This window comes from Denitrobacterium detoxificans (assembly GCF_015062615.1).
GTDB lineage: Bacteria > Actinomycetota > Coriobacteriia > Coriobacteriales > Eggerthellaceae > Denitrobacterium > Denitrobacterium detoxificans_A.
In genome coordinates, this window is record NZ_SUUH01000007.1 from 1 (window position 1) to 57,671 (window position 57,671).

General features: G+C 59.8%; 44 protein-coding genes and 1 riboswitch. Of the genes, 30 read left to right on the plus strand and 14 right to left on the minus strand.

What is annotated here, in order from left to right:
• The first annotated feature begins 383 nt into the window (after positions 1-383).
• The 10 genes from E7002_RS08140 (at position 384) to E7002_RS08185 (ending at position 13,574) form a co-directional block, all read left to right on the plus strand.
• On the plus strand, positions 384-1,421 hold the full coding sequence (locus E7002_RS08140) for a hypothetical protein (RefSeq protein WP_303728394.1): 1,038 nt from the start codon (positions 384-386) through the stop codon (positions 1,419-1,421).
• Between the two features lie 264 nt (positions 1,422-1,685).
• Positions 1,686-2,051, plus strand: coding sequence for a YccF domain-containing protein (locus tag E7002_RS08145; protein ID WP_303728395.1), 366 nt, complete (start codon positions 1,686-1,688; stop codon positions 2,049-2,051).
• Between the two features lie 211 nt (positions 2,052-2,262).
• On the plus strand, positions 2,263-3,786 hold the full coding sequence (locus E7002_RS08150; RefSeq protein ID WP_303728396.1) for a polysaccharide pyruvyl transferase family protein: 1,524 nt from the start codon (positions 2,263-2,265) through the stop codon (positions 3,784-3,786).
• A gap of 7 nt (positions 3,787-3,793) precedes the next feature.
• On the plus strand, positions 3,794-6,562 hold the full coding sequence (locus tag E7002_RS08155) for an AMP-binding protein (RefSeq protein WP_303728397.1): 2,769 nt from the start codon (positions 3,794-3,796) through the stop codon (positions 6,560-6,562).
• Between the two features lies 1 nt (position 6,563).
• Complete coding sequence (locus E7002_RS08160) at positions 6,564-7,277, plus strand: hypothetical protein (protein WP_303728398.1); 714 nt, start codon at positions 6,564-6,566, stop codon at positions 7,275-7,277.
• On the plus strand, positions 7,274-8,551 hold the full coding sequence (locus tag E7002_RS08165; protein ID WP_303728399.1) for an FAD-dependent oxidoreductase: 1,278 nt from the start codon (positions 7,274-7,276) through the stop codon (positions 8,549-8,551). Before E7002_RS08160 ends, E7002_RS08165 begins: the two co-directional genes overlap by 4 nt.
• A 94-nt stretch (positions 8,552-8,645) precedes the next feature.
• The gene (locus E7002_RS08170; RefSeq protein WP_303728400.1) at positions 8,646-9,215 is read left to right on the plus strand and encodes a phosphatase PAP2 family protein; all 570 of its coding nucleotides are present in this window, start codon (positions 8,646-8,648) and stop codon (positions 9,213-9,215) included.
• Positions 9,216-9,269: 54 nt separating this feature from the next.
• A complete protein-coding gene (locus tag E7002_RS08175; protein WP_303728401.1) occupies positions 9,270-10,109 on the plus strand; it encodes a deoxyribonuclease IV in 840 nt (279 codons plus the stop codon).
• 61 nt (positions 10,110-10,170) lie between these two features.
• On the plus strand, positions 10,171-12,000 hold the full coding sequence (locus tag E7002_RS08180) for a fructose-bisphosphatase class III (RefSeq protein ID WP_303728402.1): 1,830 nt from the start codon (positions 10,171-10,173) through the stop codon (positions 11,998-12,000).
• 155 nt (positions 12,001-12,155) lie between these two features.
• Entirely contained in the window at positions 12,156-13,574 is a 1,419-nt protein-coding gene (locus E7002_RS08185) for an FAD-binding oxidoreductase (RefSeq protein ID WP_303728403.1), read from the plus strand.
• Positions 13,575-13,631: 57 nt separating this feature from the next.
• On the opposite strand, the gene E7002_RS08190 is transcribed toward E7002_RS08185, so the two are convergent.
• Entirely contained in the window at positions 13,632-13,883 is a 252-nt protein-coding gene (locus E7002_RS08190; RefSeq protein WP_066664158.1) for a DUF1653 domain-containing protein, read from the minus strand.
• 155 nt (positions 13,884-14,038) lie between these two features.
• Between E7002_RS08190 and brnQ the strand changes: the two genes are divergently transcribed.
• The gene (gene brnQ, locus E7002_RS08195) at positions 14,039-15,361 is read left to right on the plus strand and encodes a branched-chain amino acid transport system II carrier protein (protein WP_303728404.1); all 1,323 of its coding nucleotides are present in this window, start codon (positions 14,039-14,041) and stop codon (positions 15,359-15,361) included.
• Positions 15,362-15,442: 81 nt separating this feature from the next.
• Here the strand turns inward: brnQ and E7002_RS08200 are convergent, their stop codons facing one another.
• The 4 genes from E7002_RS08200 to E7002_RS08215 form a co-directional block, all read right to left on the minus strand.
• Positions 15,443-17,545 (minus strand): FtsX-like permease family protein, encoded by a 2,103-nt coding sequence (locus tag E7002_RS08200; RefSeq protein WP_303728405.1) that lies wholly within the window; start codon positions 17,543-17,545, stop codon positions 15,443-15,445.
• 2 nt (positions 17,546-17,547) lie between these two features.
• Positions 17,548-18,351: an ABC transporter ATP-binding protein gene (locus E7002_RS08205; RefSeq protein WP_066664152.1), complete on the minus strand. Its 804-nt coding sequence runs from the start codon at positions 18,349-18,351 to the stop codon at positions 17,548-17,550.
• A gap of 69 nt (positions 18,352-18,420) precedes the next feature.
• A complete protein-coding gene (locus E7002_RS08210; RefSeq protein WP_303728406.1) occupies positions 18,421-19,488 on the minus strand; it encodes a HAMP domain-containing sensor histidine kinase in 1,068 nt (355 codons plus the stop codon).
• Positions 19,475-20,185, minus strand: a complete 711-nt coding sequence (locus tag E7002_RS08215; RefSeq protein WP_303728407.1) for a response regulator transcription factor — start codon at positions 20,183-20,185, stop codon at positions 19,475-19,477. Before E7002_RS08215 ends, E7002_RS08210 begins: the two co-directional genes overlap by 14 nt.
• Before the next feature lie 174 nt (positions 20,186-20,359).
• Here E7002_RS08215 and E7002_RS08220 point away from each other — a divergent pair, with 174 nt between their 5' ends.
• From E7002_RS08220 to E7002_RS08235, 4 genes are all read left to right on the plus strand, one after another.
• Positions 20,360-20,722, plus strand: coding sequence for a potassium channel family protein (locus E7002_RS08220; RefSeq protein ID WP_303728409.1), 363 nt, complete (start codon positions 20,360-20,362; stop codon positions 20,720-20,722).
• Positions 20,712-21,989, plus strand: coding sequence for a chloride channel protein (locus E7002_RS08225; RefSeq protein WP_303728410.1), 1,278 nt, complete (start codon positions 20,712-20,714; stop codon positions 21,987-21,989). Before E7002_RS08220 ends, E7002_RS08225 begins: the two co-directional genes overlap by 11 nt.
• 102 nt (positions 21,990-22,091) lie before the next feature.
• Entirely contained in the window at positions 22,092-23,576 is a 1,485-nt protein-coding gene (locus tag E7002_RS08230) for a C39 family peptidase (RefSeq protein ID WP_303728412.1), read from the plus strand.
• A 2-nt stretch (positions 23,577-23,578) separates the two neighbouring features.
• Positions 23,579-25,183: a TerB N-terminal domain-containing protein gene (locus E7002_RS08235; RefSeq protein WP_303728413.1), complete on the plus strand. Its 1,605-nt coding sequence runs from the start codon at positions 23,579-23,581 to the stop codon at positions 25,181-25,183.
• Positions 25,184-25,189: 6 nt separating this feature from the next.
• Here the strand turns inward: E7002_RS08235 and E7002_RS08240 are convergent, their stop codons facing one another.
• Positions 25,190-27,163 carry a tetratricopeptide repeat protein gene (locus E7002_RS08240; protein WP_303728414.1) on the minus strand — a complete coding sequence of 658 codons (1,974 nt, stop codon included), beginning with the start codon at positions 27,161-27,163 and terminating at the stop codon, positions 25,190-25,192.
• Between the two features lie 243 nt (positions 27,164-27,406).
• Here E7002_RS08240 and E7002_RS08245 point away from each other — a divergent pair, with 243 nt between their 5' ends.
• Positions 27,407-28,753 carry an ATP-binding protein gene (locus E7002_RS08245; RefSeq protein ID WP_303728415.1) on the plus strand — a complete coding sequence of 449 codons (1,347 nt, stop codon included), beginning with the start codon at positions 27,407-27,409 and terminating at the stop codon, positions 28,751-28,753.
• A 1-nt stretch (position 28,754) separates the two neighbouring features.
• On the plus strand, positions 28,755-31,136 hold the full coding sequence (locus tag E7002_RS08250) for a DEAD/DEAH box helicase (RefSeq protein WP_303728416.1): 2,382 nt from the start codon (positions 28,755-28,757) through the stop codon (positions 31,134-31,136).
• Between the two features lie 89 nt (positions 31,137-31,225).
• Here E7002_RS08250 and E7002_RS08255 read toward each other — a convergent pair whose 3' ends face one another.
• Positions 31,226-32,080 (minus strand): TIGR02452 family protein, encoded by an 855-nt coding sequence (locus E7002_RS08255; protein WP_303728417.1) that lies wholly within the window; start codon positions 32,078-32,080, stop codon positions 31,226-31,228.
• Between the two features lie 77 nt (positions 32,081-32,157).
• Positions 32,158-34,533, minus strand: coding sequence for a S8 family serine peptidase (locus tag E7002_RS08260; protein ID WP_303728418.1), 2,376 nt, complete (start codon positions 34,531-34,533; stop codon positions 32,158-32,160).
• Between the two features lie 223 nt (positions 34,534-34,756).
• A riboswitch (glycine riboswitch) is annotated at positions 34,757-34,847 on the plus strand.
• Between the two features lie 100 nt (positions 34,848-34,947).
• Here E7002_RS08260 and E7002_RS08265 point away from each other — a divergent pair.
• Positions 34,948-36,384, plus strand: coding sequence for a sodium:alanine symporter family protein (locus tag E7002_RS08265; RefSeq protein WP_303728419.1), 1,437 nt, complete (start codon positions 34,948-34,950; stop codon positions 36,382-36,384).
• Between the two features lie 107 nt (positions 36,385-36,491).
• On the opposite strand, the gene E7002_RS08270 is transcribed toward E7002_RS08265, so the two are convergent.
• Complete coding sequence (locus tag E7002_RS08270; RefSeq protein ID WP_303728420.1) at positions 36,492-37,130, minus strand: lactate utilization protein; 639 nt, start codon at positions 37,128-37,130, stop codon at positions 36,492-36,494.
• Between the two features lie 226 nt (positions 37,131-37,356).
• Here E7002_RS08270 and E7002_RS08275 point away from each other — a divergent pair, with 226 nt between their 5' ends.
• Genes E7002_RS08275 through E7002_RS08295 form a run of 5 tightly spaced genes read left to right on the plus strand, consistent with a single transcriptional unit; the run spans position 37,357 to position 42,518 of the window.
• Positions 37,357-39,054: an ABC transporter substrate-binding protein gene (locus tag E7002_RS08275; protein WP_303728421.1), complete on the plus strand. Its 1,698-nt coding sequence runs from the start codon at positions 37,357-37,359 to the stop codon at positions 39,052-39,054.
• Positions 39,054-40,046 (plus strand): ABC transporter permease, encoded by a 993-nt coding sequence (locus E7002_RS08280; RefSeq protein ID WP_303728422.1) that lies wholly within the window; start codon positions 39,054-39,056, stop codon positions 40,044-40,046. Before E7002_RS08275 ends, E7002_RS08280 begins: the two co-directional genes overlap by 1 nt.
• Positions 40,039-40,917, plus strand: coding sequence for an ABC transporter permease (locus E7002_RS08285; protein ID WP_303728423.1), 879 nt, complete (start codon positions 40,039-40,041; stop codon positions 40,915-40,917). The genes E7002_RS08280 and E7002_RS08285 overlap by 8 nt, the downstream gene beginning before the upstream one ends.
• A gap of 4 nt (positions 40,918-40,921) precedes the next feature.
• Positions 40,922-41,896 carry an ABC transporter ATP-binding protein gene (locus E7002_RS08290; RefSeq protein ID WP_303728425.1) on the plus strand — a complete coding sequence of 325 codons (975 nt, stop codon included), beginning with the start codon at positions 40,922-40,924 and terminating at the stop codon, positions 41,894-41,896.
• Positions 41,886-42,518, plus strand: coding sequence for an ABC transporter ATP-binding protein (locus E7002_RS08295; RefSeq protein WP_303728426.1), 633 nt, complete (start codon positions 41,886-41,888; stop codon positions 42,516-42,518). The genes E7002_RS08290 and E7002_RS08295 overlap by 11 nt, the downstream gene beginning before the upstream one ends.
• Here the strand turns inward: E7002_RS08295 and E7002_RS08300 are convergent.
• The gene (locus E7002_RS08300) at positions 42,515-43,888 is read right to left on the minus strand and encodes a sodium-dependent transporter (protein WP_303728427.1); all 1,374 of its coding nucleotides are present in this window, start codon (positions 43,886-43,888) and stop codon (positions 42,515-42,517) included. The genes E7002_RS08295 and E7002_RS08300 overlap by 4 nt on opposite strands.
• A gap of 180 nt (positions 43,889-44,068) precedes the next feature.
• On the opposite strand from E7002_RS08300, the gene E7002_RS08305 reads away from it, so the two are divergent.
• Positions 44,069-45,850 (plus strand): ABC transporter ATP-binding protein, encoded by a 1,782-nt coding sequence (locus E7002_RS08305; protein WP_303728428.1) that lies wholly within the window; start codon positions 44,069-44,071, stop codon positions 45,848-45,850.
• Between the two features lie 4 nt (positions 45,851-45,854).
• Here E7002_RS08305 and E7002_RS08310 read toward each other — a convergent pair whose 3' ends face one another.
• The 3 genes from E7002_RS08310 to E7002_RS08320 form a co-directional block, all read right to left on the minus strand.
• On the minus strand, positions 45,855-47,138 hold the full coding sequence (locus E7002_RS08310; RefSeq protein ID WP_303728429.1) for a HipA domain-containing protein: 1,284 nt from the start codon (positions 47,136-47,138) through the stop codon (positions 45,855-45,857).
• A complete protein-coding gene (locus tag E7002_RS08315) occupies positions 47,138-47,392 on the minus strand; it encodes a helix-turn-helix domain-containing protein (protein WP_303728430.1) in 255 nt (84 codons plus the stop codon). The genes E7002_RS08310 and E7002_RS08315 overlap by 1 nt, the downstream gene beginning before the upstream one ends.
• Positions 47,393-47,611: 219 nt before the next feature.
• Complete coding sequence (locus E7002_RS08320; RefSeq protein ID WP_303728431.1) at positions 47,612-48,073, minus strand: molybdenum cofactor biosynthesis protein B; 462 nt, start codon at positions 48,071-48,073, stop codon at positions 47,612-47,614.
• Positions 48,074-48,447: 374 nt separating this feature from the next.
• Here E7002_RS08320 and E7002_RS08325 point away from each other — a divergent pair, with 374 nt between their 5' ends.
• The gene (locus E7002_RS08325; protein WP_303728432.1) at positions 48,448-50,091 is read left to right on the plus strand and encodes a LuxR C-terminal-related transcriptional regulator; all 1,644 of its coding nucleotides are present in this window, start codon (positions 48,448-48,450) and stop codon (positions 50,089-50,091) included.
• 4 nt (positions 50,092-50,095) lie between these two features.
• On the opposite strand, the gene E7002_RS08330 is transcribed toward E7002_RS08325, so the two are convergent.
• Positions 50,096-51,328 carry a hypothetical protein gene (locus E7002_RS08330; protein ID WP_303728434.1) on the minus strand — a complete coding sequence of 411 codons (1,233 nt, stop codon included), beginning with the start codon at positions 51,326-51,328 and terminating at the stop codon, positions 50,096-50,098.
• A 331-nt stretch (positions 51,329-51,659) separates the two neighbouring features.
• On the opposite strand from E7002_RS08330, the gene E7002_RS08335 reads away from it, so the two are divergent.
• From E7002_RS08335 to E7002_RS08355, 5 genes are all read left to right on the plus strand, one after another.
• Complete coding sequence (locus tag E7002_RS08335) at positions 51,660-52,472, plus strand: hypothetical protein (RefSeq protein WP_303728435.1); 813 nt, start codon at positions 51,660-51,662, stop codon at positions 52,470-52,472.
• Positions 52,473-52,531: 59 nt separating this feature from the next.
• A complete protein-coding gene (locus tag E7002_RS08340; RefSeq protein ID WP_303728436.1) occupies positions 52,532-55,390 on the plus strand; it encodes a molybdopterin-dependent oxidoreductase in 2,859 nt (952 codons plus the stop codon).
• Positions 55,391-55,969: a 4Fe-4S dicluster domain-containing protein gene (locus tag E7002_RS08345; protein ID WP_303728438.1), complete on the plus strand. Its 579-nt coding sequence runs from the start codon at positions 55,391-55,393 to the stop codon at positions 55,967-55,969.
• Positions 55,970-56,171: 202 nt separating this feature from the next.
• The gene (locus E7002_RS08350) at positions 56,172-56,864 is read left to right on the plus strand and encodes a molecular chaperone (RefSeq protein WP_303728439.1); all 693 of its coding nucleotides are present in this window, start codon (positions 56,172-56,174) and stop codon (positions 56,862-56,864) included.
• 86 nt (positions 56,865-56,950) lie between these two features.
• Positions 56,951-57,661, plus strand: a complete 711-nt coding sequence (locus E7002_RS08355; RefSeq protein ID WP_303728440.1) for a ferric reductase-like transmembrane domain-containing protein — start codon at positions 56,951-56,953, stop codon at positions 57,659-57,661.
• The last annotated feature ends 10 nt before the right edge of the window (positions 57,662-57,671 follow it).

Below are 57,671 nucleotides of genomic sequence, written 5' to 3' on the forward strand. Positions count from 1 at the left end.
CTGCGGTGTAGTCCGTGGGAGGATAGGGCGTCGCGCTCATGGGGGGCATTTCCATGCCATGGGGCCGCCCGGCTGGCACTCTCGCGCCGCCGGGCGGCCCCTTTGAGTTGTCGGGGGCTTGCGCATCGGAATTGGGTCTTGGGGCCTGTCGTGGCCAGCCGCTTCCGGGTCGCGCGCCGGAATGCGACTCGCGCGTGCGGAATCTCGCGCCCGAGCCGCGTCGTGCGTTCGGGCGGAGCTGCTTGCTCGGCCCAGGGCTCTCGCCTTGCGCCTCCCTGCTTGACTGCGATTCGTTACGGAACGTTCTCAGCAAGGGCGTTCTGGCTCTGCACTGCGTACAATGGGCGTTGGGGTTTGTTGCCGGCAGATGGGGAGCTCTGGCTATGTTGACCAACGTGGAAATGTTCGATGCTCTATACGCGCTCATGACGAACGATGTGCGTTCCGAGGCCTTGTTGGGTGCTTCCGTGGGCAAGGACGTCCATGCGTGTCCCGCCTCGGCGGGTGCGTCTCTGGCGCGGGAGGCAATTTTGCGCGCTCCGAACACGCAGCAGATGCCCGTTCTCTGGTTCGAAATACCGCTTTTGGGCGAAGCTCGTTTTGATTTGCACATGGCGTATTCGCATTGGGCACTGCGTGATTTGAAGGCCGAGGAAATCGACTTGAGGAGCCCCTACGGCGAATTATTCAGGTGGTATGCCAATGAGGAGCCAGGCGGCAATGGCTTGGCGTTGGCGTTTGACATCTCGCGAGGTCGTTTGAATGATCCAGCGGTGCATGTGAACATCAACGGGAGTCCCCTGCGCGATATCAAGCGATTCTTTGACATTGCGGCAGGTGAGGATGCGTACGACCTCTATCGTGAATTCTCCGACTCCCTGCCAGCTGGCTGGAAGATTTGGTATACCGGCGTGCATCCGGGGCGGCCGGGGGCGCACCTTCGCGTCGACTGCTTCGCCGACCGTAAAACAGCTGCTCGATACGAAGAAGACTGCTCGTTGCTCGTCGATGATCTGTGTGCGTGCGGCTTTTATACGGCTGGTTCGTTGCTGCAAGATTGCGTACGTCCCATCCTGGAATCGCCTTTCGGGCTGGAATTGCAGTTCGACTTGATGCGTGATGGCTCCGTGGGCTCTACGATTGGCCTTTCGGCTGCGTTTCCCTTTGGCTCGGCAGCGCATGTGCGTGAGCTGTTCGAGGAAGGCGGCGATGCAGCCGCGTACATGCATACGCTCGAGGACATGGGCCTTGCCGACGATCGGTGGCGCTGCGTACTGCCCGCAACGTTTTCCAAGGTGGTCCCTCAGGGCGAGGGTCAGCTTGCGCTCTACTGCGTCCCTACGTTCGTGAAGCTGCGCATGCGCAATGGCGATCCATTCGATGCGAAGCTCTATATGCAAACGGGGGCGGCAGAGCTGTAGGTACGAAAGGCATGATGACCCGCCGCGCGTTGTCGAAGCAGCCGCTCTCTATCGCAATAATCGGGCGCAGAGCGCCCCGTTCTCGCTTGCGAAGCGGCGTATAGCGCTCGCGCGAGCCAAGAGCGGATCCGCCTACTGCATGTCCAGCGGACGCGTGGACAAACCTCCATCCCTTGTTCATGTGGAAGTACTCTCTATCGTACACGCGAGGGTGATATCCCTGGTAGCATGGCGAGCAAGCTCGTTTATCGTCCAGGAGGAACCATGCGCACAATTGGAAACATCATTTGGATTCTCACCGGCGGGTGGATTACGGCTCTGGGCTTCTGCCTTGCGGGCTGCATCTTCTACATCTCCATCATTGGCATTCCGCTGGGGCGCATCTCGTTTCGCATGGCGGCGCTTACGCTCGCGCCGTTCGGGAAGGATATCGTATACGGCGGCGGCGCGCCGTCGTTGTTGGCCAACATCGTGTGGTTCCTGGTCATTGGGTTTTGGACGGCCGTGGCTTACGCCGTAATGGGGATACTGTTTTGCGTAACGGTCGTGGGGATTCCCTTCGGCATGCAGCTCTTCAAGATGGCTCGTCTGGCCATTGCACCCTTTGGGTCTTCTCTCGTTGAGGCGTAACGCCCGCTGTGGGTACATGATGACGCCTTGGTGACGGGTGCGTCATTTTTCTCCATATCGGGATACCTTTAAAGCCCCTGGTGAGCACTGCGTAAGCGGTGCGTGGCCAGGGGCTTTTCTCGTGCGTATACTACGAGTGTTGTATTGTGTACAATTAGATTGCGTGATACCATTCCATCCGTAATACTGGATTACATGGGGTGTTATGCATATGGATCGTCTTTTGGACATTGTCGTTCGCGTGCTTGTGCGAATTTCTGCATGGGCGAAGCCGCTTTCGAAGTTGGGCCTTGTTCGCTATAGCGAAATGCAACCCAATGCTCCCATTCGCTTTCTACTTGTGGGGTATAACGGTGCGGGAAATACGGGGGCCGATGTGCGTACGGCCGAAATCGCCCGTATCGTTCAGGGGCGTTTCGCCGAGCGCGCTCAGGTGACGGTCATGACCCTCGACCGCAATGCGACCGATTGCTATTTCCCCAACGGTATCGAGTCTCTGCAGTTCAGTTCTTTGTATCCCTTCGTCACGCTTCGTGCCTGCACGGCTCACGACGTGGTGATCCTCTGCGAGGGTTCTACCTTGAAGAGCAAGTTCGCCAATGCCCTCACGTTGTTCTTCGCGGAAGCGGCGGGCATCATGAAGGCCCAGGGAAAGCCTTGCATCGCCCTGGGTTCGGAAGCAGGCGACATGGATGCGTTCCTGGAGCGTACCGTGCGCAAGGAGTTTTCCGAGGTACAGTTCATCGCGCGCAGCAAGGCGTCGTACGAACGCGTGCTCGAACTGGGCTTGAACGCGTTTGAGGGAACTGATGCGGCCTGGGATTTCCAGGTTGCGGAAAGCGATAGGGCGGTCGTAAATGCGCAGCTGCATTCCGATGGCTGGGACGGCTCTGCCCCTCTTCTGGGCGTCGCTGCCATCAATCCGTTCTGCTGGCCCGTGAAGCCGTCGCTTGCGAAGACGGTACGTGCGGCCGTGACCCGCGACTGGTCTCAGAACTTCGCGAAATGGTACTTCTTCAGCGAGTCGCCCGAGCGCGATCGGGCGTTCGATGCGTACATCAATGCGCTTGCCGAGGCCGTGAATGCTCGCTACGAGCAGACGGGTTGTCATGTGGTGCTGCTGGGCATGGAACGCCTTGACGAGCGCGCGTGCCTCAAGCTGTCGGGGCTCATTCGTGCCCCGCATTCCATCTTCCTGGCGCGCGAGCACAATGCGTATCGCATGACGGCGGTCTTGCGCAGCCTGTCGCTGCTCATTACCTCGCGCTATCACGCGAACGTGCTGAGCATGCCTGCCGGCGTGCCCACGGTTGCCGTTTCCATGGACGAACGCCTTCAGAATACGATGGACGAGGTGGGCTTGTCGGAGCACCTGCTGCTGCGCACCGACGATACGCAGCTGGCGGAGCATCTTCGCCGTTCGATTGCCTATATCGACGCGAACGGGGAATCTATTCGACGCAGGCTCGTGAAGTCGGCGGAACAGTACCGCAGCGACATGTTCGACATGATGGCCCTTATGGAGCGCATGGTTCGCGAGAGCGAAGCGGCTCGCTTCCAGGCTTCCGCGGTGGTTGGCGAAGCGGCTACGCGACTTGCGGCACCATCGGCGTCCCTGCATGAGCGACCGGCGTATGCGTCGGAAGCGGCGGACGTTTCCTCCTCTGCCTCGAGAGCCAATCCTTCGCGGTTGCGCGAAGCGTGTGCGGCAGTGTGCGGCCCCCTTGGGAAGTAGGCGTGCGATGGCCGAAAAACGTATGGGTATATTCCTGACGGGTGCCACGGGTTTTCTGGGCACGTTTATTGTTAGGGAACTCTTGGGCGCGACCGACGCGCCCATTTATGCGCTGGTGAGGGCGCGCGACGAGCGCGAAGCGGGCATTCGCCTGCGCAATCTTTGGTGGGAGCTGCCGGAATTGCGCGAAGCCGTGGGGCGCCGCGTATTCCCGGTGGTAGGAAGCCTGACAGAGCCGGGCATGGGGCTCTCTTCGTCCGACCGTGTGCGCGTAATCGAAGCGTGCGGGTTCGTCGTGCATGCGGCTGCCCAGGTGGAGATCATGAAGTCCCGCGCCGAGATGCAGCAGGTAAATCTGGGCGGTACGCGCGAGGCCTTGGAGCTTGCGCGGGATATGCGGGCTTCCGGCGGCATGGAGCGATTCGCCTTCGTGTCGACGGCGTATGTCGCTGGCGCGCTCGATGGGCGTATTCCTGCCGACGAACTGCCCGAGCACGCTTTCAATAGCGCGTACGAGGAGAGCAAGTGGCAAGCCGAGTGCCTGGTGCGGCAAAGCGGTTTGCCGTTTACCGTATTTCGTCCCGGCATGATAGTGGGCGACAGCGAAACGGGGCGCATCGCCACGTTCAATACGGTGTACTACGTGCTGAAGCTTCTGCTTACGCAGGGCGTTCGCTTCCTTCCCGTATCGCGTCGCCAAAGGGTCAACATCGTCCCCGTGGATTATGTTGCCCGCACCCTGGTGGGTCTCTTGTTTGAGGGCGATGCCCAGGGCAAGACGTTTCACCTGGTAACTCCCAAGGAGCAGCAACCGCAGGTGGGCGAGCTTGTCGACTACGTTCGTGCGTGGGCGAAGCGCGAGCTTGGGGTGACTGTTCCCCGGATGCTTTGCATGCCCATACCGGGTCTGGCGAATCGCGGCGCGGCGCGGAACATGCAGGGGGAGGAGCGCGCTCATGGTCGCGCGGCGAACCTTATGGCGCTCACGCCGTATTTCTACGATAGGCGTGACTTCGACACGGAAAACCTTGGTCCGCGTAGGCGCGAGCTTCCCCTCTGGCGTGACTACATCGATTCGATGCTGGCGTATGCGTGCCGCAAGAACTTCCTGCATCACAGCAGTCGAACGGTGTTCGAGCAAGCTGCGTTTCGGCGGAAGAGCGCAAGCGCGCCCATTGTCTATCATGATGTGAGCGCTCAGGGCATAAGCAACATGCCTGCGAAAGAGATGGACGATCTTATTGCGCGCATCCATGCGGCGCTTGATGCGTGGGGCGTACAGCCAGGCGATCGCATTGCCGTGGCCGGGGCGAATAGTACGACGTACTTTGCCCTTGACATGGCGTTGGGCCTTGCGGGCGCGGTGAGCGTTCCCGTGTACTATACGACCCCGCCCAAGGAAATCGATGCGCTGCTGCGCGTGCGACGTGCGTCGATGCTCTTCGTGGGAGATGCTCGCATCATGTCGCGCATTGACCAGATGGAAGCCGACGTTCCCATCGTCGCCTTTGGTGGCGTGGAGGTTCCGGCGCCTGCGGATGACGTGGTGCGTTGGGATGCGTTCCTAGAGCGCGGCGTGGGTAGGACGCCTTCACCGGCGGTCGTTGACTATGGGGAGCTAGCCACGATTCGCTCTACGTCGGGCACGACGGGCATGCCGAAGGGCGTACTGTTCAACCATTACCAGCTGCGCTGGATGGGCGAGGTTCTTGCGGCCCTGCTGGGCTGGCGCGGGCGGACGACTGAGATGCGCTACCTGTCGTTTCTGCCGATGAGCCACGTGGTCGAGGGCATCTTGGCAACGTATGCCCCCTATTACATGCGCGCCAAGACCGACCTCTATTACCTCAACGACTTTGCGGCCCTTGCCGAGGCATTGCCCAAGATTCGCCCGACGGTGTTCTTTTCCGTGCCGCGTTTCTACGAGAAGGTATGGGACCAATTTGCCGCGAACCCTGCTGGTCAGCGCTACCTAGCCATGAAGGATGGCCCCGTGAAGCGCGCCTTTGCGCGCGTTGCGCGTCGCAAGCTGCTGAAATTGGCGGGGCTTGATGCGTGCGAGCAGTTGCTGGTGGGCTCGGCTCCCGTAAGCCGGAAGCTGCTGGAGAGCTATCGCGCGCTGGGGATCGAAATCCACAACGCCTATGGGCAGACGGAAGCGCCCCTCATCACGCTCAGCCGCCTGGGCGATAACCAGCTGGGCAGCGTGGGCGCGGCGCTTCCTGATACGCAGATCCGCATTGCCGAGGACGGAGAAATCGTTGTGTACGGCCCACAGGTGGCGCTCGGCTACGATGGCCTTCAGTCGCAAAGCGTTGGCGGGGGTGTGCTGCGCACGGGTGACATCGGGGCGCTCGACGCCGAGGGACATCTTTCCCTCGTGGGGCGCCAGAAGGAGATGCTCGTCACGTCGTATGGCAAGAACGTCAATATGCAGAAGGTAGAAACTGCGCTGAAGGGCATTCCCGGCGTTGACGAGGCGGTAATCGTGGGCGAGGGCAGGCCATTCTGCAGTGCACTGCTTTGGCTGAGCCAGGATCGCGACGAAGAGGGCCTGGAGGACGATATCGCGCGCGTCAATGCGGAATTGTCCCATCCCGAGCAGGTGAAGCGATGGGTCGTGAAACGCGAGCCCCTCTCTATTGCAAAAGGCGAATTAACGCCTAATCTAAAGGTGCGTCATGCCGTGGTGGAGGAGCATTATCGCGCCGACATCGAAGCCCTGTACGAGGGCCATGGCAGTGCCGCTTCTCGGGGTTCGGCGAAGGGGGCGTAGGGTGTCCATTCCGGTTCGCGTGTTCCATCTGGCTCATCGTCGCATGCCGACCTTGTTTGGCAAGGTTGTGTTGCGCGTGCTGATGCGTGCGACCGCCCGTGGGTTCAGCGGGCGACCGAAGCGTCTGGATGGGTCGCATGCCGAACGGCTGCATGCCTATGCCGCGTATACGCTGCGCATGGCCCGGGCGCGCTCGTGGGGTATGGAAGAGCGTGGCGCTCCTCTTGCCCCCAACGAGCTGGATGCCATTCGGAATACGGAATTGGCTCTGCGTCTGCGCGAGGAAATGCGCTCGACGGCATGCGCCCTGCGTCGCGTGCTTCGACCGACGGACCAGCACGAGGCATGGGAAGTGGTACGCGTGCTCTATCGGGTAATCGGCATTGCCCTGGAAGCCCAGCCTGCACAAGCTGCGAGCGCGTCCCCGCAGGGCGCGAGCGCTGGCGGGCAAATTGCAAAGGGCGACGTGGCTTGCTCTTGCTCTTCTTCCGATACTGCTTGCGAAGGGAATTGCGGCCCATCCGCGTCTGTTCGCATGCGCAGTTGCTATTTTTCGAGCGTATACGGCCCCGCGACGTGCGCCTTGATGTCGCGCATGGACGAGGGCCTTATGGCGGGGCTTGTGGGCGATGGCGAACTCGTCTTTTCCTCGCGCGTAACCCAGGGCGCAGATGCGTGTTGCGCATGCTTTGAAATGAAAGGGGCCGCACGATGAAGACGGCTATCGTTGTTGGGTCGGGTGCGGGTGGTGCCATGATGGCCCGCGAGCTGCAGGGGTCCTACCAGGTTACCGTGTTGGAAAGCGGCGGCACGTTTTCTCCGTTCGGCATGAACATCGGCCGCCTGGCCTCCTGGCGCAAGACGGGGGCCTTCTTCGACGACCGCATGATCCAGCTGCTGTTTCCGCAGATGAGGATTGCGCACGTTCCCGAAATGACGCTCGTGACGGGGCGCTCCGTGGGCGGCACGACCACCCTGGCTACGGCCAATGCGATACGCCAGGATGGCGCCTTGCGTGGCATGGGGATATGCCTCGACGACGAGTTCGACGCCCTGCAGGGTGAGCTTCCCATAACGACAGGCCATCGTGGTGGTTGGTCGCAGCGTACGGAGGAGATCTGGGGCATATTCGAGGAAATGGGCCTGCAGCCAAGGGTTATGCCGAAATTCATGCAACCCCACGTGCGATGCGTTGCGTGCGGGCGCTGCGTTTTGGGTTGCCCTGCGGGCGCGAAATGGGATGCCCGTTCGCTGCTTGACGAGGCAGTGCGTCGGGGCGCCCAGATCATCGATCGGTGCCGTGTGATGCGGCTGGAGATATCGTGCGACCAGGTGCAGGGCGTATGGGCCATTCATCGGGGCCGTAAGCAGCTGTTCCGCGCCGATTTGGTCGTCCTCGCGGCTGGCGGGCAGGGAACCCCTCTCATCCTGGAGTCGTCGGGCATCGTTTCGGAACAGGCATTCTTCGCCGACCCGGTGCTATGCGTGGCGGGTCGCCTTCCCGGGGCGTCCCTGCATCGGCAGCTTCCCATGCCGTTCGCGAGCCAGCAGGACGGGTACATTCTCTCGCCGTACATGGACTGGCTGAGCTTCTTCTTCAACCGGGGCTGGCGCATGCCCGCGCGCGACATTGCGAGCATTATGATCAAGTACGCCGATACGCAAGAGGGGTCGGTGGGCCGCCGCGGCATTGCCAAGCGCCTGACCGATCGCGACTACGAGCGCATGGCGTATGGCGTCGATCAGTGCAAGGAGATTCTTGGGCGCATGGGCGTACGAGAGGACGAGATGGTCTTGGGGACCATGAACGCCGGGCATCCGGGCGGCACGTTTCCCCTTACGAAGGCCGAGGCTCAAACGTTGCACAGCCGTCTTTTGCCCGCCAATTGCTATGTTGCCGACGCGTCATTGCTGCCTGTGGCAATGGGCAATCCGCCCATGCTCACCATCATGGCCCTGGCGAAGCGCATCGCGCGCATCGTTCGCTAGTGCTGTTGCCTTCATGCGGCTAGGCAACGAGGTGGGGTTCCCTTGCTCCCGTCTGGTACGATAGGGTTCCTCAAAGCGTATGAAGGGGGTACACATGGATCTTGCAATCTTGCATGGCATCCAGAATACGATTGGATGCGACTTTCTCGACATGGTCATGCCTGCCATTACCATGCTAGGCGAAAAGGGCGCTATTTGGCTTATTACGGGCATCGTGCTTATCTGCATGAAGCGCTATCGTCGTTGGGGCATTACGCTCATCTGCGGCGTTGCGCTTGTTTGGGTCGTGGGCGACCTCATCATCAAGCCCATCGTCGCTAGGCCGCGTCCGTTCGTGGTCGACCCCACGTTGCTTCCCCTGCTGGTGGAGGCCCCGACCGACTACTCGTTCCCTTCGGGGCATACGTCGGCAAGCTTCGCGGCGGCAACGGTGCTCCTGTTCAGCAACGTAAAGAAGCCCTGGAAGGTGCTGGGCCTTGTCGTGGCGATTCTCATCGCCTTCTCGCGCCTGTACGTATGCGTGCACAATCTCACCGACGTGCTGGCCGGCCTGATCATGGGTGTTGCAGCGGGCATTCTCGTGTCGCTGATATCGAATGCGCTTGCGCAACGCTTTGGCTGGGGCGAGGCGGCTGCGATGCCACGGGGCAAGCATTCTCGATAGGTTTTGCGCCCCATGGCAGGAAGCCATGGGGCGTTTCGTTTTCAAGGGGAGTTCATGAATCAGCTGGTAATTGGCCCGCATCTTTCGGTGGCCAAAGGCTATGCGAGGGCCGCTGACGAAGCGGCGAAGCTGGGCGCGACCACGTTTCAGTTCTTTACGCGCAACCCGCGCGGCGGCAAGGCGAAGGCGCTCGACCCGAAGGACATCGAACAGTATCGCGTGCGGGCGCGCGAACAGGGCATCGTGTGCATGCTCGCCCATGCTCCCTATACGCTGAACGCCGCTGCGGCCAAGCCCGAGGTGCAGGATTTCGCGCGTCAGACGTTTGCCGATGACCTGCAGCGCATGGAGACGTTCCCCGGTTCGTGCTACAACTTCCATCCTGGCAGTCATGTGGGGCAGGGCGTCGAAGTGGGCATTCAGAAGATCGTTGCCGTCTTGAACGACGTGCTGCGCCCCGAGCAGACGACCACCGTGCTGCTGGAGACCATGGCGGGCAAGGGAACGGAAATCGGGCGTACGTTTCAAGAGCTGGCGACCATCATCGATGGCGTAGATCTGGATGACCATATGGGGGTCACGCTCGATACCTGCCATGTGTGGGATGCGGGCTACGATATTCGCGACAACCTAGATGGCGTGCTCGAGGAATTCGACCGCGTCATTGGGCTCGATCGGCTGAAGGCCATTCACCTGAACGACTCGAAGAACCCCTGCGGGTCGCATAAGGATCGCCACGAGTGCATTGGCAAGGGGGAAATCGGCTTCGAGGCCCTTTCCGCCGTTACCCGCCATCCCGCGTTGCGCCACCTGCCGTTCTACCTGGAAACGCCCCAGGAATCGCTTGTGGGGTATGCGGAGGAAATCGCCGCATTACGCGCAATTTGGCAATAAGCTGCATATCCTCGTTCCATCGGGTACCATAGGACGGAACAACCAACACGAAAGGACGCCCATGGACCGCGAAGAGGAAATCAAGAAGATATCCGCTGAACTGAATGCCCTGAAAACGCCCGAGTACTTCGTTTCCGATGTGCATGGCGAATACGGCGCGTTCGTGCATATCCTGCGTAATGGGTGCGGCATGGTGCGCGTGGCCATCGACGACGTGCTGGGCGATCAGCTGGAAGAGAGCGAGGCCGATGCCCTGGCAACGCTCGTGTACTATCCGCATCGCAAGCTTCCCCTGCTGGTGGAGGCAGCCGACGATGCCGATCTGTGGCGCATCCACACTATGAAGAACCTGCTTGCGGTTCTTCGCCATGTGGCTGCCGACCGTTCGCCTCGCTCCGTTGCCGATGCGCTTTCCAGCGACGTTGCCCGCGAGGTGTACGTCATCCTGGGCCTGGAAGACAAGGCTCCCGCACAGGCCCCCGAGCTCTCGAACGATCCCGATGTGCAGATCATTGCGCTGTGCCAGGCCATTCAGCACCTGGTCATTGGCCATGTGCACATGGTGGGCGACATCTACGACCGCGGCCCCGCGCCGCATCTGATCATGGACGAGCTGGCCAAGCTGCCCTCTCTCGACATCCAGTGGGGCAACCACGACATGGTGTGGATGGGCGCCTCCCTGGGCCAGCGCGGCTGCATCGCGCACGTGGTGCGCAACTGCGCGCGCTATGGCAACCTCGACATCCTTACCGATGCCTACGGCATGGACCTTGCGCCCCTGGTGGACTTCGCGCTGAAGGCGTACGAGGGCGACCCGTGCGAGGCCTTCGCCCTGAAGGTGAACCCGGGCCTTTCTCCGCAGGAGCTCGACGCTGCCATAAAGGTGCAGAAGGCCATGGCCATCTTGCAGTTCAAGGTGGAAGCCCAGCTTATCGATGAGAACCCGAGCTTTGGGCTGGAAAGCCGCAAGCTGCTGCACCTTATCGACTACGAGCGTGGCATCGTGCCGGTGGATGGCGTGGAATACGAAGTCACCGATACGTACCTGCCCACGGTCGACCGCGAGCATCCCTACGAGCTCACGCCGGAAGAGGAAGCGGTCATGCGCCATCTGGAGCATGAGTTCATGACGTGCGAAACGCTGCAGAAGCACATGCGCGTTCTGCTCGACCGCGGCAGTCTGTATGCTCTTTCCAACGGAAACCTGCTGCTCCATGCCTGCGTGCCGCTGAACGAGGATGGCAGCCTGAAGGAAGTCGACATCTTTGGGAAGACGTGCTCGGGCCTGGCTCTGTACGACGAGCTGCAGGAATGGGTGTATCGCGGCTTCCGCGCCGAAGACGAGGAAACGCGCAAGCGCGGTCGGGACATCATGTGGTACCTGTGGCTGGGCGAAGGCTCGCCCCTGTTCGCGAAGAGCAAGATGGCCACGTTCGAAATATACATGTGCCGCGAAAAGGAAGCGCGCAAGGAAGTCAAGAATGCGTTCTACCAGCTCTTCGATTCGGAAGAGCCCTACAACAACATCTTCCGCGACTTCGGCCTCGACCCCCATACCGCCCATTTGGTGTGCGGTCACGTGCCCGTGAAGGTGAAGGACGGGGAAGACCCGGTGAAGGCTGGCGGCAAGGTGATCTGCATCGACGGCGGCTTTTCCGCGGCGTACCAGAAGACCACGGGCATTGCCGGCTTCACGCTGGTGAGCGGCCCGAACGACCTGGTCCTCTATAGCCACGAGCCCCTGCCCAGCGTGGATGACGCCATCCGCGATAATCTGGATATCCACTCTACGGCGCGCATCATCGAGGAATATGCAACGCCTCGTTTGATCGCCGACACCGACGAGGGCCTGTTCCTGCATGCCCGCTTGCGGAAAATGCAAGCCTCCTAAGCCATGTGGCCCGCTGGCGCTACGCCAGCGGGCCTTATTATTCTCGGGGGTTTTATTACTCTGGGGCCGGTAGCACCCAACTAAACTGGTATAACAGTCTCTCATTGAGGGAGAACGTAACATGCGGGAAGGGACCTGCATGGAAAGGAGCTTTAATGCCCGAGTATCATCAGCTCACGCCCGAGCTGGTTTCCCAGCTTGCGGAAATCGTGGGCACCGACAACTGCCTTACCGGCGAGGACATCGCCGAAGATTACGCGCATGACGAGATGCCCATTTACGGCACGCGCATGCCCGAGGCGGTTTGCCTTCCCGCTACCACCGAGGAAGTGGCGGCCATCATGAAGCTGTGCTACGAGAACAGCATTCCCGTTACGGTGCGCGGCGCAGGTACGGGCCTGGTTGGCGGCAGCACGCCGTTGTATGGCGGCGTCGTTTTGTGCACGATGCGCATGGACAAGATCATTGCGTACGATATGGACAACCTGAATGTGCGCGTTCAGCCGGGCGTGCGCCTGTGCGATCTGGCTGCCGACGCTCTGGACCACGATCTTATGTATCCGCCCGACCCTGGTGAGAAGACCGGTTCTCTGGGTGGCAACGTGAGCACCAACGCCGGTGGCATGCGTGCCGTAAAGTACGGCACGACGCGCGATTACGTGCTGGCCATGACCGTGGTGCTTCCCACGGGCGAAATTCAGCATATTGGCCGCGCGGTCACGAAGACCAGCTCGGGGTATAGCCTGCTGCACCTGATGATTGGCTCGGAAGGCACGCTCGGCGTCATCTGCGAGCTCACGCTGAAGCTCGTTCCCAATCCGCGTGAGGACATGAGCTTCATCCTGCCGTTCGAGAACATCGAGTCGGCCATCGAGTCTGTTCCCAAAATCAAGCTTGCTGGTCTGAATCCGCAGTCCATCGAGTTCATGGAGCGCGACATCGTGGATACCTCGGCCGAGGCCACGGGTAACCACGTGTTCCCCACGGAAGTGAATGGTTGCGAAGCGGGCGCGTACATTCTGGTCACGCTCGACGGAAACGATGAGGACGAGATCTTCATGCGTGCCGAGCGCCTGGCTGAAATCGCCGATGAACAGGGCGCGTTCGATACGCTCGTGGTGCAGGATCCGTCTCAGAAGGAAAGCGTCTGGGCGGCCCGCAGCTCGTTCTTGACCGTCATCGAATCGGATACCGACCTCATCGACGAGATGGACGTGGTCGTGCCCGTGAACGTGATTGCCGACTTCCTGAAGTACGTCCATGAAGTGGGCGAGCAGAATGGCACGCGCATTCGCTCGTTCGGTCATGCGGGCGATGGCAACCTGCACATTTATTGCTGCGCGAACGACGCCGACCAGGACGAGTTCCTGCAGCAGTCCGCCAAGGTCATGGAAGCTGCGTACGCCAAGTGCGCCGAGTTGGGCGGCCAGATTTCCGGCGAGCACGGCATCGGCCATGCGAAGAAGGATTACCTGCGCGCTTCGCTGGGCGAGACGCCCATCAACCTCATGGCGGGTATCAAGGCCGTCTTCGACCCGAAGTGCATTTTGAACCCGGGCAAGATCTGCAGCTAGACATTTTCCGCCATATGAGCAACGGGCTGGTCGAGTGATGATCGACCAGCCCGTTTTCTATGCCTTGTGGGCGACGCTTTCGATGTCCTGTAGCTCGAATCGGTACTTCTGCGGGCAATCGGGATACTTTTCATGGTCGACTTCGGAAAGGAACATGGTCTTGGGGCGGATCCACAGCGAGCCGTCGCCGTAGAGCTTGCGGTATACCACGTATTCCTCGTTGGTCTCGGAATGGCGGGCAATGTCTTCCACGAGATAGTGGTCGCCCTTAAAATGCCGGTATACGCGTTTCAGCTCGATGTCTCGCATGGGTGTCCTTTCGTGGCGCTTCTGTGACAACGGAAGAGATTCTACCAGCCGGGCGGGCGGTGCGCGTTGCGTGTCGAGGGAGTGTGGAGCGCTTGGCGCCTTGCGCGGCGTGCGTGCTATCATGTGCCCCTGTTTTTCGAACGTAAGGAGTGCCCGTGAAGGCTAGGGATAGGATATCGGTTGCAGTCATGCTGTTCGGCATGCTGTTTGGTGCGGGAAACCTCATTTTCCCCGTTCACCTGGGCCAGCTTGCCGCGGGCAATGTGTGGGTTGCCACTCTTGGCTTCGTGATTACCGCTGTGGGCCTGCCGTTGCTTGGCGTTGCCGCGCTGGGTGCGAGCCGTGCTTCGGGCGGCCTTGAGCTTGCGCAAAAGGTTGGCGGCACGTGGGGCATTGCGTTTATGAGCGTGCTCTACCTGACCATTGGGCCCTTCTTCGCCATTCCCCGCTGCGCGTCGGTTACCTACACCGTGGGCATCGAGCCGCTCGTGGGCTCTTCGTGGCTGCCCGCGTGTACGGTCGTATTCTTCGCAATCGCCGTCTTGTTGGCCATGCGCCCTGGTCAGATTCTCACGTGGATCGGCAAGGTCATTACGCCGTTGTTCTTGGTGTTCCTGGCCGTGCTGCTCATTACCGCGTTGGTGAACCCGCTGTCGTCCGTGGATGCGGCGGCTGCTTCCGCCAACTACCAGACGAATGCCTTCTCGAACGGGTTCTTCGAGGGGTACAACACCATGGACGTTCTTGCCGCCCTGGCCTTTGGCGGTGTGGTCGTTGATGTCATTCGCCGCCTGGGCGTTTCCGATGGCGGTGCCGTGGCGGGTGAGGTTGTGCGCTGTGGTGCGGTGAGCTGCGCCATCATGGTGGTCATCTATGGCGCGCTTGCCCTGGTGGGCGCTCAGAGCGTAGGGGCGTTGGGCGTTTCGGAAAATGGCGGCATCGCCCTTACCCAGATCGCCACGGCCTACTTTGGCCCTGCCGGTTTGGTCATCCTGGCCGTCACCGTTGCGCTGGCTTGCCTGAAGGTGGCCGTTGGCCTGCTGGTGAGCTGTGCGGAGTTCTTCCGCGAAGTGCTTCCGAAAGGTCCTTCGTATCGGGTGTGGGTGCTGCTGTTTGCGGTGTTTTCCCTGATAATCGCTAATGCTGGCCTTACGCGCGTCATTGAGTACGCGGTTCCCGTGCTCATGTTCCTGTATCCGCTTGCCATCGTGCTCATTGGTCTGGCCTTGGCTGGGCGTTGGGTTTCGGTTCCTCGCCAGGTGTATGTGGCGGTCGTGGCATGCGTTACCGTGACGTGCGTGCTCGATTTTCTGAATGGATTGCCCGAGGTGGCGCGTGCTCCCTTCGAGGGGCTGCTGGCGGGTGCTTCTGCGTATGTGCCCCTGTTCGACATGGGGTTGTCGTGGTTGCTTCCCGCTGTCTTGGGCGTGGCCATTGGGCTGGCCGCTCATGCCGTAGCGACCAGGAAGGCCGCTTAGCTGCATCTTCCATCATGCGAGAAGCCGGGTTGGGGCATTGCCTCAACCCGGCCTCTCTTTATGGGGTATGCGCGGCGCTCGTTAGCGCGCGAGCGTCGCTTTCACAAGGCGCTTGCTTACCAGGTACGTGATGAGCATGTACCCTCCGTAAATGATGGTCATGAGGACGGCGGTGAGCGCAATCGAGTTTGCGGGGTTTACGCCCAGCGCCGCCGTGAGCGATCCGTTCATGACGTTGATGCTCCAGGCCGTGTGGCAGATGGCTACGACCAGCGGTGCGAGGAAGTACAGTTCCACCTGATGGCGCAGCGAGCGCTGGATGTCGTGCTCGTCGGTGCCGATGCGCGAGAGCGTGCAGTAGCGCGGAAGGGATACGGAGACATCGGATAGCTGGCGAATTGCGAGCAAGGCCGTCACCGCAATGAGGAACACGAAGCCGATGTATACCGCGAGGTACGTTACGAGCATGCGCAGGAACAGTGCCTGAGAGAGCATCTCCTGCTGGGTGAGCGTGGCTTCAAGGGGCCACGATTCGGAATACGCGTCCTCGCAGCGTTGGCTGGTGCGGGAGAGTGCTTGGTCATTCGCGTCGGCGTCATTGGTGACGAACATGAAGTTCAGATAGCTGCTGCTGTATATTGCCTGATCGTTCGCAGCGAGTTCATCCACGATATCGTCGTTGGCGATGATGACGAGCCCCACGCTGCCCATTGCCGTGTTCGACTCTTCCACGGAGGTTCCGCATGCAACGGTTAGCTCGTATCCCCCGTAGGAGACGTGCGCATGGCTGCTCACCAGATCGTCGGCTTGGGCTTGGGCGAAGTCGATTGTATTGGCGATGGCCACTTCGTCATGTCCGAGCGTAAGGCCGGTCTGCCCGATCATGCGCATAGTCGCATTGTATTGAGAGAGCTTCTGCATGGTGACCGGGGTCTCATTGTTGGTTATCGACGCAAGCGCTTCGCTCATGGGCACATTCGAGTTGGAAAGTAGGTCGTCATACGTGTATGCAGCGCCCTCTCCCGATTTGCTGACAAGCAAATACGAGTCAAGCTGTACGGCTTCTCGCACGTACGTATCCCAATCGGGGTCGGCAAGCCGGATGGCGGCTACGCGGTCGCCTTCGTTCGACTGGTACGCGGCCAGCGCATTCCCGCCCTCTTCTTCGAGCGTCTGGTCAATGCGCTGGAATAGTGGGGCCGAGCAATCATAGGGGGTGAGCTTCTCGGCGTTGCTCGTGAGCGCGTCTGCGATGCCCATGCCCGTGGAGAAGACGGTCATGGCGAAGAAGAGAATGACGCTGATGGCCCAGAGCGAAACGAATGCCGTGTTGATGCGCGAGGCGACTTGGCGCATCGTGAAGGCCGTAAGGCCGCGATGGTAGGCTTTGAGCCTGCTTACGATGGCAATGACGATTCCCGCGGCCGACCAGAACAGCAGGAGCGTGCCAATGAGCATGGCGATGGTGGCCTGCATGAACTTGGGGTCATCGAGCATGAGGAGCCCGTTTTCCGCCAGTCGATTGTAGGCAAAGGCCAGAATGGCGATGGATACAACGAAGACGATGGCGCTTGCGATAGGGTTGCGCATGATGACGCGCTGCTGGCGAGAGGCGTTGTCGAGAAGCTTGATGATGCTGGTGCGACCAATGATCACGACGTTAAACAGGGCGACGACGGCAAAGATGATGCCAAGGCATAGGACCGTGTTCTTGAGCGCGCCCATCGAGAAGACGAATTGGTAATGCTGGATGATGGTGCCCAGGAGCTTGGCCGTGGCAAACGAAAGCAGCTGGCTGAGCAGGAAGCCTGCGGCAATGCCTAGAACAAGCGCGACAAGGCCGATGAGCAGCGTTTCTATGAGCATGACGAGGGTAACGCCGCGTGTGCTCATGCCAAGGGTAAGGTACGTGCCGAATTCTCGGTGCCGCCTGCGGACGATGAAGCCGTTGGCGTAGATGACGAGAAATCCAAGGACGAACGCGACGACGTATGAGAAGAGGCCCATGAACTCCGATACGCTCTTGAAGACGTCGTCGTCCTGCTGAATGTCGAAGAGGATTTGCTGGGCTTCGATGGAATTGAACGCGTAGAAGACGGCAACGCCCGCAAAAAGCGTGATGAAGTAGATGGCGTAGTCTCCCAGCGATTTGCGCACGTTGCGCAAGGCGAGTTTCAAATACATGGCTACGCCTCCCCACCCAGGAAGCCCATGACGTCCATGATCTGGCTGAAGTATTCCTTGCGGGAAAGGTCGCCGCGGCGAATCTCGTTGAAGAGCTTGCCGTCGCGAATGAACAGGATGCGGTGCGTCCAGCTTGCCGCGAAGGGGTCGTGAGTGACCATGATGATGGTGGTCTTCGTGACGCGATTCATGGTGTCGAGCAGTTCCATCATGTGCGTTGAGCTGCGCGAATCAAGCGCGCCGGTGGGCTCGTCGGCCAGTACGAGGGTGGGGTTGCCCACGAAGGCGCGCGCAGCGGCCACGCGCTGACGTTGGCCGCCCGACATCTGATGGGGCATCTTGTCGAGTACGCTGGTAATTTCCAGGCGTTCGGCGATGTCTTCGACTTCGGTGCGGATGAGGCGCGGCGATTTGCGCTGAATGGTAAGCGCCAGCTCGATGTTCTCGCGTGCGGTGAGCGTGTCGACCAGGTTCGAATCCTGGAAGACGAAGCCCAGGTCTTCGCGGCGGAAGCGGGCGAGGGCGCCTCCGCGCAGGCGGGATAGCTGCACGCCATTCACCGTGACTTCGCCCGCCGAGGGCCTGTCGATGGTGGAAATGCAGTTCAGCAGCGTGCTCTTGCCCGAGCCCGAGGGGCCCATGATGCCCACGAACTCGCCGTTCTCGACCTCGAACGAAATGCCCGCCAAGGCGCGCGTGATGATGTCCTTGCCGCCAAAGCTCTTTTCCAGATTCTGAACCGAAAGCGCGGGGCGATCTTGCTGCCCGGTGCTTCCGATGCGTGCTTGCGCGATGGTTTCTGCCATAGCGATCTCCTTTCGTATGTGGCGATTACCATGCTAGAAACCCATGCGAAGCGTCGCCATCGATTGGGCTTACAGGTCTCTTTCGTTTTTGTCACATAGCTGTTCGTTTGCGCAATTTAGCGGAAAGCCAATGATCACGCGCGTGCCGACGCCCTCTTCGGAAGCGACGGTGAGCTTCATGCCCATGCGGTCGCACATGACGGCACAGAGGTAGAGCCCCATGCCCGTGGAACTGCCCGCGCGGTGGCCGTTTTGCCCGGTGAACGCACGGTTGAAGACGCGCGGCACGTCGGCCGCGGGGATGCCCCATCCGTCGTCGGCCACGGTAAGGTCAACGTGACCCGCGCTCGTGTTCTCGTTGTGCTGGCGCGCGGAAAACGTGAGCGTGCTCGCCCCGTATTTCGCCGCATTCGTGATGAGCTGGCCCAACATGAACAGGAGCCATTGCTCGTCGGCGAGGACCTCGAGCTCCTCGGGAATGTCGAGCTTGGGCTGCACCTCGCTTGCGATGAGCAGGTTCGCGTGCCGCTTGCATGCCTCGCGCACGGTACCGGCCAGGTGGATGCTGGTGATGTGGTAGTCGTTCGTGAGGTCCGAGCAGCGTGCGTAGTAGAGCGCCTGCTCCACCTGATGCTCGATGTTCTCCATTTCCAGGCGCAGCTTGTCGGCCTCGGCGCCGTGCATGCCCGCGACAAGGAGCTTCGCGGCGGCGATGGGCGTTTTCACCTCGTGAATCCACAGGTCAACGTAGGTGCGATAGTCGCTCGTTGCCTTCCGCTCGTCGCTGATCTCGCGCGTTGCGGCAAGGGCGCATAGTTCGATTGAGCTATGCGCCGTTTGCGCTTCGAGGGAGTGGGGAAGGGGCAGCAGCCCCGCCAGCTCGCTTGCGCGCTCGATGCGTTCCGCGGCTTGTTCGAGCGCGCGGAAGTAGCGCGCTTGACGCAGGTAGCCAAGCGCAAGGGCCCCTGCGTCGCAGAGGGCCAGAATGGCGATGCAAAGTGCGATTCCCTGCACCGATATGCCAAATGCCGAAAGCGCTAGCGTGAGAATGCACAGCGCGAGCGCGAGGAGGGCGATGATGGGCGCACGATCGGCGAGGTACGCAGCGGGCGTATAGCGCGCGTCACTGGATGGCATAGCCCTGGCCTCGCTTTGTTTCCAGGAATGATTCCGGCACGCCGATGGAGGCGAGCTTGCGGCGCACGCGGTTCACGTTCACCGTGAGGGTGTTGTCGTCTACGAATGCGTCGGATTCCCAGAGCTCGCAGAGCAGTTCATGGCGCGTGACGATGGCGCCTGGGTTTTCCATGAGCATGGCCAGGATGCGCTGCTCGTTGCGCGTGAGCTCGACGCTGCGTTCCTGGGTTGCCACGGTGCCCGACGTAAGGTCGAGCGTGACGCCCGCGTGTTCTATGAGGTTCGACTTCGCGTTCGATCTGCGCAGGATGGCGTCGATACGTGCGAGCAGCACGGCGGGGCGGTAGGGCTTGGTAACGTAGTCGTTGGCGCCCAGCTGCAGGGCCATGACCTCGTCGAACTCCACGTCTGACGAGGTGAGCACCACGATGGGCACGCTGCTGCGCTCGCGGATGGCGCGGCAGATGGCATGCCCGCTGGTGCCGGGCAGTTTCAAATCGAGCACGACGAGGTCGGGTGCCTGTTCCAGTGCCTCGTTTGCCGCGTTCGCGAAATTCGAGCATGGTGTGGGGTTGTACCCTTGCAGGCGAAGCAGGCTGGAAAGCCCCTCGCACAGCGTGGCGTCGTCTTCGACGATGTATATGTTGGCCTGCGTATCCATGGCCTCCATCATACCCGTTGGCTCGAATTTGAACATGACACTTTCGTAAGCAATAGAGCTTATGCGCAGGGAAGCTCTTCCCAGGTGACGGCGCATTGGCGGGTATAATATGCGCAAAGCAAGGGCAGGAGCGTTCTCATGTTCAAATATGGCCTCATACGTGCGGTAATGCAGCATTCCGGATTGAACCGGGCTGTTGTTGGGTTCGCCGTGATTTTTCTCCTTTGTTCGGTGCTAGTGTGGCTGTTCGAGCCCGCCATTCCCACGCTGGGCGATTCCATGTGGTATTGCTTCGAAATCGTGAGCACCATTGGCTTTGGGGACATAACCGTCTCCTCCCCTCTGGCACGTATCGTGTCGGTGCTTCTGAGCATCACGAGCGTCTTTGTCGTCGCCGTTCTCACGGGTGCGGTGGTCAGCTATAGCCAAGAGCTCATGCGCGCCCGCAAGGGGGAAAGCGTGGCGGTGTTCATCGATCGCCTCGAGCATCTTCCCGATCTGTCCAAGGCCGAACTGAAGGAGCTTTCCGACCAGGTAAAGCGCTTGCATAAGCGGGGCGGCCATGGCCGATAGCCGTCCTTTGGTGGGGGAATACGGGGGTTTTCCGGAAGGCGCCCCGCGCATAGCGGGCGTATGCGGCTTGGTGGCGGTATCGCTAGGCATGGGCCTGGTGGTGGGCGTGTTGGTTTCGCTGCTGCTGCGCGCTATGAACATCGGCGTCGCCTTCATGTGGGAGGCCCTGCCCCGCGCGGTGGGCGCTTGGTGGCTTCCCCTGCTCGTATGCCCTGCAGGGGGTGCGCTCATCGGTTACATCTCGAAGCGCACGCATGCCGCCCCGCAAGAGCTGAACGAGGTTTTCGCCCAGGTCAAGAAAGAGGGTGGATACGCCCTGGAGCGCCCGTTCGCTACGGTCGTGCTGTTTCTTCTGCCCCTGGTGTTCGGCGGTTCCATTGGCCCTGAAGCGGGGCTTACGGGCATCATTGCCGCGCTCGTCACGTGGATTGGCGATTCCCTGCGCCGTGCGGGCTTGGGTACGAAATCCCTGGCAGACGTCACGGTTTCGGCCACGCTCACCGCGGTGTTCGGCGCTCCCTTCGCGGGCATCGTTGCTGCGCGCGAGGCCATGTCTGGCGAGCCGAATCCGCGCCTGTTCACGTTTCGACGCGTCGTGAAGGTCGTTTTGTACGTCGCCGCGGCAGCGGGTGCGTTCCTGGGGCTGTGGCTTGCGTCTCTCATGCTGGGCCAGATGGGAGGCCTGCCCCGATTCGATTCCTTCGCGTTCGATGTTGCCCAGTTGCCCTGGGCGCTGCTGTTCGTGGCGGTGGGGTACGCGCTGGGCGTGGAATCGCATCTGGCAACGCGGCTCGCCCATCGCGTTGGCGCGCATGCCGAAGAACGGCCCGTGCTGTTCGCTGCACTCTGTGGCCTGGTATTGGGCGCGCTCTACCTGGTCTTGCCGCTAACGCTTTTTTCGGGTGAAGAGCAGTGTCGTGAAATCGTGCAGACGTGGGTGGGCCTACCCGCGTGCGTGCTTGCCGCAACGGCCGTTTTGAAGTGTGCGGCAACGCCGCTGTGCATTGGCGCGGGCTGGCGTGGCGGCACCATCTTCCCGAACATCTTCACGGGCGTCGTGGCGGGCTTTGCCCTGGCGGCTCTTACGGGGGTGGACCCCCTGTTCGCGGTTACCGCCACGGCTTCGGCGTTCATCGGCGCCACCACGCGCAAGCCCCTGCTCGCGGTCTGCCTGCTGCTTCTCTGCTTCCCGCTTCAGAGCCTGCCCCTGGTTGTGGTGGCGGCGCTCCTGGGCGCGAAGATCCCCATGCCTCTGCGCGCTGAATAGGCTCCATTCGCGTCCTGCGGTGATGCTTTGTTGCCGCGTGCGCAGGACGCCGTCGCCCCATGTGCGTGCGGTATACTTGCGAAATGGATTAAGGAGTGTATGGTGCCCGATTTCTCTTCGCATAGTCTTTCGCGTCGCAGGTTCGTTTCCCTGTGCGCTGGCGCGGCGGTTGCCGGGTCGGCTGCGCTTGCCCTGCCAGGCTGCGTGGCGAAGTCGGGGTCGAGCAGCAATAGCTCGCGTGCGTCCAAGAGCGCGAATCTCTCGCGCTACATCAGCCTTACGGTGTGGCGTGGCGCGAACAAGCTCGACCAGGGCACGTTCAGCGGCCTCACGCTCGATGCCGCGGGGCATGCCGTGCTCGATTCCTCGGCAGTGCTCGACGTGCGCACGCTTTCCGACGACTACGCGAAGAAGCCCGTCGACGTCGATTACGAAGTGGGCACGTGGATTTCCCCCGAATTGGAGCTTTCCTTCGGCGCGACCGAACTCATGGCCTCGTGGGGCGCTACCATCCCCGCGGGTTGCTGGCTCGAGATCGAGGTGCGTGGGCGTCGCAAGGATGGCACGCTCAGCGATTGGCTTGCGCTTGCTCGTTGGGGCGGCGCGGCCGAAGGCGAGGATGGCGCGCTGAGCAGCTATTCGGTTCAGCAGTCTTCCGAGGCCGGAAGCACGTCCGCCTGCGTGTTCGAGGCGGCGGAAGAGCGCCGGCTCTATAACGTGCAGATGCGCGCAACGCTCATGCGCCCCTTGGGCGAAGACGCCGCGCCCTCCCTGAATATGGCCAGCTTGGTGGCCACCCTGTTCGATGAGGATGCCGAGCTGTCCGAGTATGCGGGCGAAGGCGGCGTCGACCCCATCGACGTGCCCCAGTATTCCCAGGTGCGTTCAAGCGCGAGTGCGGCGGTGGAAGGCCCCGAGTATAGCGCCCCTGCTGCGTGCGCCATGCTTCTGGACTGGTGGAATGCCGGTCCGTCCGAGGACGAGCTTTCGGCCTTGGGGCTTGCGTCCGATCAGCGGGTTGCATGGGCTGCCGCCCATATGCTCGACGCTCAGACGCAGTCGTACGATACTTCCGCGTTCGCCACGTCGCTGTGTGCCTCGCGGGGCTTGGTGGCCTACGCTACCCGCCTTTCGGGTTTGGCTCAGCTGGAACAGGTACTCGAGCTGGGTGTGCCCGTTGCCGTTCAGCTGAACGTTACGTCGGGCAACGTACCCGACGCCGGCTACGAAGCGGCGGCGCACGCCATGGTTGTGTGCGGCATCGACGATGAGGGCAACGTTGTCGTGAACGACCCGGCGGGCGTTGCCCCCGCGCTTTCAACCGTTGCTGCCCAGCAGGTGGCTTCCGCTGCCGACCAGGACGTTGCCGCCAGCGAAGAAGCGGCGGTCGAGGATGGCACCGAGCAAGATGCAGGTGAGTCCGCGCCTTCGGGCGAAGCCGCCCGGGAAGCCGCGACCGCTTCGAATCAGGCGGGGGATGTGCGTCGCACGTATCCGCGCGCCGACTTCGAGAGCGCATGGCTCAACGATTCCGCAGGCGTGGCGTGGATTGTGCATTCCGCGGGCATCGCCGTGAACGTTGGGTAGCCATGGAACGGGGTTTCAATCCCTCGCAGCACGATCGCATACGCGCTTTGCGCGATGAGCTTTCCGCTCGGCTGGGGGAACGCTCGGCGTTTAGCGATACCGTCTATTCCGATCAGCCCATACTCATGACTGCGAACCAGCTTTCGCAGTTTGTTCCCAGCGAGGTGCGCCAGGTGCGCGAAATGGCGAAGGACCCCGCCTTTCGCAGGCTCACGGTTACGGAGCGCTTTGTGCGCGAGGCTGAAGTGCTCGCTGCGTGTTCCGACGAGTTTACGGGTAAGGCGGAATTTAGCCACTACTACCCAACGTACGACGATATGAACAACGACCAGCTTCGCACGTATCTTACGTGGCGCGCGCGGGTTCGTGCAGGAGATGTACAGCCGACGTCATTGTCGTATGCGTTCGTGTACCTCTACGAGCTCATTAACCAAGTGGGCGTGAATGATGCGCGCGCCGGCTTCGACCAGCTTGTCGCATTTGGCGATGAGTATCGTGCGCTTGACCCCGCCATTGGGCGCTATGTGGACGAATGGGCCGACGCATACGTTGTCTACTACGATTTGCCATCGAGCCTGCTGCGCAAGCTTCCGATGCGCTTGGAGGACGAGGCGCGGCTTACGGTGATGCAGTGGGAGGGCGCTTCCGATGACGAACTGTATGCGGCCCTTACGCGCTTCTCGGCGTATCGCGTGTCCGCGTCGGCGTTCGTTACCGAGCATGGGGACGATTATCGCAAGGTTGCGGTTTCGGTGTTTCGTGTGGTAGCTCAGCATCATACGAAGCTTTCGCGCACCTTGCCCGACCGCTTGTTCGGGAATCGCAAGCCCGTTATATACCAGCCGTTCAATCGCGCCATTTTCTCCGACCCGCTGAAGCGTGGGGACTATCGTTATCGCATTGGGCCCATCGACCATGTGTATTGCCGTGCGGGCGCGTGGACGCGCGTGCGCTATCCCGCTCCGCGCAAGGCGAAGACGTGGGTGGGCGATTTCCTGAAGACGGTGGATGCCATCATGCGCCAGGAGTATGGCGATACGCGCGAGCTGGCGGCACCCATGAGCACGAAGTACATCGTCGAGGCGATTCGCAGCAAAGCGCGCGAACTGCTTCGCGCTCGTCGCGAGGCGCAGGCGCGCGCGGTTCACATTGATCTGGGCAGGTTGGATGCCATCCGTGCGGCGGCGGATGTCACGCGGGACCGTCTGATCGTGGAGGAAGAGGAGCTTGATGCCCTCGATGTGCGTGCTGCGGGCGCTCGCGCGGCGGTGGAGCTGCAGGCGCAGAGCCCCGCAACCCAGGTTGCCGTCCATCCCGCGGAACCCATGCAAGAGCGTGCTTCCGGACAGGCTCCCGAGCCAGAGGATGCGGCGCAAGGCACGCTATATGGCCTTTCTTCCGACGAACAATCCTTCTTGCGCGTGCTCTTGGAAGGTGGCTCGGTGCGCGACTTCCAACGCGAGCATGGCGTCATGGCTTCGCTTCTGGCCGAATCGGTGAACGAGAAGCTCTTCGACGAGTTTGGGGACATCGTGGTGGATGCGGCGGCGGAACCGCCCGAGCTTATCGAGGATTACGTGGATGGCGTCCGGGAGCTGCTGGGCTAGCGCTGCCTAGTGCCCGCCGATGGCCAGGCGCTCTACGTGCCGATAGCTTGCCGCGTCGAGCATCATCTCGTTGTTCGTGCAGCTGATGAGGTCCACGACGCGCGCGATCTTTTCAACCCCGTTTACTTCCACTACCACGAGGCAGCCCTTGGTGGCGGGCAGGCCATCGCAGAGGTAATCGTATGTCTTGCCACCGCGCGTGAATTCCACGCGTGCGAAGGTGTGGCGCCGCGCGTTCCAGGCGCCCTTCCAGTCCACGCGGAAGCGATAGCTCTTGCAGGCAATGCGGGCGATAACGCGCCCTTCGTGCAGGAACTCGTAGCATGGCGCACCGTTCTTCTTGCCGCAGGGGCGCAGCGCGTCGGCATGGAAGTGGCTGCCCTCCCGAAGCTGCAGGAACCGTATGTCGCGGCCCTCCTCCTCGATGGTGGCGTGCAACTTGCAGTACCCATGGCAGGGGTGCGTGACCAGCACGAAGTGCGCTCGTTCCTCGTCGGCTTTCGGTATGCGCTTCGCGGTGAGCGCGATGCCCTTCTTGGTGCGCTCGATAACCACGCTCACCACGTATCCGTTTTCGAACGTTTGCAGGAGGTGGTCGGGATGGCGGCTCTTCAGGAATTTCGTGGGCGCCGCATCGGGAAACTCCATGCGCAGTTCGGCGAGCTCGTAGTCGATGTTCGCCGCCACGATAGCGTCGCCGTAGTGCGACCCGTTGCGTGCGCGCTCGCGCAATGCGCATGCCGCCTGGGTGATGAGCTCGTAGGCGTGGAAGCGGTCTTGCGCCACGTGCAAGCCGTCGCGGTAGGCGTTGCTCATGCGCAGGGCCGCGTCAGCGAAGTTGTTATCGGGGTTGCCCGCCGTGAAGTCTTCCATATTGCGCGAGAACGCCCAGGTAAGCAGGTTGTATGCGGCAAGGTGGTTTTCGGGAACGCCCTTGCCGTTCATGTACATGTCGGCTAGCTTGTATGCCGATTCGCGCACCATGCCGAAGAAGCCGATGCAGTAGTAGCGAAATGCCAGGTCGTATTGGGGCACGCCGTCGTTGCAGCGACCGTAGTAGAACAGGTAGCCCAGCGTATTGGCGAAGAAGCGCTTCTTCTCGTCGGAGACGTCCTTGCGGTCCATGAGTTCGAGAAGCAGGTCGCGCGCCGTAACCCAGTCGCATTCGTACGCGGGGCTGCCTCCGTAGCATGAGTAGGCCTTGCGCTCCATGGCTCCGGCATGGCCCTCCATACAGAGCTCTTCCAGGATGCGGCGGTATTCTTCGTGATGCAGCTTGTCCATGCTGGCTAGCTGCGCATCGGTGAGGCCCATGACGTATGCGGTGCGCGCGGCGCGCGACCACAGGTAGGGCTTTACGCGGTCACCCTTTCCGCTGCGGAAGTTGTGGCAGTCGGAAAGGATGCGGTCGTAGTCCAGGAATGAGGTGTCGTTGTCAGCGATCTCTCCCGTGGTTACCGCGTAGACGATGTCGTCGTAGCACGTGCGCAGCAAGTAGAGCATGTCCGCCTCGGAATGGGGCGGCAGTTCGCCCTTGCGCTCTAGGGCGCGTTCGTGCTCGCGTTCCGAAATGAAGACGATGGCATCGCGTAGCTGGCTTTTCTTGGCATAAGGATCGACCCATCGAGCGAAGCTGGCGGCGTCGAGCGCGCAGTCGCGCATGTTGAAGAGCGCGCGCATGGCATCATCGAGGGTTACGTAGCAGGGCTCGCTAACCTTGTATCCAGCAAGCGGATTGCTGCCGGGAGCGATGTCCTCAAGGGGTATTTCGAAGCGGTAGTACGCACGGAGGCTCTTCGTGGTTACGCTGAGTGGCTTCACGTACGCGATCTCGTCGATTGCGAAGAGCTTTGGGGCGTCGGGTCTGCCATTTTCGTTGTAGAGCAGGACTTTTACGGTTCGCTTGTCGGGAAAACCGCGCACGACGCCATGACGCCCGCCAGGCGTGGACACCGCGTCTCCAATGCGGATCTTCCTCATATGCCAAACCCCTTTTGGCCCCCATTACTACATGCGTTGTATCAATTATATCTTTTGCCGTGGGGGCAATGCAAAGCCCCCACATGCGGTGGGCTGGGCGTGGGCTTTACGCTACAGCTGGGTGGCAACGCGCAACGGGGCCATTAGCGTTGCGCGTAGGCGAAGCATGGTGTTCTTTCGCACGCGAATGTTCCATGGTATGATGCAGAAAACTAGAACACTTGTTCGGAAGGAACGCTCGGCATGAAGAAGGCGCCCAAGCGCATTGCCAATACCATCATCAACGCGCTGAAGGGCGGCGTAGTGCCGCGCGTGGGCCTGCCGTACATTGCCGTGGGCCGCGATGCCGAAATCGACGCCCTTTTGCATGACGTCGAAATCATTCAAGATGGCGGTGCTACGTTCCGCTTCGTTGTGGGCAAGTACGGCAGCGGCAAGAGCTTCCTGCTGCAGACCATTCGCTCCTACGCCATGGACCGCAATTTCGTAGTCATCGACGCCGACCTTTCCCCGGAACGCCGCTTGCATGGTGGTCAGGGGCAGGGGCTGGCCACGTACAAGGAGCTCATCCGCAACATGTCCACGAAGACGCGTCCCGAAGGCGGCGCGCTCACGCTCATTCTCGACCGTTGGATTTCGGGCGTGCAAAGCGCCGTGGCCGCGGAATCGTCCCAGGCTGTGGGCTCGCCCGAATTTGCCGCCGCGGTGGAAGCGCGCATTCACGAAACGGTGGGCGCCCTTTCCGAAATGGTTCACGGGTTCGATTTCGCGCAATTGCTCGTTATGTACTATCGCTCGTACGTGGAAGATAACGACGAAATGAAGGCTCGCGTGGTGAAGTGGTTCCGCGGCGAATACGCCAACAAGACGGAAGCGCGTCGCGAACTGGGCGTGGGCATTTGCATTACCGACGACGATTGGTACGAGTACGTGAAGCTCTTCGCCTGCTTTCTGAAGCAGGCGGGGTATGCAGGCATGCTCGTGCTCATCGACGAGCTGGTGAACATCTACAAGATTCCCAACGCCATATCGCGTCAGTACAACTACGAGAAGATTCTCACCATGTATAACGACACGTTGCAGGGCAAGGCTCGCTACCTGGGCATCATCATGGGTGGTACGCCCCAGGCGGTGGAAGATCGTCGTCGTGGCGTATATAGTTACGAAGCCTTGCGAAGCCGTTTGGCGGAAGGCCGCTTTGCCGGCGCCCAGTACAAGGACATGCTTGCTCCCGTCATCCAGCTCGTGCCGCTTTCGTACGAAGAGCTGCTTGTGCTGGCGGGGCGCCTGCAAGACATTCATGCGGGCCTGTTTGGCTACGAGCCCACCCTTTCCGACGAAGACTTGGCCTTGTTCATAAAGACGGAATTCGAGCGCGTGGGCGCCCATACGCACATCACCCCGCGCGAGGTCATTCGCGATTTCATCGAGCTGCTCGACATCTTGCACCAGAATCCGGGCATGACGCTGCAGGGGCTCATGGAATCCGATGCATTTGCCGCTCCCACGACGGTTGCGCCCGCGTCCCCTGCTGCTGGGGTGGCCGCTGGCGAACGCACGGCGTCCGATTTCGCGGAGTTTAGCTTGTAGCATGGACGCATTCTCTCGATATGCCCCGTTCATTCAGGATTTCATCTATCGCAATGGATGGGATTCTCTGCGTGGCGTTCAGGTGGCTGCCGCCGATGCCATCTTCAATACCGATCAGAATGTGCTGCTGGCGGCGTCTACGGCGTCGGGCAAGACCGAGGCCGCCTTCTTTCCCATGCTCACGTTGCTTCAGGAGCAGCCGTCCTCGTCGGTTGGCATTATCTATATCGCTCCGCTGAAGGCGCTCATCAACGATCAATTCGGTCGCCTGAATGAGCTATGCGAAGAAGCGGGCATTCCCGTATGGCGCTGGCATGGCGATGTGTCTAGTTCGCGCAAGGCGAAGCTGCTGAAGCATCCCGGCGGCGTGCTGCAAATCACGCCTGAATCGCTGGAGTCCCTGCTACTGCATAAGCACAACGCCATTCCCCATCTGTTTGGCGATCTGCGCTTCGTGGTCATCGACGAAATCCATTCGCTCATGCGCGGCGATCGAGGTGGACAGACCATGTGCCTGGTGGAGCGCCTGGCACGTACGGCCGGCGTGCAGCCGCGTCGCATTGGCCTTTCGGCCACCGTGGGCGATCTGCAGCAGGCGGGTCGGTTCCTGGCCGCGGGTTCGGGTCGCAGTACGGTGGTTCCGCGCATTAGCGACCAGGGGCAACGCTGGCGGCTTTCCATGGAGCATTTCTACACGAGCGACCGCCAGGCGGTCGACGACGATGTGGTGGGTCCCGACATTTCCATGGCCCCTGCATTCGACCTGGAACTGCCATCGGGTGACCAGGCTCACCTCGCTGTTTCCAGTGCTCCCGCTGCTCAGGCTGCGGGCTATGTGTTCGAGGCTCCTTCCGACGTTGCCCCGGCTGCGGCAGATCCGGGCGTTGGCTACGTGTTCGAGCATACGCGCGGGCGCAAATGCCTGGTCTTCGCGAATTCTCGCGAGGAAGCCGAAGCGGTCACTACTACGCTGCGCTCGTATTGCGAGGCTCAAGGCGAGCCCGACCGATTCCTCATCCACCATGGCAACCTGTCTACGTCGTATCGGGAAACGGCAGAAGATGCCATGCGCGACGAGAGCCTGCAGCTCACCACCGTTACCACCGCCACGCTCGAGCTGGGTATCGATATCGGCCGGCTGGAACGTGCCTTTCAGATCGACGCCCCGTTTACCGTGTCGGCGTTCTTGCAGCGCATGGGCCGTACGGGCCGCCGGGGGCAGCCTAGCGAAATGTGGTTCGTTATGCGCGAAGACCGCCCCGAGCCTCGTGCGCTGCTGGGTGAAACCATTCCTTGGAAGTTGCTGCAGGGCATTGCCCTCGTTCAGCTGTATTTGGAAGAGCGCTGGGTGGAGCCTCCGCGTCCCCATGCCCTGCCCTTCAGCCTGCTCTACCATCAAACGCTTTCCACGCTTGCTTCGGGTGGGGAAATGACGCCCGCCGAACTGGCGGGTCGCGTGCTTACGCTCTCGCCGTTTCGCAACGTTTCCGCCGAAGACTATCGCATCTTGCTACGTCATTTGGTGGAAACCGACCAGGTGCAAGTCACCGAACTGGGCGGCCTTATCGTGGGGTTGGCGGGCGAGCGCGTGGTGAACAACTTCCGCTTCTATGGCGTGTTCCAGGAAAGCGAGGAATACACCGTGCGCAGCGAGTCGCAAGAGCTGGGTACCATCGTGCAGCCGCCGCCCATGGGCGAAAAGATTGCCATTGCGGGGCGCACGTGGTTGGTGGAAGAAGTCGACCATCATCGTCACCTGGTGTATTGCACGCTCGTGAAAGGGCAGGTTCCCGCGTACTTTGGGGAATGCCCGGGCGATATCCACACGCGCATCCTGGAGCGCATGCGCCAGGTGCTCCAGGAAGATGCCATGTATCCCTACGTTATGGGGAATGCCCAGGCGCGCTTGCGTCAAGCGCGCGCCACGGCTCATGCCGCTGGCATGCTCGAGCATCCGCTTGTGAATCTAGGCGGAAACATGTGGGGGCTCTTCCCCTGGCTGGGTAGCTATGCGTTTCTGGCGCTCGAACGCTTTCTGAAGCGCATTTGCGCCGATGAGCTGCATTTGAAGGGCCTCGATTCCTCGCGTCCTTATTTTCTGCAGTTCCGCATGGACGCTTCGGAAGAGGAATTCTGGCAGGTGTTGGCGCGTCATGTAAGTGCGGGCTTTTCGCCTATGGACCTGCTGTATAGCGGGGAAGTGCCGGTATTTGAAAAGTACGACACGTACGTGCCCGACGAGCTCATTCGCAAGGGCTTTGCCTATGGCGTGCTCGACGTACAGGGCATGGTTGCGCGCGTGTGCGAATGGACGGGCGCTGTGCCGCATTCCACGTTTGGCTTGCCGGGTTGGACGGGGCAGCTGCCCCAGGGGTCCGAATAATCGCTTCTTGCCGTCCCATGCGCGTGGGGCGATATACAAAAAGCGGCCTCCTTCATGGAGACCGCTTTGCTGTTTGGTTGCGCACCGAGCTAGCGGAGGGTAATACCTTCGGGCAGGTCGATGGTGCGCCAGTCTTCCGTGTCGCGTTCCTCTTCCTCCGTGGCGGCGTGCGGCTCTTCTTCTGCGGGTTGAGGTGCCCCGAATGCCGCCTCGAACGCTTCGATGGCCGTGCGCGGCACGGCGAAGACGACTTCCTTGAACGTGCCAGGGTGCGCATCGATCCAGGCGCGATACGTCTGCGCCACGAATGCGGGGTCGTTGCCGAATGCGCCGCAGCCGAATGCGCCGCATACGAGGGTCTCGATGCCCTGTGCAACGGCTATGCGCAACTGCGCTTCGATGCGATTGGCCAAGTTGGCATCGCATTCGCGCTCCGAACGGTGGTTTTCCAGGGCGCGCGTGCGGTTGGGCGCCGCAATGGCCACGACTGAGGCCTTCTTCATGACGCCATTGCGCACGAACATCACGTCGGGCAGGAACAGCGCGCGATCGGTGAAGAGCATGCTGCATTCGTAGCCGCGATTGCCGTCGAAGAACGTCTTCTTACACCCCTGCAGAATGGGGTAGAGGTTGCTATCGGCGCAAAGCGCTTGCTCGGGGCCGAAGGCGCCGTCTTCGTAGTTGCCGCCCGGACGCGTGAATGAGCATGCGTCGATAACGCCCGTCTTGCTCTGCGAGTCGAATACGACTGTTGCGGGGAAGGCGCTGCTTACGCGCGTCGCAGTGGCTTCGAATGCGGGCTCGGGCAATTCGAGCTCGCGTCCTTCGCCGTCTTCGTACACCACGGCGTTGGCGATGCTTTTCTTCGTCTCGCTGCCGAAGACCGTCTTCACGAATGCTATGTGCTTGGCTGCTTCTTGCTGGCGTTGTTCTCTGGTGGGCATAGCAACCTCGTTTCTTCCCAGGTCAAACGTGTTTTACGGGCATTATATCACTCGATTTCGATGGCGAAGGATATAGGCTATGCGCCGTACCAGCAAATTCCCTCGTCATGCCAGCCAATGCTTGCCAGGTATGAATGCTCGCTCAGCGATGAAGTGTAGTTGTGCGCGCCGGAACGGGCGTTTGGATTGTATTCGCGGTAAATGGCAACGGTCTCGAGGGTGCTCGACCGCCATCCTATGCCTTCGTAGATCCATCCTAGGCGTTTTAGCCAGTCGCGTTCCTTTGCTGAAATCGTGTAATGGTGGTCTCCGCCGTTGGGATTGTATAGGCGGTATACGTCATCTCCCTCGAGAGGAGCGGTCCATCCAATTCCCTCATAGCGCCATCCCAGGCTTTTCAAATGATCTCGCTCCTGTTCGACGGCCGTGTAGAAATGCTCTCCTGAATTTGGATTGTACAAGCGGAACATGGGCTGGGTTGTAGTGGAGGGAGGGTCGACGCTCGGCGGCAGTGGCTCTTCTGCTGTATGCGGGGCGGGGTCTTCGACGCTGATCACGGTTGCGAGCGTGTTTCCCGTTGTGGTGCTTGTGGCGAAAACGATTGCATCACCAGCAGCTAGGGCGCGTATTTCTCCGTCGTCGCTTACGGAGACTACGTTTGGAGCGGTGCTCGACCACGTGTACGCGCCGCTCTCGTTGGGGGCAAGCGCCGAAAGATGTGCACTGTCGCCGGTCGCGAGCATCGAGGGCCCGTCAATGAAGCTGAATGCGTTCCGCACGACGCCGTTTGCATCAACGTTTCCGAATCCCGTATATGCGTCGTACCCAATGGTAACGGGGTCGGTGTTGCGCTCGCTGGGCGCGATATCGTTGGCGCTGGAATAGAGTACGCTTTTAAGTTGGTTAACGTTCAGGCTTGGGTTAACGGAAAGCGCAAGGGCCGCTACGCCGGAAACGCATGGCGCGGCCATAGACGTTCCGTTCAGGCGACGATAGCGGTTGCCCGGTGTGGTGCTTAGCACGTCGTCGCCCAACGCGGAGAGTTGTTTGTTCACGGTGCCCGCCATGTTGTAGTTTGAGTAACTGGCTCGGGAAAGCGAAAGCGATAGGCCAAGCGTGTCGTATGGCCCCTCGTCGTCTTCTTGGACACCCGTGACGGCGCAGTCTATGACGCCTATGGCACTTGGTGCAAAGTCACTGGGAAAATCTGAATAGGCGCCTCCCATGACATCTGCGTCATTGCCCGCGGAAATGACCGTTAGGATGTTTGCCTTGCTTGCCCGCTCGATTGCGTCAAGCAAGGCTTTGTCATCGGCATCGGTTGTCTCGGTGGTGGATCCAAGGCTCAGATTCACTACGCGGATGTTGTCTTCGCTTGCGCGCGTGAGAACGTATTCGTAGCCAGCTAGGATATCGAGCGAATCGGCAAGGACGGAGCCGTTGATGCTTTTGAATACCCTTACGGGCACGAGCTTCGCATCGAACGATATGCCCACGATGCCAACGCCGTTATTCGTGCCAGCTGCGGCGATGCCGCAAACGTGCGTGCCGTGATAGTCGATGTCGCTGAAATCGGAGCGTGCGGGTTTTGCTCGTTCAACGGCGTCGTAGAAGTCGATGACGTTTTCGGCCAGGTCTTCGTGGGCGATGTCGCATCCCGTGTCGAGCACGGCAATGGCGGGACGCGCGTCGCTGGCGTTCCATTTCGTGGGATTGCCGTTTTCGTCATGCGTGTATTCATATGCTTCGCGTGCGTGTTCGGTGAGCAGGAGCATCTGGTTGTTAGCTTGCGGGTCGTTCACGAACGCGTAGTATTCGTTCGTGTCGTAGGAGTTGCCGCCCTCCGCGATGGTGGGCAGGTTGCTTGGCTCTCCTTCGATCAGGCTTTCGGGGGTTGCGTTATCCGCCAGGTGGTACACGTAGTTTGGCTGCGCGTGCGCAACGCTCTGCGTGCTATTGAGCGCGTCAATTGCCTCGGGAACCGAGACGCCATTGGAAAGCGGTAGTGCCGCCCAGCCTCCAATGGCTGCGTCAAGCGCTTCCGAAAGGCTTGACGTATCGAACAATCCAAGGTCGGAGAGGCCGTCCAAGAGGTCTTCGATATCCGTTTCCTCAATGCGCACGAGTACGGTTTGCGTTTGATGCTCTTGCGCGATGCCATCTTCGGTCGTGGTCTCGTACGTGGTATGCGCCGAGGGCTCCGTTTCGTTTGCCGCGTTGGGTTCGTCACTTGCGGTGAGTTGCTCGGCGGGTTTGTCCTCCAGGTTGGAAAGCTGTGGTTCGCCCTCAGCCCGTTCCGATAATGCGCTTTCGGAAATGAGCGCCATGGGCGTGGGGTCGGGGAGCGCGACGGGCGTGCTGGAGCCTATCGCGAAATGCGCGATGGCCGTGCCGCCAACGAATACGGCCAGCACGAAGCTTGCGGCAGTGATGCGATTGCGCCAGCGCTTCATGCGACCTCCTAATAACACCACGGGAGTAACATATTACGCGATTCAAATGGAGGCAGCAAACGCAGGGGTTCTTCTGTTCAAGAACCGTTTACCTGCGATTTTGCCTGGTATTGTCAGGCTTTCCTTATTTTCTAAAAATCTCGTTGTACTTTAGCGTGCGATAGTCTATAGTGACCTCACCATCTTTCCGGTGAAGCCTTTGGAATCGCACGAAACCGAAGGTCGAGGAAACTCTGGAGAATCTCTTTATGAGTGCCGAAGGTGCAAGGCTGGAAACGGCTCAATCTCTCAGGCAAACGGACAGAGCGTACACAAAGATGGCGGTTACGGGGTGAACTCTAACCGCTTCTTCGGTGCACATAAGGACCTTCTCGGTGGCGCAAGGTGTCGCGAAAGAAAGAAGGTTCATCTCTTATGGAAGCCGTGCTGCTCCCAATCGTGGAAACGATTAATTCGTATCTCTCGAATTACATCCTGATCATCATGCTCATTGGCGCGGGCTTGTTCTTCACCGTGAAAACTCACGCCGTGCAGTTCCGCTGCTTTGGCGAGGGTTGGCGTCGCGTGTTCGGTGGCTTTAGCTTGCGTGGCGGTAAGGCCAAGAGCGGCATCAGCTCGTTCCAGGCGTTGGCTACTGCCGTTGCCGCCCAGGTAGGCACGGGCAACATCGTGGGCGCATGTGGCGCCATCCTCATCGGTGGCCCGGGCGCTATCTTCTGGATGTGGATCATCGCCCTGCTGGGCATGGCCACCAACTACGCCGAAGCCGTGCTTGCCCAGAAGACCCGTCGCGTCGACGAAGACGGTACCGTGCATGGCGGCCCTGCGTACTACATCACCACGGCGTTCAAGGGCAATGGTGGCAAGATCCTGGCTGGCTTCTTCGCCGTGGCCATCATCCTGGCGCTTGGCTTCATGGGCTCCATGGTACAGTCGAACTCCATCGCCAGCACCATGAGCACGGCATTCGCCATCCCCACCTGGGCCGTTGGCGTTGTCATCGTGATCGTTGCCGGCGTTATCCTCATTGGTGGCCTTTCGCGCATCGCCTCCGTCACGGAAAAGCTCGTGCCCATCATGGCCGTGCTCTACCTGCTGGGCGGCCTGGTCGTGCTCATCATGAATGCGGGCAACATCATCCCCGCCTTCCAGCTTATCTTCGAATGCGCGTTCAACCCGCAGGCGAGCATGGGTGGCGTGACGTTCGGCATCATCGCTGCGCTTTCGCAGGGCGCCAAGCGCGGCCTGTTCAGCAATGAGGCTGGCATGGGCTCCACGCCTCATGCGCATGCCATGGCAAACGTGAGCGATCCCCACGAACAGGGTGTCGTTGCCATGATCGGCGTATTCGTTGACACGATCATCGTGGTTAGCATGACGGCCCTGGTTGTTATCAGCACGCTGTACGTGGGCGATGGCGCGCTGGCTCAGGCATTCGCCTCCGCCGCCGCTGGCAGCGATCCGGCCGACGTTGCTGCGTTGGTGGGCCTCGATAAGACGAACATGGCCCAGGCTGCGTTCAGCTCGTTCTTCGGCTCCGGCTTCGGCAATGCGTTCGTGGCCATCTGCCTGCTGTTCTTCGCGTTCTCCACGATTCTGTCTTGGAATCTGTTTGCTCGCCTGAACGTGGAATACCTGTTCGGCAAGAAGGGCGTCATCCCGTTCTTCGTTATCGCCCTCGTGTTCATCTTCATGGGTTCCATCCTCTCGAACGACCTGGTGTGGGAGCTGGCCGACATGTTTAACCAGCTGATGGTTATCCCCAACGTCATCGCGCTCATCGCGCTTTCCGGTGCCGTTAGCGCATGCGCCCTTGCCCACAGCAAGAAGAAGGACGCCAACCAGGATTAATCGCCATCATTGCGTGCGTTTCTAGCCTGAAAGTCAAGCGGCCCGCTCAATCGAGCGGGCCGCTTTCGTTATGCCTTGTAACCGAGTTCCGGCGTGTGCGCTGGCCGCTAGTAGCCCAGTTCCTCACCTACGAGCACCACGGTAATGCGATGGGGCTCGCGACTGTGGCGCGTGATGACCTCTTGGCAGCAGATGGTGTTTGCGCCATGGCAATCGCCGCAGGCGCCCGTTGCCGCACACGGCGTGGGAATGTTCAGGCGTACGCAGTTCGGGGGCGTAGCCTGATCGTGGATGCGCTGCAGCGCGGAAGGCACGTCACGCGTCATCTTGTTCATACTGGCGACCACGATAACGTGTGCGGGACCCGCCACCAAGAAGCACAGACGTGTCCCCATGCCGTCGATGTTCACCAGTTCGCCGTCGCGTGTGAACGCGTTGGTGCTCATGAGGAAGTAGTCGGCCATCATCTGCTTGCTGAGCATGATGCGCGGGTCTTCGCCGGGGCCCTTGTCCGAGCGGTCGATAATGTTGTAGTTTCCTTCGCGAACGGCGTCGAGAATGCCCGCCTCTTCGATGGACATCGAGCCGCCCCACGTGACGGACGAGCCGCTGGGCATGAGCTCTAGAACGGCGTTTTTCGCTTCGGCGGCGGTGTCGCAGTAGAGCGCGTCGATGCCGCGTCGGGCGAATTTCTTAACGAGGGTTTGCGAGAGGTTTCGATAGTACGAACGCTTGTGGTCGTCCATGGGTTTCCTTCCGTTGGAATGTCTGCTCGCCCATGCTAGCACGGGGCCGTATGGGGAATGCAAGTGCTACCCAGAGGTTATTTTTCCCCGAGGAGCGTGCTCTTTTTCGTACGTTGCCGAAAGAGAGACGAATTTGGTCAAAATGTCTATTGACGGTATGCGAACAGCGTGAATAATACGTGTTACGGATTAGTGTTATGTAACACGTACACACAAGGGAGTGGATATGGGGAACGGCAGTGCGTTTATTTCCAGAAGGGGTTTTCTGAAGGGGGCCGCTGCGGCCAGCGCCCTTGCAGCCATGGGTGGAGCGACGGGAATCCTTGCGGGTTGCAGCCGCGAGGAGGCGCCGGTTTCTTCGGAGTCGCTTCCCGATACTCTTACCATTTACGTGGGGTCCGAGCCCGAAGATGGCTTCGATCCGCTTACGGGGTGGGGCTATAACGGCTCGTACATCCTGTTCCAGTCGCGTCTGCTGAAATTCGATACCGATATGCAGCTTAACCCCGATCTCGCCACGGGGTGGAGCGTTTCCAGCGACGGCCTGGAATATACGTTCACGCTGCGCGAGAACGCCCGTTTTTCCGATGGCAGCGACCTTACTGCTGGTGATGTAGCCTTCTCGTACCTAACGGCGCGCGATAACGGAGCTTCCACGATCGACCTTTCGAAGGTTGCCGAGGTTAACGTTGAGGACGACTATACGGTCGTGTTCCGCTTAAGCGAGCCGTATTCTAGCTTCCCTCAGGTTACGGCGAAGCTGGGTATCGTTCCCGAGAGACTCTATAACGAGCAGACGTATCGTAGCGATCCCATCGGCAGTGGTCCCTTCAAGCTCGATCAGTGGGATGCGGGCCAGCAGATCATCATCTCGCCGAACGAGTTTTACTACGGTACGATTTCGCCGTTCCGCCGCATTACGCTGCTGTTCTTGGATGGCGAGACCTCGCTCGCGCATGCGCAGTCGGGCGAGCTCGACGTTGCCATGGTGCAACCCGAATACGCCACCAGCTCGGTAAACGGCATGACGCTTCGCACGTTCGATACCATGGACACGCGCGGCTTCAATTTGCCCACGGCTGCGGAATCTCAGAAGGATGGTAAGACGGTTGGCAACAACGTCACGTGCGACAAGGCCATTCGAAAGGCGCTGAACATTGGCGTCGATCGCTCGGCTATCGTGGAGGGTGCCCTTAACGGCATTGGCACGCCTACCACGGCGCTCATCACGGGTGTCCCCTGGGCCAACAGTGCGTGCAGCTACAAGGATGGCCGCCTTGACGAGGCGAAGAAGCTTCTGGATGATGCGGGCTGGAAGGAAGGGTCCGACGGCATCCGGGAAAAGGATGGTGTGCGCGCCGAGTTCTCCATTACGGGTCGTACCGACGACATGCAGCGTTACAACATCGCCGAGGCATTTGCCCAGCAGGCGCAGAAGCTCGGCATCAAGATTAACGCAACGTCTGCGCTTTGGTCGGATTGCAAGGCCCAGTCTGAAAACGTACCTACGTGCTGGGGTACGGGCGATTGGGATCCCTCGGGTGACCTGGTTGGATACTACAGCTCCACGGGCTCCTACAACCATGCCCAGTATGCTAACTCTGCTGTGGATCAGCATATTCATAGCGCGCTTGCCACGACAGACGATGCCGTCGCGCTAAGCGAATGGCAGAAGGTGCAGTGGGATGGAACCACTGGCCCCGAAGGCGAAAACGGCGACATGCCCTTCATCTGGCTCGTCTCCATCGACCATACCTACTTCGTGCGTAATGGGTTGTACTTGGGCGAGCAGCCCGTGCATCCCCACGGTCACGGTTGGCCCATTGTGGGCAACTTGGAAGAGTGGATGTGGGAAGAGCAGCGCCTGGAAGAGGAAGAGGCCGAGTCTGGCTCCTCTTCGGATGATGCTGGCAAGGAGAAGTAGTGTCCCCAAGAGCGAAGTTCGTCGCTGGGAATACCGTAAGGCTCATGACACTGCTGCTCGCGGTGAGCGTCGTGAGCTTTGCCTTGGCCAATGCCGCTCCCATCGACCCCGTGGAGGCCTATGCGGGCTCCGAGAATCATTTGTCCCAAGAACAGCTCGACGCCATAGCGGCGCACTGGGGGTTCAACGACCCTCCCGTTGAACGGTACTTGCGCTGGATCGGCGGCGTGCTCACGGGTGACTGGGGCGTTTCCGTAATCTATCAGCGCCCCGTTCTTGACGTGTTGGCCGAGCGTTCCCTTACATCGCTGGCGCTTATGGGCACGGCCTGGGTCTTTTCTGGCGTGCTGGGGTTCGCCCTGGGCATGGTGTGCGGCATGCGCCGCGATGGCGCGCTTGACCGCCTGGTAAAGGGATTCTGCCTCACCATGGCGGCGGCTCCCACGTTCTGGCTTGCCCTGCTGGCCCTTGTGGTCTTCTCGGTGAAGCTGGGCTGGTTCCCCATGGGTCTCGCGAGCTCGGCGGGCGTGTTGGCCCAGGACGTTACCATCGGCGATCGTCTTTGGCATCTGTTCTTGCCGGCGCTCGTGCTTTCCGTTACGGGCATTGCGTCCATCACCCTGCAGACGCGCGAAAAGGCCATCGAGGCGTGCGAGAGCGACTATGCCCTGTTCGCGCGTGCGCGTGGTGAGTCTCGTACCCAGTTTGCGCGCCGTCATGTGCTGCGCAACATCGCGCTGCCGGCCATTACGCTGCAATGCGCGTCCATTTCCGAGATTTTCGGTGGGTCCATTCTTGCCGAGCAGGTATTTTCCTACCCCGGACTGGGCAATGCCGCTGTCGAGGCGGCGCTTGCGGGCGATGTGCCGCTGCTGTTGGGCGTGGCGCTGGTGGCCGCCCTGTTCGTGTTCTTCGGCAACTTGTTGGCGAACGTGCTCTACGGCGTGGTAGATCCGCGCATCAGGCGGGGAAGCGAGGCCATCGATGGCTAGCGAATGCGCTATCTCTCGACCTACCGCTCCCGTTATCGTGCGTGCTCGTACGCGGGGCAACCGTCGTAGGCGCGCCATTGCGCTTGCGTGCGTTCTGGGCTGCATCCTGCTGGGCGTCTTGGTCGCAGGCCTTGCCATGCCCGATGCGGCGTATGCGCCCGATTACGCGCAGAAGTCCCTGCTGCCTAGCATGGAGCATTGGTTTGGCACCGATTATCTGGGGCGCGATATGTTCTGCCGCACCATTCGCGGTTTGGCCATTTCCATTCTCATTGGCATTGCCGCCTCGGTTGTTTCCGGTGGCATTGGCTTGGTGCTGGGCTCGCTTTCCGCCATTTATGGCGGCGTAATCGATCGTACGGTGCTGTGGCTCTGCGACCTGTTCATGGCGGTGCCTCACCTGGTGCTCCTCATTCTCATCTCGTTTGCCCTGGGCGGCGGGGCATGGGGCGTCATCGTAGCTGTGGCCATTTCGCACTGGCCATCGCTTACGCGTCTCATTCGCGCCGAGGTGCTGCGCATTCGCACGTCCGACTACGTGCATGCTTCGCGTGCAATGGGCAAGAGCGGTACGTGGATTGCCGTGCATCATGTGTTCCCCAGCGTTATGCCCCAGTTCATCGTGGGCACCATCTTGCTGTTCCCCCATGCGATTCTGCATGAGAGCGCGCTGACGTTTCTGGGCTTTGGCCTTCCGCTCGATTCGCCCGCCATTGGCGCGGTGCTTTCCGAGTCGATGAAGTACATCGTTACGGGTGCGTGGTGGCTTGCGTTTTTCCCTGGCCTCATGATGGTTCTCATCGTGCTGCTCGTGTACGCCCTGGGTGACGACGTGAAGCGCCTTATCGACCCGCATACGGCGCAAGGATAGGACCATGATGAAGGGGACAGCTGAAGCTCGCATGGGGTGTTTGGAATCGCAGTGGGACGAAAACGCCCCCATGCTGGAAGTGCGCGACCTGAGCATTCGCTTTGAACGGTATGGGCGCGGGTTGCATCGCACGTCGTTGCAGACGATCAGCGATTTGTCGCTTACGGCCCATGCGGGGCAGATCGTGGCCGTGGTTGGTTCCTCAGGTTCGGGGAAGAGCTTGCTCGCGCACGCCATTCTTGGCCTGCTCCCGGAAAACGCCACGGTTGCCGGCACGCTCCGCTATCGAGGCGTGGATATGACGCCTGAAGTGCAGGAACAGCTACGTGGCACGCATATCGCCTTTGTCCCCCAGTCGGTCGAGTGCCTTGATCCGCTTATGCGCGCGGGCGCTCAGGTACGGGGTACGCGTGGAACGCGGGAAGGCCAGCGCGCGCTGTTCAAGCGTTATCGCTTGCCCGAACGGGCCGAGCGAATGTACCCCTTCGAGCTTTCGGGAGGCATGTCCCGTCGCGTGCTGCTTTCAACGGCGCTTATCGAGGACGCCGAGATCGTGATAGCCGATGAGCCTACGCCGGGCCTTACGCATGACATGGCCGTGCAGGCCATGTCGGAGTTCCGAGCCTTGGCCGATAGCGGAAAAGCCGTGGTGGTCATCACGCACGACTTGGATCTTGCTTACGACGTGGCCGACAGCGTGGTGGTCTTTTATGCGGGCTCTACGTTGGAAGTGGCGCCGGCGGCTGATTTTCGCGAGCATTCCGAAGCGCTTCGCCATCCGTATAGCAAGGCGTTGTGGCGTGCCCTTCCGCAGAACGGATTCACGCCCGTGCCTGGTACGCAGCCGTATGCGGGTAACTTGCCCGCGGGCTGTTTGTATGCGGATCGATGCCCCCAGGCCACGTCGGAATGCTTGCGGGGCGCCGTTCCCTTGCGTCCCCTGCGTGGCGGGGAAGTGAGGTGCCATCATGCTTCTTAGTGCGCATGACGTTTCGTTCGCCTACCATGCGAGCGAGCCCATCCTAAGCCATGTCGATTTTCAGATTGCCGAAGGCGAGAAGGTTGCCCTCTTTGGCCCTAGCGGTTGCGGGAAGAGCACGCTTGCCCGCGTGCTATGTGGCTTGCTCAAGCCCGACAGTGGTCGTGTGACGTGGGATAACGCGGATGCATTGCCGAACGAGGCGCGTCTCTTGCCCTCGACTGGGTTTCTGCCCGTGCAGATGGTCCACCAGCATCCGGAACGGGCGGTGAACCCGCGCTGGCGCCTGGGCAAGACGCTGCTCGAGTCGTGGGATCCCCCTGCGGAGCTGCGCAAGCGTTTCGGAATCGAGCCTGCGTGGGAAGGGCGTTTCCCCAACGAGCTTTCCGGTGGCGAGCTGCAACGTTTCTGCGTGATGCGCGCGCTTGCGCCTCAGACGCGCATTCTCGTCTGCGACGAGATCACCACGATGCTCGATGTGGTTACGCAGGCGCAGATATGGGAGGCCATCATGGATTTGGCCGAAGAGCGCGGCATGGGCGTGCTGGTTATTACGCACAACGCGTACCTAGCCGAGCGCCTGTGCGATCGCGTGGTTGCCTTCGAAGGCGCGGCTTCCTAGCCGATGCCGCCCAAAATGGAGCCGGCGATAAGCACGAAGAGCGTCACGAAGCAGTAGACGTATTTCCCCAGCTGGAAGAACAGGGGCGAGAGGAGCTTTTTCCTGCCCTTGTTCATCTGGCTCTTTACGAAGTCGCCGCCCAGCAGCCAGAAGAACATGATGCCTGCCATGGCGGCGCCGATGGGGCACAGGTAGACCGAGCAGACGTCCATCCAGGGCGAGACGATCTGCTGGATGGCCAGGCTCACGACGAGGCCCAAGATGCCAATGATGAGGCACGCTGCCGTACGCTTCAGGTTGAAGCGTTCTTGCAGCGTGGCAATGGGTGCCTCGTAGAGGTTGATGAGCGAGCTGAGGCCGCCGAAGAGGACGGCCACGAAGAACACCACCATTACCACGTTGCCCATGGGCATGCTGGCGAAGAGCGTGGGCAGGTAGATGAACAGCAGGCCCGGGCCGCCCGAAGAGAGCGTCTGTCCCGCCGATGCCATGGCCGGAATGATTACGAGGGAGGCCAGGATGGCCGCCAGGGTGTCGAAGATGGCGACGTACTTGGCGCTGTTGGGGATGTCCTCCTTGTCGCTGAGGTACGAACCATAGATGAGCGTGCCGCTGCCCGCCACCGAAAGGCTGAAGAATGCCTGTCCCAGTGCAAATACCCATACCATGGGGTCGGCCAAGCCAGCGGGGTCGAGCGTGAAGAGGTACGCATAGCCCGCCGAAGAGCCGGGCTGCGCTGCAGCGTAGATGGCCAGCACCACGAAGAGCAGGAAGAACAGGGGCATCATGACCTTGTTGGCCGATTCGATGCCGCGTCCAATGCCGAAGGACACGATGCCAAACGCAATGACGAGCGCCGCGACTTGCCACGGGGTGTTGTCGGTTGCCACGCCTTCGAAGAGGCCGGCAAAATCCTGCGCGCTTTGCATGCTCGCCATGCCGCCCGTAATGGATTGCACGGCGTAGAACAGGATCCAGCCCACCACAACGGTGTATCCAATGGCCATGGCCAGCGACGAGATGACGGGGAACAGCCCCAGCGCGCGGCCGTACTTTTCGCGCGCGGCTCCGAAGCGCTCGCGGATGGCGAAGCCGAATGCCCCTGCCGGCCCGCTATGCGTGGCGCGGCCGAAGGCCATTTCCCCCATGACGCCCGTGGAGGCAATCAGCACGACGAAGATGAGGTACGGCACGAGGAACGTTCCGCCGCCGTAGGCGGAAACGCGCGTGGGGAACAGCCAGATGTTACCCATGCCCACAGCCGAGCCAATGCATGCCAGGATGAAGCCCCAACGCGAGCGGAAGCTGTCGCGCTTCGCGGGGGATTCGTTGTGCGTTAACCCTTCGGTTACAGGTGCTTGCTTGGCCATAGATGTCCTTCGTCGCGTATACAGTGGTTAGCAGACTATCACAAGCTTCGCCTCCGTTTGCTGCTCGGGCTTCCAATTGGGGAAATGTGAGCATGCGGTGGTTGGGCTTCGTGGGGCTTTTGGTTCGTGCGGTACACTGTGTGGCCTTGCATGGTGTTTGGGGTTTGAAAGGCGGTCACCATGGCTCGTTCGCAGTCGGTTACCAGGAGAACGCTTCATTACTATTGGCTCGCCACGCGCAAGCATATGGGATTTTTCCTTACGCTTGTGCTGGCTACTATTGGCTTCCACGCCTTGCTTTCCTATGGCAATCCCTTCGTGATGAGCCTTATCGTCGACCGCGTAAGCGCTGGCGCCGTTGCGGCGGAGGACTTGGTTTCCGTGTTTGGCCCCTACGTGCTGGCCCTCATTGCCATAAACCTGGTGGGTCAGGCTTGCAGCAAGCTGCAGGACTATGCGCTGTGGAAGCTCGAGATTGCCGTGAGCTACGACTTGGCCACCGTGTGCTTCGACGCGCTCTGTCATCAGAGCATGTCGTTCCATTCCAATCGGTTTGGCGGAACGCTCGTGTCTCAGACTACCAAGTTCATGAACGCATATAACCAGCTCCTTGAAGCGCTCATGTTCCCCTTCATGCCCGTCATTATTTCCATCGTCATGACGTGCGTCATCCTGATTCCGCGCGTCCCCCTGTATGTGGCGATTCTCATGGTGCTGCTCGTGGCGTACGCGCTCATTTCGTACTACATGTACAAGCGCATTCTTCATTTGAACGCCGAGGCCGCTGGTGCGCAGAACCAGCTTTCGGGCGAGCTTTCCGATTCGGTGGCGAACATCCTGGCTGTGAAGACGTACGGGCGTGAGGAGTACGAGCGCGGCCTGTTCGATCGCTACAACAGGGAAGTGGTGGCGCGCGATAGCAAGCGCATGCATTCGTCGCTGATGCGCGGCATCATCACGGCGGCCATTACGGTGGTCATCATGAGCGTGGTTACCGTGTTCATCGCCGGCGGAAACGCCTGGTTTGGCATTTCCGCTGGTACGCTCGTCATGATGTTCACCTATACGAATACGGTGACGAACCAGTTCAACTTCATCAATACGGGTCTGCAGCGCCTGAACCGCGCATTGGGCGACGCAAGCGGCATGACGGCGGTGCTCGACGAGCCTCGCCTGGTAGACGACGTGCCCAATGCCCAACCGCTCGTGGTTACGGAAGGGGCTATCGACTTCGAGGGCATCGACTTCTTCTACGAGGACGGCGGCGTGCGCACGCAGGTGTTCGATCAGTTCGAGCTGCATATCAAGCCTGGCGAGCGCGTTGGTTTGGTGGGTGTGAGCGGCGCGGGCAAGACCACGCTCACGAAACTGCTGCTGCGTCTTTCCGACATCCAGGAGGGTCGTATTCTGGTGGACGGGCAGAACGTGGCATGCACGACGCAGCAGAGTCTACGCAGGCAGATTGCCTACGTGCCCCAGGAATCGCTGTTGTTCCACCGCAGCGTGGCAGAAAACATTGCCTATGGGCGCCCCGATGCCACCACCGAGGAGATTCGCGAGGCGGCGCGTCGCGCCAATGCGCTCGAATTCATCGAAAAGCTGCCCCAGGGCTTCGATACCGTTACGGGCGAGCGTGGCGTGAAGCTTTCCGGCGGCCAACGTCAGCGCATTGCCATCGCGCGTGCCATCCTGGCCGATTGCCCTATTTTGGTGCTCGACGAAGCCACGAGCGCGCTCGATAGCGAAAGCGAGGCGGCGGTGCAGGATGCCCTGGAAACCCTTATGGCAGGGCGCACCGCCATCGTGGTGGCGCATCGCCTTTCCACGGTGGCCAGTCTCGACCGCATTGTCGTGCTGGAAAGCGGCCGCATTGTGGAAGACGGCCCGCACGACCAGCTCATTGCGGCGAACGGCCAATACGCCAACCTGTGGAACCGCCAGACGGGCGCGTTTTTGGAATAAGTTCCTACCTGCCTAAATATCGTTTCAAGACGGCTAGCCTGGGCTTGGAGTTTTCAACGATGCGTGCAAGCATGCGCTGCGTCGCTTCGCTTTCTCCTTCGGTTGCAGGCGTTTCGAATCCCCTTATGATCTCCTCTATGGCTTTGTCGAATGCACCCAGATTCACGTCGGCATTGAGCGCGATGGACATGATGTCCCGCTCGTCGATGTCGTCCATGGCGCGATGCGCCCCGAAATCGAAGGGCATTTGCGTCGAGTAACCGCTGAGCGGGATGCACGTGACGTCGTACATCGGTGCCAGTCGCCTCTTTTTCCACTCCCGATCGTATAGCAGCGAGCTGTTCTTCAGGTGCGCATCTGCATTGCCCACTGCGTAATTGAATGCCAGTCGTTTCGCGAATTCGATTGCGTCTTCAACGGGTTGCTCGACCGTGTCCCTTAGGAGGTCGGAAGCATGCACGATGTAATCCGCATCAACGCCTTCGGGCTGGTATTTGTATATGGGCGGAAGCCCAAGTGCCTGGCAGAGGTCCTCCTGGTGGAGTCGCAGTAGACGACCTTCTTCGATCCATTCTCTGTCGTATCGCCTCACGGCGATGGCGCCGGGGATGTCGGGGAGAAGACTTACCTCGGCCGTTTCTATTCCGCACGACGTTGAAAGAATAGAGCAGGCCAACTCGTTCAGGGCGAGCTCTTCTTCGCCGCTGCGCGAGATCTTGACGATGTGAGTTGATGGTGCCGTGCCTTTCGGGACGAGCCAATCGTCCGTTTCCGCTTCGTTGGGGTTGATGCCCTCGGGCAGGTACCATGCGACTTTTGACTGTGCGCCAGCAAGTGACAGGCGCGTTTCGCTCGCTACGGTGGTGGCGAAACGTATGGGGTCTTCCGAGGCTTCGGAGATGGCGTGCTCGGTGACGGGTTGATAGTCGGGTGCGTAATCGCTTGCGTCCGCTGTCTCGGCAATGAACGTGAGCGCCCCGATGCTTTCGCAGCCGAGCTTTTCGAGCAACGTGAGGTAATCGTTTCTCGCAACTTGGTATGCGCTTGCGAGGTTGGCGAGGACCTCTCCTTCGGGCAGTAGCCCCTGGAAGAAAGGCGCTATCTCGATGTCTTCGTAGGGTTTGCCGGAGAGGGGGAGGCGCTCGGAAATGCCGATCTCTCCTCTTTCGCGTGCCTTCGTAGCGTATGATGCGTCGTATTCAAAACGCGAGTGCGCGCTTCGTTCGAAAGCGATGCATCCGACTAGCTCTTTCCCGTCTTCCTTGTCTCGATACACGGCAAGCTTCATTACTCGCCCCTTACTTTCGCAAAGAGGTCAATGCCAATTTCCTTGCACACGCGGATGACCTGCTTTATGTTTCCTCCGGCTTCGCCGCGTTCGAGCTCGCTGATGAAGCGCACGGAGCAGTGGCATGCGGCAGCTAGCTCTCCCTGCGTGAGTCCTATTGACTTGCGGCGTTTCCTGATAATCTCGCCAAGGTCTTGCGCGTCGCGGAGCTTTCCATCGACGTTTCGTGGCTTTGGAGGCAGAACAAAATCCATCGCGGGTCCCTTTGTCTCATCTTCGAGCAGGCTGGTCGGCAATATCCCATTTGGGATAATTATAGCAGGATGGAGTATTTTATTCCCATTTGGGAAAAATACCATCAGCCTATAATAATTTTCCCAAATGGGAAAATGTTGACATTGCAGGAATAAAAAAGCGGCTGACCCTTACGCTTACGGGGTCAGCCGCTTCGTTTGTTGCGTTGTCGCAGTGACCTAGTGGCCTTCGCCTGCCATCATGGAGACGGCGTGGGGTAGGGCGGCCTTGATGCCGTCCCAGTTCTCGCGGGCTGCCTTTTCGCTGCCCGGCAGGTTTATCACCAGATGACGGCCGCGCTGCATGCATACGGCGCGCGAGAGCATGGCGTGGGGCGTGATGGCGATGCTGTGGGCGCGCATGGCCTCCACGATGCCGGGAACGTAGCGGTCGCACACGTCGGCCGTTGCTTCGGGCGTTACGTCGCGCAGCGAAAGGCCGCTGCCACCGCAGGTGAGGACGACGTCGGCGTTCAGCTGGTCGGTGGCGTTCACGATGGCCTCGCCGATCTTCTGGCGGTCGTCGGGAACGACCACGCGGCTTACGACCGACCAGCCCTCTGCGCTCACGAGCTCGATGAGCGCCTTGCCGGCCGTGTCCTGGTCGAGCGTGCGCGTGTCGGAGCACGTCACGATGGCCACGCGCGGAATGTGCGCATGCGGCGCCTTGCCATGGGCCGCGTCGTGTTCGTGGCCCGCATGACCAGCTCATCGCCGCGAACGGTCAATACACCAACCTGTGGAACCGCCAGACGGGCGCGTTCCTGGAGTAGCATCTGCCAAGACGCGCGGTTGCATCGGGGTCTGGATTGCCCCCTCCGGCGGTGGGTGCGAATGGCTGTGAATTTTACCGATGAGGTGAATCGCTTTGACGCGCTAAAGTGATACTATTCGGCATTATTGCGTAAATGACTTTTAATTAGTTCGCTCGCAGTCGGGGCCATTGCTCTCATGCTTGCATCGGATGCGAACTTACCGTGCCGTTGGGAGGTCTGGCGTTGGGCGAAAAGTCTAGCATGGTCGAAGCGTCTTCGGGTGAAGGTGCCGTGAGCGCTGGAATGTCACCAGGGAAATTAACTCAGGGAAGCACCACGTGGCACCTTACCAATATCGATTTTTCGCGCATCGCTGTCGGCTCGTTTTCCCTAGGGTCGATTCTTGCCTGGTTCTGGATCGTCGTTGGTAGCGGCCGCATTCTTCTTATTGGGGATATTGGCCCCTACTTCGAATTGACTGCCGGTTCCGTTGCATTGTTCGCGATTGGTTTGTTTCTGGCTCCTAGGCTTCTAGGCGGAAGGCTGGCGAACAAGCCGAAGGCGTGCGCGATGATTCTAGGCGCCTTGTTGGCTGTGTTTACGGGGATAGCCTTTGCTCCGCAAATCGGCATTCCGATCGATGGGCTCCTCGTAATGATTTCGATGTGGGCTCTCGGTTTGCTTCTCGCCTTTCTCGTTTGCGGTTGCGCCGCAGTATTCGGGGACCTCCCAACCAGTCAGGGGCTTATCTCAACCGTGCTCTCTCTGCTGGCCATGCTCTTTGTCTATTTCTTCATGGATTCCATGCCTCCACTCGGCGTGTACGCTTGTTGCGTGCTGCTTTTGCCGGCTGTGACATACGTGGTTTTCTATGGCATGCGCTTTTCGGGCGATGATGCTGCGCCAGCGGAGGAGGGCGCGCTTGGGTCGAGCCGCGACCAATATGCTCTGCCGCCCCGAAAGCCATTTGCGATGTATGCAAGCTTTATGGCGTACATATTCAGCATTAGCTTTGTTCGGGGCGCAGTTGCTATTGTGTTCAACGACGTAAACGTCTCTCGCGGATCAAATGGGAGCATCGTCTTTGCTGGCGCTCTGGCTGTGCTGATTCTCTTTTTGTACTTAACCCGCAAGGCGGGCCTGCCCGCTTTGCTGGGCGGCTGCTATGTATACGGCGTGCTCGGAACGGCTACTGCCGTGTCAATTCTCACGCTCATTGGGCAGGCGGGTTTCGTGGTGAGAATGCTTTCGCAGGCGGCATTTCTTTTCATTGTGATTCTTGCCTGGTGTTGCATGCTGGCGCTCGCGGGGGAGGGCGATCGGGCTTCGTCTAGGAGGGCGGGAGCCTTCCTTGGATGCATGGCCCTTGCTGCGGCGCTTGGTTGGTCTTTGCCTTTCTTGCTCTCTTTGTTCGATGCCGATTCGTCGGCGATGACGACGTCGCTTGTTTTGTTGGGAACGGTAAATGTCGTTTTCTTCTTCTTCGCTTTCACTGAGAAGGATTTCAAGGAATCGGTAGTGGGTAATGTCGCACAGCCCGATCTGCGTGTGATCGTCGTTGACGATAATCTGTTTGGTGCCTTGAGCGCTTCGGCTGCTGGTGGCGGCGAGCGGGAATCTAATTGGGAGGACGGAAAGCAGACGAAGGCAAAGCGCGGCGCTTTTGTCTCCGCCTGCTTGGAGATCGCCGAAGAGGGCCGGCTCAGTGAGCGGGAGCGCGAGGTTCTCCTGCTGCTTGCAAAGGGCTACGACGCAAATTCAATCGCCGATCAGCTCGTTCTTTCGTATAACACGATTCGCTCGCATATTCGAAAGATATACACGAAGACGGATATCCATACCCATCAAGAGTTGATTGCGGTCATAGAGGCTCGCGCAAAGGAGAAGAAGAGGCAGACAAAGTAGCGCGTTATTCTGCGCAAGCGCGCGTGTCGAAGACGAATTGGCTGCCATCGTCTGCGTGTAGACGCCAGTAGCGGTAATCGACGGACGCGGAAAGGATGGCGGCAATCTCTTCTGCGCTTGGACCTGTGCTGTCGAGCCGGGAGTCCGGCATCTCTTCGGTGGCTTCTTCGATGCTGGCAGGGGCATCGCCCTCCGATTTGTCTTCCTCCTCTGCTTCGTTGGCGGGCGCCTTGAGGTCTATCTGCGATTCCTCCTCGGCCTTCTCGCGCTCCTCGCGCTCCTCGCGCTCGCTTTTCGCAAGCGCCTCCAGCTCCTCATCGGTGAGAATGCGCGGCATGTCAATTTGAGTGATTCGGCCTTCAGGCAGCTTGCCATCATGCAGCAGCTTGCGGAATCGTTCGATTTGCTCGAACGATGCGGTGTCGAGCCTATTGCCCGATACAAGGGGGAACGTAAATACGTAGGGGTCAATTTGCAGGTGGAACCGTTTCATGTGCAAATCCTCTATGCTTACCTGTCGTGCGTACGAGGGGCGGTTGATGGTCCTAAGCTCCTCGCTTACATCGCGGAGAATCCTTCGGGCGGCTGGCGCAAGTACGTCATGCCAGTTGGCGTTGGCCTCATTGGTGTCGTCCCAGAGGGGCCTATGCAGAAGGGAGGCGCGTAGGGTAATGCGAAGTGTTTCCCTCGGCTCCTGCTTACGTTGCTCCTTCAAGGCTGCGTACGTGCGTGCATCGTCGTTGGAGTACATCCTTACGAAGGCTTCGTCCTCTTCTCGCTTGGCGGCGGCCATTCGCTCCTGTTCTTCGCGATAGAGTGCGACGGGGTAGGTTCCGGTCGTTTCCGCAACCTGTACAAGCTGGTCATGCCATGCCTGCTGCTTGAGTTCTTCGTTCGTTTCTTCTAATGGCAACTCGCCGCCAGTCGTTATGCCTTCCTTCGAATCGAAGCCGATTTCCTCGGTGCCGTCGGAGGGCTTCTTCTTGGGGGTATTCTCGGGGTCGTTGGCATCGTCCGTTTGGCCTGGCCCCTCTACGGCAATAAAATCGCTTTCGGTCTTGTGGGCGTCATCGGTTTCCTCGTCCAGCTGCGAATTGGTTGGGGGCTCAAGGCATTCGACTGATCGGAATTCGAACGGCGCGCTCTTGAATACGTTCTGGAGGGTGACCTTTGCTCCCTCGTCCAAATTCGCCTCTTCGGCTAGCGTTGCAATCACCTTAAATCGAGCTCGAAACATGCTTGCTCCTCACCTGTGTCTTCTTGCCCGACCGGGGCGTCGGGGCTCTTTCCACCGCCATTGTAGGTACTTCCTCCAGGGTCTCGAAACGTCCAATAAGCAGGTATTTCTCAAAAGTGCACGTGAGCGCATAACTCAATTTGAGTGAGGTTCGATTTCATGCAATTCGGACGATTCGCGGAGTGGGTAATCATTCACCTGGAAAGTTTCGGCCCGAAAGTCTGCATACTACGATTTTTCGCGTGGAGAAGTAGATGGCGGTACGTCAAGAATCGGGCTGGCTTCCCATGTGCCCCGATATGCCTGACGCCAAGCTAGAGAGGAGAGGCTCATGGTGGCGAATGCCGTTGACGTTGAGGTCCGCATGCCCCTGGATGCCGGCACGTCGATATCAGACACGGAGAAGGCGCCTGTCGATCCGGTGCTTATTGCGAAGGAAAGGGATTTTGCCCGTAAATACACTGATGTCTCCAGCAATGAGGTGCAAGCCGATGGGGATGACGAGGCGGAATTCGAAAAGCGTTGCGCGGATTTGCGCAAGCTCATACATGGCAATCCCGCGCATCGCGAGATTATGTACAAGACGCTTCGCTATTGCAGCCAACGTCGCGATTTCGCCGACGTTGAGGACATGATAACCACGAGTGATGAATTTCGTAGCGCACAGCAATCCCCGTTTCGGATCATCACGTATCTAGTTGACGCCAAGGGGCTCGAGCAATATGCCGTCGATGCCGAGGGGGAGGACGTCACTTCCGAGCGGTGCGAAGGCCTGACTGAGGATGAGGTCGACGAACTTATTGCCTCCTATCAGTTTGTTGCTACGGATGCGGGTAATGCCGTTGCGCAGGAAGCCGCTCCATCCAATCGACTGTCCAAGCTCGCGACGACCATGCCTGATCGTAAGAAGGCGTTTATGGACGTTCTTGGCTTCTGCCAGGAATCTCGATCGATTCAGGAAATTGTAAATCTCTTTGACGCTGCCGATCTTGCCGGCATCAAGTCTCTTAACACCGCTTCCTCGGTTCCCGTGAAGGCGAGCTCGATCGTTGAAAAGCTCGAACGTGCGGGTGGCCTCGTATGGAACGACGGCTGGAGGACGACAAGAGAGGGGGCGGCTTTCCTTGGCGAGATGATGAAGTAACAAGGCGACAACTGTCGTCCCCAGAAAGCAGAAAGCAAGAGAAAGAAGGAGGAGGATTAATGGCAGCAAACAACATGACACGACGCAGCTTCGTGAAAGCGTCAACGCTTGCGACTGCGGCGACCGCAATGGGCGTCACGATGTCGGGGTGTCTTGCCGAAAGCGAAGAAGACCAGGTCGCGGAAGAGAAGGAACGCATTGCCGTTCACACGGCGTGCCACGGTTGCATCCAGCTGTGTCCTTGTATTGCCTATCTTGAAGATGGCATCGTGGTTAAGCTCGAAGGCGACCCTCGTGCTCCCGAGAGCAAGGGGAGCATGTGCCTGAAGGGCATGAGCCAGCTTCATACGGTTTACAGCCCCCGACACGTGTTGCATCCCATGAAGCGAGTGGGGCCGCGTGGTACCAACGAATGGGAGGTTATCTCCTGGGATGAGGCGATTGACTACGCGGGCGAGCAGATTGCCTTGGCCATGCAGAAATACGGCCCGTATGCCTACATGGGTGGCACGGGTGGCGGTGGTTTCTACAATAGCCACGTCATCAGCCCGTTTTCGCATGCCCTTGGTGCACCGAATGGCGCCATCTCGCCGGGTGCGTGCCAATGCTGGCTTCCTCGCGTTACCATTGCCGATAACGTATACGGTGGCGGTATGCAGGGCAATCAATCCATTGCCGACCATGCGAACAACGAGCCGTTCAACGAGTATTCGCCCAAGATTGAGCTGCAGGTGCTCTGGGGAGCGCAGCCGAGCACGAGTCAGGTCGCTCAATCTGGCCGTGGCATGGCCGATCTACGCGTTGGCCGTGGCGTGAAGACTATCGTCATTGACCCAGTGTTCACTCCCGATGCGGCAAAGGCTGATATCTGGCTGCCCGTTCGCCCTGGTTACGATACGGGCCTCATTCTCTCGTGGTTCCGCTATATCATCGAGAACAACCTGTGGGATGAGGATTTCTGCAAGTATTGGACGAACTTGCCGTTCATCATCAATCCCGATACCGAATTGCCGTACAAGGCGGAAGAAATCTGGCCCGATTACGTCAATCCCGCGCTCGATCCCAATGATGTTATTTCCACTCCCGCGTACGTTTGCTTCGATGAGATCACCGGCGAACTGCAGCCCCTGCCGTATACGGCGCCGGAGGATTGCCCTGTCAATCCGCGCCTGCTCGCTACGGTGGAAATCAATGGAAAGACGTGCAAGTCCGCCGCTCAGCTCTACTGGGAAGAGGCGGAACCTTGGACGCTCGAACATGTCGAGGAGGTCTGCTGGACTCCGGCAGATCGCAATAAGGAGGCAATCGAGCTCTACGCGAAGACCGAGTATGCGAATATCTGCCATGGCGTTTTCTCGGATATGATGAACTGCTCATCTCAGGTACCCTTGGGCACGCTGGGCCTCGAAGTCATTACTGGCCGCGTGTATAAGCCAGGCTCGTCGATGACGATGACCGGTGCGCGACCTACCGAACGCCAGTGCGGGTGGATTAACTACTCTGGCGGAATGTACGGCGTGGGCTGGAATATCGGTTGGACGAAGGCTCAGAACGATCGTGCACTTGACGCGCAGGTCCAGGCGCTGAACGAACGTGGTGTCGACGGGGAGGCCATGCGCGAGCAGTGGCATCAAATCACCATCGACCGTATGGGTGGCCTTGAATATCGTGGCATGCTCGACTGGGGCCAGGCTGCAAATGGCCCTTCGCGCATTGCCATGACTACGGGCGATCCCTACCCCATCAAGTGCTGGTTCGATTGCTCTGGCAATAAGCTTGCCATGTTCGGAGATGTTAACAAGTGGATCGAAGTTCGTGAAACTCAGGATTTCATCGTGCATGAATATCCGAACATGACGAGTTTCGACATCGAACTTAGCGACCTGTTCTTGCCCGTGTACGAATGGCTTGAGTGGGAAGGCGGTAGCGGCGCGGACATGATTGCCACGATGAACTACATGTGGCTTCGCCAGCGCGTTATCCACCTTGGCGAGACGGCTCATAACAAGGTTGTTATCGGCAAGGTCCTCGATAGCATTTGCGAGCACCTCGGAGGCGAGGACAAGGTGTACGACCGTGAGCGCATGCGAGGCGTATGCTTCTCCTCGACGGAGGAAATGCACGAGAATTGGGCTCCTCAGTGGGGGTGTAAGACGTGGGATGAAGTCCTTGAGCGTCAGGACGAGCTCAATCCGCGCGTTATTCCGCCCGAGGCGTATTGGCAGTATTACCAGCATGAGGATATCGCGCCAGATGGTCTGCCTGTTGGTTTCAAGACGCTGTCGCGCAAGGTTGAGCCGTACGCTACGGTGCACATCCATTCTTCAATCGACGGATTCCCCTATACGTATCCGTTCACGATGCCTGAAATCGAACATCGTGATGCTATCTGCAAGTTCATTGAGCCTGTTGAAACGCCCGAGAATACGCCAGAGTATCCTCTTACGCTCACATCGGGCCGCGTTCCCCACTTCCACCATGGAACCATGCGCCATGCTCCGTTTACCCGCGAGCTCTACCCTGCTCCCGAGGTCCTCATCAACCCGGCAACTGCCAAGGGCTATGGCATCGAGTCGGGAGATTGGGTGAAGGTCTTTAATTCTCGTGGCGACGCTCACGGCATTGCGAATGTCTGTGAAGCCGTGGCGCCGGGCGTCATCTTCATGGAGCGCTTTTGGAATCCCGAGTGCTTCGACGACTCCCAGGAAACCATTAGCGGCGGCTGGCAGGAATGCAATGTGAACTGTCTGACGCTTGAAGGCCCTGGTAATGAGTTCTTTAGTTCGCAAACGTATCGCGCATTCCAGGTGGACATCGAGAAGTCTACGAGGCCCGATCGCATCTGGGTTGAACCGGAGGAGTTCGAGCCGTTCATGCCCACGCTCATGAACGAGCCTCAGACAGAGGTGGTGTTTTAAATGAGGAACTGCATCGTTGTTAATCTGGACCGTTGCTCGGGATGCGATAGCTGCATCGTGGCATGCAAGCTCGAGAACGGCATTCCCCTGGGTGAGTACTGGAACAGGGTTGATGATATCGGCCCATTCGGATCGTATCCCGAAATTGAGAAATACTGGTTGCCGGTGATGTGCCAGCAATGCGAGAACCCTGCATGTGTGGCGGTGTGCCCTACGGGCGCTTCGTACAAGGACGCGGAAACGGGCGTTGTTCGCATTACGCGTGACGCATGCATCGGATGCAAGAGCTGCATGATGGCATGCCCCTATGGTGCGCGTACATTTCACGGAGAGGACAAGACCGTATACAAATGCGAGCTATGCCCGAGCGTGACGAAGAAGGGCGATGTTCCAGCGTGCGTGCACAATTGCCCCACGGCCGCGCGTTTTTACGGTGATTTGGACGATCCCGAAAGCGACGTTTCGAAGGAGCTTGCCAAGTACGAGGAGTCTGCCATTTTCAAGCTTACGGATACGGTGGGCGTTGGCCCCACTACAAGCTACATCCTGAGTCCCTCGATAGCGACCTGGCAGGGATAGCTCCCCGGGACGAGCCCATCTTGTCCGTTCTCATGGCATCCGCGCTAGAGTCTCCCTCGATCTAGCGCGGATGGGCGCAAGGCGTCGAGTCGTCATCCAATCCTCCCATCGGCTCAACGTCTTGCGCCTTGCCGGAGACTGCGAAAGGCGGCGCCGGTCTGCGCGATTCACGCGAGGGAGAGCCAAGAAGGAGAAGGTAGAAATGATGACGAATGAGACGACGGAATCCACCATTGATATGCTTAGGGCGCGCTCGAGTTTCTATCGCGTGCTCGAAAGCTTCTATTACAAGAAGCTGACCGAAGACCAGATAGATTCGATGAGTGCCACGGACTATTCTGCGTTCGGGGAAGTAAGTCCAATCATCAAAGAGGGCTTCGATGATATCAGGCATTATCTAGCGCGTAATCGCTGGGGCGCTCGCGAGCGCCTGGCTGTTGACTTCACGGCTGCGTGGGTTGGGACGAGCACGTACGAGGGCCGCTATGCCGAACCTTTCGAATCTCTATTTCGTGGCGAGGAATCGCGTTTGGCGGGGGAGCCCGCAGCGGAGGTGTATCGGGCGCTCAAGCGGGCTTCGCTGAAGGTGGACGAATATATCCATCTGCCCTCCGACCATCTCTCCTTCGAGATGGAATACCTTGCCATCATGGGGCTTCGTGCTGCTGACCAGCTTGAAGCGGGCGATTTGAACCTTGCGCGCGAGAATCTGGAAACGCAGCGAGCCTTTCTCAATGATCACGTGCTGAGTTGGTTCGATGATTTCAAGGCCCTTAGCGAGAAGATTTTGAAGACGCGTCTGTATTGCGGCGTGCTCAAGGTGACGAAAGGCTTTATCGAGTTAGACGATGAACTCCTCGCCGATGCGATAGACCTGCTTGGGGAAGCAGCGTAGCGCAGAATCTGAGGAGCTCTTGGATTTGTTTCGCTTGCGCTATCAATGGAGGTTATCGCGCTATGACGTTTTTGCTAACTCTCGTCGTGACCATCGCGGTGGTCCTTTGCCTGAGGAAGCCGATGATGTCGGCCCCATGGGCGTTTTACGTTGTGGGCGTCTTGCTTGATGTTCTGCTGCTTGCGCAGTGTCTGGGGATGCTGCCGAACGAATTAGACCTTGTAGTAATGCCGCTTCTCCGTCGCGGTTTTGTGGCGTTGTCGCTGTTCGTGGTCGTCATGTATATTGGTGTCTTCCCGTACAATGGCAAGGTGCGCAATTACCTCGCGCCCGTCCGCGCGGTGCTTTCCATCGTGGCCTGTATCTTGGCCCTTGGGCACATAGTCGTTTATTTTTCGCCTTACGTCACCGGCCTTTTCGCGGGGGCTCATTTTCAAGCGCCCATTGTCGCTTCGATGATTGCGGGCGTGGTGCTGCTCATTCTTTTGCTTCTCCTGGGCGTTACGTCTTTTCGCTTCGTGCGAAAGCGCATGCGTGGAAAAACCTGGATTAGGCTTCAGAAGCTGGCTTACTTGTTTTACGCGCTCATTTACGTGCACTCGATGTGCCTGCTCATGCCGCCCGCAATTAACGGAGGGTTAGCGGCTCGTGTCAGCGTCGTGGTGTATTCCGTCGTATTCGGCGCATACGCTATCGCTCGTACTGCCAGGATGGTCATTGACCATCGTGCGTCGCAGGCTGCGAATCGCAATCTCAATAAAGACCGACAGCGAGAGCTCGACGGTCAGGCTTTATAGCCCACATGCT

Bases quoted from the DNA above. Each gene is read 5' to 3' on its own strand.
- E7002_RS08165 (WP_303728399.1), top strand. From the start codon at position 7,274: ATGAAGACGGCTATCGTTGTTGGGTCGGGTGCGGGTGGTGCCATGATG.
- E7002_RS08260 (WP_303728418.1), bottom strand. From the start codon at position 34,533: ATGAAGCGCTGGCGCAATCGCATCACTGCCGCAAGCTTCGTGCTGGCC.
- E7002_RS08270 (WP_303728420.1), bottom strand. From the start codon at position 37,130: ATGGACGACCACAAGCGTTCGTACTATCGAAACCTCTCGCAAACCCTC.
- E7002_RS08215 (WP_303728407.1), bottom strand. From the start codon at position 20,185: ATGTTCAAATTCGAGCCAACGGGTATGATGGAGGCCATGGATACGCAG.
- E7002_RS08305 (WP_303728428.1), top strand. From the start codon at position 44,069: ATGGCTCGTTCGCAGTCGGTTACCAGGAGAACGCTTCATTACTATTGG.
- E7002_RS08170 (WP_303728400.1), top strand. From the start codon at position 8,646: ATGGATCTTGCAATCTTGCATGGCATCCAGAATACGATTGGATGCGAC.
- E7002_RS08205 (WP_066664152.1), bottom strand. From the start codon at position 18,351: ATGGCAGAAACCATCGCGCAAGCACGCATCGGAAGCACCGGGCAGCAA.
- E7002_RS08190 (WP_066664158.1), bottom strand. From the start codon at position 13,883: ATGCGAGACATCGAGCTGAAACGCGTATACCGGCATTTTAAGGGCGAC.
- E7002_RS08290 (WP_303728425.1), top strand. From the start codon at position 40,922: ATGATGAAGGGGACAGCTGAAGCTCGCATGGGGTGTTTGGAATCGCAG.
- E7002_RS08240 (WP_303728414.1), bottom strand. From the start codon at position 27,163: ATGAGGAAGATCCGCATTGGAGACGCGGTGTCCACGCCTGGCGGGCGT.
- E7002_RS08350 (WP_303728439.1), top strand. From the start codon at position 56,172: ATGATGACGAATGAGACGACGGAATCCACCATTGATATGCTTAGGGCG.
- E7002_RS08235 (WP_303728413.1), top strand. From the start codon at position 23,579: ATGGAACGGGGTTTCAATCCCTCGCAGCACGATCGCATACGCGCTTTG.
- E7002_RS08255 (WP_303728417.1), bottom strand. From the start codon at position 32,080: ATGCCCACCAGAGAACAACGCCAGCAAGAAGCAGCCAAGCACATAGCA.
- E7002_RS08175 (WP_303728401.1), top strand. From the start codon at position 9,270: ATGAATCAGCTGGTAATTGGCCCGCATCTTTCGGTGGCCAAAGGCTAT.
- E7002_RS08330 (WP_303728434.1), bottom strand. From the start codon at position 51,328: ATGTTTCGAGCTCGATTTAAGGTGATTGCAACGCTAGCCGAAGAGGCG.
- E7002_RS08315 (WP_303728430.1), bottom strand. From the start codon at position 47,392: ATGGATTTTGTTCTGCCTCCAAAGCCACGAAACGTCGATGGAAAGCTC.
- E7002_RS08250 (WP_303728416.1), top strand. From the start codon at position 28,755: ATGGACGCATTCTCTCGATATGCCCCGTTCATTCAGGATTTCATCTAT.
- E7002_RS08150 (WP_303728396.1), top strand. From the start codon at position 2,263: ATGGATCGTCTTTTGGACATTGTCGTTCGCGTGCTTGTGCGAATTTCT.
- E7002_RS08180 (WP_303728402.1), top strand. From the start codon at position 10,171: ATGGACCGCGAAGAGGAAATCAAGAAGATATCCGCTGAACTGAATGCC.
- E7002_RS08245 (WP_303728415.1), top strand. From the start codon at position 27,407: ATGAAGAAGGCGCCCAAGCGCATTGCCAATACCATCATCAACGCGCTG.
- E7002_RS08185 (WP_303728403.1), top strand. From the start codon at position 12,156: ATGCCCGAGTATCATCAGCTCACGCCCGAGCTGGTTTCCCAGCTTGCG.
- E7002_RS08310 (WP_303728429.1), bottom strand. From the start codon at position 47,138: ATGAAGCTTGCCGTGTATCGAGACAAGGAAGACGGGAAAGAGCTAGTC.
- E7002_RS08210 (WP_303728406.1), bottom strand. From the start codon at position 19,488: ATGCCATCCAGTGACGCGCGCTATACGCCCGCTGCGTACCTCGCCGAT.
- E7002_RS08335 (WP_303728435.1), top strand. From the start codon at position 51,660: ATGGTGGCGAATGCCGTTGACGTTGAGGTCCGCATGCCCCTGGATGCC.
- E7002_RS08225 (WP_303728410.1), top strand. From the start codon at position 20,712: ATGGCCGATAGCCGTCCTTTGGTGGGGGAATACGGGGGTTTTCCGGAA.
- E7002_RS08145 (WP_303728395.1), top strand. From the start codon at position 1,686: ATGCGCACAATTGGAAACATCATTTGGATTCTCACCGGCGGGTGGATT.
- E7002_RS08200 (WP_303728405.1), bottom strand. From the start codon at position 17,545: ATGTATTTGAAACTCGCCTTGCGCAACGTGCGCAAATCGCTGGGAGAC.
- E7002_RS08300 (WP_303728427.1), bottom strand. From the start codon at position 43,888: ATGGCCAAGCAAGCACCTGTAACCGAAGGGTTAACGCACAACGAATCC.
- E7002_RS08265 (WP_303728419.1), top strand. From the start codon at position 34,948: ATGGAAGCCGTGCTGCTCCCAATCGTGGAAACGATTAATTCGTATCTC.
- E7002_RS08340 (WP_303728436.1), top strand. From the start codon at position 52,532: ATGGCAGCAAACAACATGACACGACGCAGCTTCGTGAAAGCGTCAACG.
- E7002_RS08295 (WP_303728426.1), top strand. From the start codon at position 41,886: ATGCTTCTTAGTGCGCATGACGTTTCGTTCGCCTACCATGCGAGCGAG.
- E7002_RS08345 (WP_303728438.1), top strand. From the start codon at position 55,391: ATGAGGAACTGCATCGTTGTTAATCTGGACCGTTGCTCGGGATGCGAT.
- E7002_RS08325 (WP_303728432.1), top strand. From the start codon at position 48,448: ATGGTCGAAGCGTCTTCGGGTGAAGGTGCCGTGAGCGCTGGAATGTCA.
- E7002_RS08285 (WP_303728423.1), top strand. From the start codon at position 40,039: ATGGCTAGCGAATGCGCTATCTCTCGACCTACCGCTCCCGTTATCGTG.
- E7002_RS08140 (WP_303728394.1), top strand. From the start codon at position 384: ATGTTGACCAACGTGGAAATGTTCGATGCTCTATACGCGCTCATGACG.
- E7002_RS08155 (WP_303728397.1), top strand. From the start codon at position 3,794: ATGGCCGAAAAACGTATGGGTATATTCCTGACGGGTGCCACGGGTTTT.
- E7002_RS08275 (WP_303728421.1), top strand. From the start codon at position 37,357: ATGGGGAACGGCAGTGCGTTTATTTCCAGAAGGGGTTTTCTGAAGGGG.